Below are 53,710 nucleotides of genomic sequence, written 5' to 3'. Positions count from 1 at the left end.
GGGAAACAGACCGAGGGCACCCAGCTGATCGAACTGGTCGGCGCGATGGCCAGGCCGGATACGCCGCTGGCATGGCTGGCAATGGAAAACGACGGCACCCAGCCCGGCGCGGTGCTCACCCTGCGGCTCTGGCCCGGCGATCTCCATGTCTCGCTCGGGCGGGCGGATTTCCACGGGCGCTGGTTCCGCTGGGATGCAGGCGAATAATATGGGCGCAGCCCCATGACCGCGGCCGACAATCGGGCTATGATACAGCGACGACGAACGGAGACCCCCATGATCAAAGACGACTCCCTCAACGTGCTGGGCGAAGAACTGGCCCCCTGCTCGCTGGACCCGGTGACGGGGTTCTTTCGAAACGGGGCCTGCGACACCTGCGCCGAAGACCGGGGCAGTCACACCGTCTGCGCGGTGATGACGGCAGAGTTTCTGGCGTTCTCGAAATATGTGGGCAACGATCTGTCGACGCCGCAGCCCGACTTCGGCTTTGCCGGGCTCAAGCCGGGGGATCACTGGTGCCTCTGCGCCGGGCGGTTCCTGCAGGCGCATGACGAAGGCTGCCCGCCCAAGGTCAATCTCGCCGCGACGCACAAGGCGGCGCTCGAAATCGTGCCGATGGAAGTGCTAGAGGCCAACGCGATCCTCGGCTGACCTGACAGCGGGCGGTTCGGGCGCATTGGCCGGGCCTCCGGTCACTGGACCGGACATCAATTCGTCGATGAACAGGCTCAGCAATTGCGGGCGGCCGGACACGCCTGCCTTGCGGTAAATGGCGTTGGTCTGCGCCTTGACTGTGCCTTCGGACGTGTTGCGCAGGGCGGCGATGTCGGACAGGCTCATGCCCTTGATGGCAAACAGCGCCACGTCGGCCTCGGCCGGGGTCAGGCCCCACTCGACAAAGCGTTCCTCGAGAAGCTCCATGAACGCCCCCGACGCCGCGCGCAACTGCGCCTCGACCAGCGCCGTCCGGGCAAAGCTGCGGCGCAAGGCAAAGGCCCCGATGATCGAGCCGGACAGCAACCCCACCGCCGCGCCGAGTTCGAGCGCCTCATAGGCCGTCCACGGCAGCGGGGTCAGGCCAAACAGGGCCACGGCAATGTTATAGACAAAGAACACAGCGCAGAGGGCCTGCACGACGAGAACCAGAACGATCGCATATGTCCAGAAGCGATGGGTCACACGGTGACGCTCCGTATTGGGGCGGGCCTAGTCGTCATCGTCGCGGTCGTCCCGATCGTCATCCCGATCATCGCGGTCATCTTCGCGATCATCACGCTCGTCGTCGCGGTCGTCTTCACGGTCGTCGCGCTCGTCGTCCCGGTCGTCGTCGCGATCGTCGTCTCCGTCGTCGTCGCGATCATCGTCATCCCTGTCATCGTCACCTGACGAACCAGAGCCGGAATTGTCACGATCATCGTCGTCGTCATCGTCATCGTCCCCGTTCGAGCCAGAGCCAGAACGATCATCGTCACGAGACTCCCGGTCTGCGGAACCGGAGGGCGACGGATTGACCAGAGTCGTGCGGGGACGGTCGTCGTCGAGGTCCACCCAATAGTCGCGCAGGATCTCGCCGGTGGCTGGGTTGAACACGATCTCGCGGCGCAGATCGTCGCTGGTCGCCACGATGCGCACCCGGCCTAGCAAGGTCCGGTTGATCGTGATGTTGCGAAAGCCTTGCTGGGCTAGCTGGCTGACGATGGCATCTTGCGGGGTCTGCGCCGCGACAGCCATCGGAGCCAAGGCCAACCCCAGACAAAGCAATAGGGAGCGTAGGCTCATGCCACACCCCCGATGCCGGTGGACGGCGACCCAAGGGCCGCCGGTCCGGTGCAATTGCGATCAATCATCATCGCGGTCGTCGTCACGATCATCCCGGTCGTCACGGTCATCGCGATCATCCCGGTCGTCGCGGTCATCCCGATCGTCGTCGTCATCATCGTCGTCGCGATCATCCCGGTCGTCGCGATCATCGTCGTCGTCATCATCGTCGTCATGCCGATCATTGTCATCGTGGCGATCGTTATCGTCGTGGCGATCATTGTCGTCGTCGTCATCATAACGATCATTGTTGCTGTCGTCATTGCTGGAACTGTCGTTGCCAATGCCGTCGTTGCCCGATCCGTTCGTGCTGACGAAATCGCGGTCCTCGCGGTCATACTCGACGCCCGGGCTGGTGTCATCGCCGGGGCGGACAGTGCCAACCTCCTGGCTTAGCAACTGGCCGGTGTTGGTGTCATAGACGAACTCGACCTCGGTGGTGCCGCGCACCGCCTCGACCTTCACCTGGCTGATGCCCTGCTTGACCTCGATATGGGTGAACCCCTGCGCCTGAAGCTGGCTGACGACCTGATCGGCGACCGATTGAGCCACGGCAATGCTGGCGGTCATGGTGAAAAGAGCGGCGGTCAGAATCTGATTGGTCTTCATATGAACTGTCCTCTCGGAATTTGGCAGCTGCCCCATGCAAACCGCCGGTGAGCACAGGCTGAACCGGGACGCAGGGTCGGCTCTATGGACCACACGTTTAAGAGCGGGTCGATAAACCTCTGGCCGATACGCATAAACTGGCGTTTAGGCAGGGTTTATGCGGCGGCGATCCGCCATGAAAAAAGGGGCGCTCCGCTACGGAACGCCCTTCTCCACGGCCGTGCTGGACCGATCAGGTATTCATGTCAAAGCCAAGATGCTTGGCCACCGCAAAGATATCCTTGTCGCCGCGACCGCACATGTTCATCACGATGAGATGGTCCTTGGGCAGCTCGGGGGCGATCTTCATCACATGGGCAAGGGCATGGGACGGCTCCAGCGCCGGGATGATACCCTCCAGTGCACAACACAGCTGGAACGCCTCCAGCGCCTCCTTGTCGGTGATCGAGACATATTCGGCGCGGCCGATATCGTGCAGCCACGAATGCTCGGGTCCGATGCCGGGATAATCCAGACCGGCGCTGATCGAATAGCCCTCAAGGATCTGGCCGTCGTCGTCTTGCAGCAGGTAGGTGCGGTTGCCATGCAGCACGCCGGGGCGGCCACCGGTGAGCGAGGCGCAATGCTCCATCTTGGCGTTCACACCCTTGCCGCCAGCCTCGACGCCGATGATCTTGACCTCCTTGTCGTCGAGGAACGGAAAGAACAGGCCCATGGCGTTCGAGCCACCGCCGATGGCGGCGATCAGAGTGTCGGGCAAACGACCCTCGGCCTCCTGCATCTGCTCGCGGGTCTCCTTGCCGATGATCGACTGGAAATCGCGCACCATCGCGGGGTAAGGATGCGGGCCGGCGACGGTGCCTATGCAATAGAACGTATCGCGGACATTGGTCACCCAATCGCGAAGGGCATCGTTCATCGCGTCCTTCAGTGTGCCGCGACCGCTGGTCACCGGGACAACCTCGGCGCCCAGCAGACGCATGCGGAACACGTTGGGGGCCTGACGCTCCACGTCATGGGCACCCATATAGACGACGCACTTCAGACCGAACTTGGCGCAGACGGTGGCGGTGGCGACGCCGTGCTGACCGGCGCCCGTCTCGGCAATGATGCGGGTCTTTCCCATGCGGCGGGCCAGAATGATCTGGCCCAAGACGTTGTTGATCTTATGCGCGCCCGTGTGGTTGAGCTCGTCACGCTTCATATAGACCTTGGCGCCGCCCAGATGCTCGGTCAGACGCTCTGCGTGATACAGCGGGCTGGGGCGGCCCACGTAATGCTTCCACAGGAAATCCATCTCGGCCCAAAAGCTCTCGTCGGTCTTGGCCTTCTCGTATTCGGCCTCAAGGCTCAGAATCAGCGGCATCAGGGTTTCGCTGACAAAGCGGCCGCCAAAATCGCCGAACCGGCCGTTCTCGTCGGGGCCGGTCATGAAGGAATTGATCAGATCGTCGGGCATCGGGCTCTCCATCTCGGGACTGGCATGGTGTAGGCGGTTGCGCGGGCGCGGTAAAGGGATCAGGCGCGGCTAGGGTGTCGCAGCCGGGCGACGGGCCGCGAAATCGAGGCGCGACCCGCCGCGCACTCAGGCCGGCGGCTTGTCCTGCTCATGCGGGAAATTGCCCTCGGCGATATAGGCCTCCTCCTCGGGGGTGGAGAGCCGGCCCAGAATCTCGTTGCGATGGGGATGACGGCCAAAACGTTGGATGATCCCGGTGACCCGCAGGTTCTGCGCACGAAACCCGGCACCCATCACATCGATGGGCTCCGGCATCTGAGCGATCAGCTCCTCGGCCAGCCCGGTGATCATGCGCATCCGGTCCAGATGATCCGGGCCTTCGCAATGGGAAATCGCGATTACGAAGAACGTCTTCTCCCACGGGGCAAGCACCTCGAAATCGCCGTTGCGAACGCCCTCCAGCGCAAGACGGCAGGCCTTGATGTCTTGGGCATAGGCCCCCGGCGTGCCACGCCAGAGCGAGCGGGGAAACTGGTCCAGCGCGATCAGCAACGACAAGCGGCCGCGCGGCGTCTCGGCCCAGTGATCCAACTCCCCTCGCGCCGCGGCACGGGTCAGATCGGCGAACTGGTCGATGATGATCTGGTCCATGCCGCCCTGCATGCGCTCGAACCAGAAGGCACCGTGGGTTTCGGCGTCCTTCCAGTGGCCATTGTCGGGAAACCAAAGGTCGAGAACCTCGTCGGCGGAAAAGCGTGGCTCGGTCATCCCTTGTCCTCTCTGTGGCTGCTACATTCGTCAGCCTAGCGCACCTGCCACCGCGCAGATAGCCCACCGCGGACGCAACGGCTCAGGACAGATTCTCCGGGGTGATCACCTGCACCGGGGACAGCAACGGCCCCGGCATCTCGGGCACCAGACGATGCCAATGCAGAAACGCCTGAAACACATTGGCCATATCCGCCGTCAGGTCGTGATGCAGCACAAAGCTGACGGCGCCCTCCGCGATCAACGCCCGGTTCTCGACGTCCAGATCGTGGGCCACATAAACCTCCGGAGCGATGCCGTGCTCGGCCAGCACCTGCAGGATCGCACGATTGCCGCCGCCCATCGAATAGACCGCCCGCAAATCCGGCACCTGTCCGGCCACTTCCGCGATCAGCCGGGCGGTCTCGTACGGCACGCCGCTGCCGCCACTGACTGGCACGATGCGCAGCCTTGGACAGCGTCGAGCCAAAGCCAGTGTAAACGCTTGCTCCCTTGCTTTTTCGCCCAAAAAGCTCTCGTTGCTGCGGGTGGCCAGCACCGCTCCCGCCGCCCCGCGCAGGCTTTGCACCATCAGATAGGCCGCCGTGCGACCGGCACTGTCATTGTCGAGCCCGACATGGGCAAATCGACCCTCGGTCGTGACATCGGTCACAAGGGTCACCACCGGAATCCCCGCCGCCACCAGCGCGTCGACCGCCCGGCGGATGCCCGGCAAATCGCGGGCCTTCAGACAGACACCATGACTGCCGCGCTTGGCAATTCGAGCCAAGGCGGCGACCACCTCGGGCTCGGACATGATCTCCTGCATCACGAAACGAGGACGGCAGACCGCCGCACCGATCTGGGGCAGCACCCGTTCGGCGGCACGACGAACCTCGCGGCCAAACCGGTCCGGGGCCTCGATGACAAAGTCAAAGAACATGCGGCGACCTCGGGCGGCCAGTTGCGCCTCCTGCCCCTCCAGCTCCGCCATCGCGGCGGCCACGCGGGCGCGGGTCTGCGGGCTGACATGGGCGCGCCCGTTCAGGGCCCGGTCCACCGTCGCGGTGCCAAGCCCCGCCTGACGGGCAATCTCCTTGATCGGAAAGCGATGGGTCATTTGATGTATTCTTGATGTGTCTTGACGCACACGACAAGCGCAATTCAGCCCAACATGGGGGCAAGCAGAGGGAGGCCCAACATGAAAGACCAAACCATCGCACAGGGCGGCTACTTCGACCCGGACGGATGCGACTTGTCGGAATTCAGCGCGATCATCGGGCAAAGCACCGAGGCCGCCGAGGTGCCGCACGCGGCGGATGTTCAGATGAACATCCCGCTCTATGACATGGACGCGCTGCGGCCCGCGCTCGAAGATGCAGGCAGCCGCCGGGCGATCATGGCCGAATGGGCGCATGTGTTTCTCAAGGGGGCCGGGATCGTGGTGCTGCGCGGCGCTTATGCCGACACCGGCGTGCTCGACGAGGCGACCGCGATCTACGATCAGATCATCTCTACCGAGAAGGCGGCGACAGGGGGCAAGGCCGACCACTTTGCCGCGTCAGGGGCCAACGACCGGATCTGGAATTCGCTGCAAAAACTGTGCGACGCCTCGCCCGATGTGTTCCTGCGCTACTTTGCCAACACATCAATCGCAGCGGCTTGCGAGGCCTGGCTTGGGCCGAATTATCAAATGAGCGCACAAGTGAACCTCGTGCATCCGGGCGGCGCGGCACAGCAGGCGCACCGGGATTACCACCTCGGGTTCCAGACGGCAGAGCTCTCGGCCGCCTACCCCGCTCATGTCCACGACCTCTCGCCCGCGCTCACGCTGCAAGGGGCGGTGGCGCATTGCGACATGCCGATCGAGAGCGGGCCGACCAAGCTGCTGCCCTTCTCGCAGACATACCGGGCCGGCTATGCGGCGTGGCGGCGGGCGGATTTCCGGGCGCTGTTCGAAGAGCGTTGCGTGCAACTGCCGCTCGCCAAGGGCGACGCACTGTTCTTCAACCCGGCGGTGTTCCATGCGGCAGGGGCCAACACCAGCAGCGGCATCCACCGGATGGCCAATCTGCTGCAAGTCTCGTCCGCTTTCGGGCGCGCGATGGAGACGATCGACCGCAGGGGGATGAGCCTCGCGCTCTACCCCGTGGCGCAGGCGGCGCAGGCCGCGGGCAGCCTGACGGACAGCGAACTCGACGCCGCCATCGGGGCCTGCGCGGAAGGCTATTCCTTCCCCACCAACCTCGACCGGGATCCCCCCGTCGGCGGACTGGCGCCAGAGACTCAGGCCGCGCTGTTCAAACGGGCGCTGCGCGAAGGGATGAGCCAGTCAGACTTTGCCGCGGCGCTAGCGGCGCTGGCGGACAAGCAGCGGGCCTGACGATCAGCCGATCAGCATGGCCGCACAGGCGAGCGCCAGCATGACGCTCGTCACCGGGCCCCAAAGGCGGCGTTCCGGTGCCGATGGGGTGATCCAGTTGAGCACCACCGACAGCACCTGCACCGCGAGCGCGGTCCAGCCGGTCCAGACCGGCCAATAGGGCCACAGCCCCGCGCCCGACATGACGGCCAAGGCCATCGCCGCCAGCAGAAAGATCGACGCCGCCGCGGCCAGGCGGCCCGCCCGTGGCAAGGCTCCGGGATGGGTGCCGCCTTGGGTCAGCCGGCCCCAAGGCGCGCCGGCGATCAGGCAAATCTGAAATCCGATCACGGCCGCGCAAAACGCGGCATAGATCAGGGCAAGGGTCTGCGGCACGGTCATAGGTCCTCCAAAACGCAAAGGCCCCCGCAACCATATCGGGTTGCGGGGGCCTATCAAACCCGAAGGTCTGGCTTATCAGTCGTCAGAGCCTTTCAGCGCCGCGCCCAGAATGTCGCCAAGCGACGCACCGGAGTCGGACGAACCGAACTGCTCGACGGCTTCTTTCTCTTCGGCGATCTCGCGGGCCTTGATCGACAGACCCAGCTTGCGGGTCTTGCTGTCGACGTTGGTCACGCGAACGTCGACCTTGTCGCCCACGCCGAAACGCTCGGGGCGCTGCTCGGCACGGTCACGGGACAGGTCGGAGCGGCGGATGAAGGACTTCATGCCCTCGTATTCCACTTCGATGCCACCGTCTTCGATCTTGGTCACCGTGACGGTGATGATCGAACCGCGCTTCACGCCGCCAATGGCGTCGGCAAAGGGGTCGCCGTCCATGGCTTTGATCGAGAGCGAGATACGCTCCTTCTCGACGTCCACTTCGGAAACCTTGGCCTTGACCATGTCGCCCTTGCGGAAATCGCCGATGACGTCCTCGCCACGGCCTTCCCATGTCAGGTCGGACAGGTGAACCATGCCGTCGATGTCGCCTTCGAGGCCAACGAACAGACCGAACTCGGTGATGTTCTTGACTTCGCCTTCGACCTCGGTGCCCTCGGGATGGGTTTCTGCAAACACTTCCCACGGGTTGCGCATGGTCTGCTTGAGACCAAGGGAAACACGACGCTTGGCGCTGTCGATTTCCAGAACCATGACTTCGACTTCCTGAGAGGTCGACACGATCTTGCCGGGGTGCACGTTCTTCTTGGTCCAAGACATTTCGGACACGTGAACGAGGCCCTCGACGCCGGGCTCCAGCTCCACAAACGCACCGTAATCGGTGATGTTGGTGACGCGGCCAGTGTGCACGGACTCGAGCGGGAACTTCGCTTCGACGGCATCCCAAGGATCGTCCTGCAGCTGCTTCATGCCGAGGGAGATACGATGGGTTTCCTTGTTGATCTTGATGACCTGCACTTTGACAGTCTCACCAATGGCAAGGATTTCCGACGGATGGTTGACGCGACGCCAAGCCATGTCGGTGACGTGGAGCAAGCCGTCCACACCGCCCAGATCGACGAAGGCACCGTATTCGGTGATGTTCTTGACCACACCGTCGACCTCTTGGCCTTCGGACAGGTTGCCGATGACTTCGGCGCGCTGCTCGGCACGGGACTCTTCGAGGATCGCACGACGCGAGACAACGATATTGCCACGACGACGGTCCATCTTGAGGATCTGGAACGGCTGCTTGAGGCCCATCAGCGGGCCGGCATCGCGGACCGGACGGACATCGACCTGAGAGCCGGGCAGGAACGCAACAGCGCCGCCGAGGTCCACGGTGAAACCACCCTTCACGCGGCCAAAGATCGCGCCATCGACACGCTCTTCGTCGGCATAGGCCTTTTCCAGACGATCCCAGGCTTCCTCACGGCGGGCCATCTCGCGCGAGATGACGGCTTCGCCACGGGCGTTCTCGACCTGACGGAGGAACACTTCGACAGTGTCGCCAACGGACAGATCGGGGTTTTCACCGGGATTTGCGAATTCTTTGAGATCGATGCGGCCTTCCATCTTGTAGCCGACGTCGATGATGGCTTGGCCTGCCTCGATGGCGATGACCTTACCTTTGACAACAGACCCTTCGGCCGGTGTGTCCATTTCGAAGCTTTCGTTCAGGAGGGCTTCGAAATCCTCCATAGATGCGTTCTGAGCCAAGTGTATCGGTTCCTATACTAGCTTTATTCGGGCCATGTGGTTGTCTCCACAGGTCTTTGGGTTTCAGTTGGTCGAGGCGCTCTTGCGAGCTGTCAAACGAAAGAGGGCCGGTAGACACCGACCCTGCTCAAGTCTCACGACGCGCGCCTGTCTCGACGCTTCGACAGGGCGGCGTATAGGGTGTTTTCGGCTTATAAGCAAGGGTCGAGACAGCAATTGGCGACAGGGTAGGCGAGATGCTATCAAATGGCATGAGCCGCGGATGGATATTTTGGGCGATCTTCGCCGGTTGGGCCGGCCTGATGGGGCTGTCGGTCATCGTTCCGATGTCGACCGCACCCACGGATTTCGGTTTTACCAAAGGAATGAACAGGATCAGCCTGTTCTTTCAATATCAACTCGCCGCAACGGCGCTGGCGATCCTGCTGCTATTGCTGGCGCGGTCACAGACGACGCGGCTGCGGGTCTGGCTGGCGCGGCTTCCGGCGATCGTGGTGGCGCTGCAGGTGCTGGCGCTCGGGGCGCTGATCGGCTGGGCGCGATTCGGGCCGCACAATACCGGGCCGACCGACATCGGCCCGCCCGGCAGCGGGCCTGTCCAGACCGTTCCCAAGACCGAGGCAACCGACTAACAGGTCCGGACAGGCTCTGTGACTTAGCCGAGGAGCGGGTCTTCAAACCCAAGCACACGCGGCATGGTCAGCGCATCGGTCTCATATCCGGGGATCACCGGATCGACATGCATCGCATCGACGTCCAGCGCCACGCCGTTGGTGCCCCACACGGCGTCAACGTCGTATTGGCTCTCGCCCGGAATATCGTCGATCAAGAGATAGTCCGAGGTCTCCGGCGCTCTCTGGCTCTCGCCCGCGATGTCTCCGATCTTCAGATACTCGGATGTAGAGGTCTTGAATTCAAAGGTATCCATAAGCTTTCTCCTAATGGTTGGTCTCGAAACCAGCCGGAAATTGACTGGCAGGGCGAGTAAACCAACCACGGGTCACGGGCTGTAGTCCGGGATTCCCGACCGCATCGGGTGTTGACGCCGCGTCACCGGGCCGGGCGTTGCGCGGGTCGGCGGCATTTGGTGAATCCGCGATACCGAAAACGACACCGACCCAATTAGGCGATCCCGCTCAATAGGCGTTCACAGAGCCATACATCGCATTGCGGAAATCTTCTTCTGGCAGGCTCAAATGATAAATCTGGCCCCAGGAATACACCTTAAAGGAAAAATGACCGTCCTTGGCATTGCGGGGCGTACCGGGGTCACAGAGATAATCGCCCTCGTAAACGACCCAATGATTGCCAAAAATCTTCTCACCGATCCCGCGAAAGAACCCGTCGTCTTCGTCCTTCTTTTTGACGGCCCCCTTCAGCATGCTTGAATGCACGGCCAGGAAGGCAGCGCCCTGCGTGCCATAGGCCTCGCCGTCCATGCTGTGGCGATTATAGGCCACATCGGCATCCTCCAGCGCCTTGTGCTCGCCCACCGCATAGCAGCGATTGAAATCCACATGACCATATCCAAGGACCTCGGTGCACCAGTATTTCATGGCCGCGGCATTGGCGCCTTTCTCCTCGCCGTCGCCTTCCACATCGGTCAACAGGCCACGCGCAGACCGCAACGCGCCCATCACCATCCAGTCGATCTCGTCGATCTGGCCTCCGCCAACGCGGGCGAGGTTGGGCGAGGTCGACAGGAAATCAGACTGCGGGGTGATCGTCTCGCCAAACGTGCGAAACTTGCCCAGATGATACAGCTCATCCACGATCTTGATATAGACATCGGGGCGGGTTTTCGCCAGCCAATAGACAATCGACGCAGGGCCGCAAAACGCGGAGTTGATCTGATGCACCGCTCTAGGGTCCGACAACCGGTCGCGCAATTGCCCGGCCACCTTGGCGCGATCCAGCATCGGAAATTTGCTCGGGCGGCGGTCGGCTGCAAAACGCGAGACAGCCTGCTCCTGCGTCGCGGTCAACCGGTTGCGAAATCCGGGATAGGTCTTGCCCAAAACCACGGCATTGGTGCCCGCGCTCTGAATATCCGTCATCATCATCGCCGTCTCATCCGCCGGAACCACCGGTTTGGGCGGGGTCGACGTCAGATCGCGCTGAAAGAATTGAAAGCTCGACTTGCGGCCGTTCATCGCGGTCACAACGGCATTCAGATCTCCGGGTACACCGGGAAATTGCTCATGGATCGGGTTAGTTTCGCGCTTCAGCCCGCCATCGTTGTCCAGTTGGCGCACCGTATTGTGGCGAAACACATAGCGAAGATAATCGCCAAAATCGACCGCGGCATCGATGCCATCGTCCCAAAACCCCTTCAGCTCGTGGTGGATCGGCTTGGGATATCCGGCATCAACCTTGCCATCGGGAAAATCATAGCGCCAGACACGCCGCCCCTTCAGGAAATAGATCTTGTCAAAGTTGTAGCCGCCGCGCATCCGGTACGCGGCATCCAGATTATTGGGCACGCCGGTCCAGTTCGAAATGGCAAGGGGATACCCGTCATCAACAGCACCTTTCGCCGCATCAAATCGCCAATAAACAGAGCCTGCGAAAAAGTAATGCTTGCCATTCGGGGCAAGGACAGCGGCGTCAAACATCTCAAACACTCCTAGAAAATTCAACCACAGGATGTAGTTAGAGCCGTTTGGAAGGAAGTCCGGAATTCCACACCCGCGCGCACCCCGATACCTGACGGGTCGGCGCTTGATGTTGCGTAACCGGGTCGAAATTCGTTAATTCGGAATACCGAAGCCCATACCGACGTCAGACCGACGGGATGCCGCAAGGCAAATCGGGTCAGGTTCGCGCGCTGCGCGCCGCGTTAATCACCGCGATAGCTTGGTTAACGGCGGCCTCGATGGTCAGGTCGCTGGTATCGATCAGCACAGCATCCTCGGCCGCCACCATAGGTGCCTCGGCCCGCTCGCGGTCGCGGGTGTCGCGGGCAATGACATCGGCCAGAACACCCTCCAGCGTCACCTCGATCCCGTTGCCGGTCAGCTCCTTGAAACGGCGCTCGGCGCGGCACTCGGCGCTGGCGGTGACAAAGAGCTTGGCTTGGGCGTCCGGGCAGATCACCGTGCCAATGTCACGGCCATCCAGAACCGCCCCACCGGCGCGGGCGGCAAAGGCACGCTGGAAATCGACCAAGGCCGCACGAACCTCTGGGATCACGGCCACTTTGCTTGCATAATCAGCCACTTGCGGGGTGCGAAGGTCGCCAGCCTCAAGGTCTTGCGGCTGGAGCGTCTGCGCCGCTGCAACCGGCTCAGCCCCGTCGCGCACCTTGGCCCCCACGGCGCGATAGAGCAGCCCGGTGTCCAGATGGGCAAAGCCGAAATGGGCCGCGACCGCCTTGGAAATGGTGCCTTTTCCAGCAGCGGCAGGGCCATCTATCGCAACGGCAAAGCTCATACGTTCGACCTCGTGATGCTGGCCCCAAGTTCGGCCATCAGTGTCTCGAAAATCGGGAACGACGTGGCAATCGGGCCCGCATCGTCCACCGTGATCGGCTTGTTGGTGGCAAGGCCGAACACCAGGAACGACATCGCGATCCGGTGATCCAAACGGCTCTCGACAGTGACACCGCCAGGCACGTCGCCAAAGCCGCGCCCCTCCACGATCCACCAGTCCTCGCCCTCGTCCACGGTCACTCCCGCCGCCCGCAAACCGACGGCCATCGCGTCGATCCGGTCGCTTTCCTTGACGCGTAACTCCTTGACACCACGCATGATTGTCTGGCCCTTGGCAAAGGCGGCAACGACGCTCAAGACAGGGTATTCGTCGATCATGCTGGCGGCACGTTCGGGCGGCACCTCGATGCCCTGCATGTCGGGAGAAAACTTCGCACGCAGGTCCGCAACGGGCTCGCCACCCTCCTCGCGCGGGTTCTCAAACGTCAGGTCGGCACCCATCTCTTGCAGCGTGTAGAACAGGCCCGCGCGGGTCGGGTTCAACCCGATATTCGGGACCAGAACGTCCGACCCCTCCACGAGCAAAGCCGCGCAGACGGGAAACGCCGCCGAGGACGGATCACGCGGCACGACGATGTGCTGCGGACGTAATTCGGGCTGGCCGGTCAGCGTGATGACGCGGCCCTCCGGCGTGGTCTCGACGGAAATCTCGGCACCAAATCCGGCCAGCATGCGCTCGGAATGGTCGCGGGTGGCTTCCTTCTCGATGACAACGGTCTGACCGGGGGCATTTAACCCGGCAAGAAGCACCGCAGACTTCACCTGCGCCGAGGGCACGGGGGTGGTGTAACGGGCCGGCACGGGTTCCTTTGCACCCACCAGCGTCATCGGCAAACGGCCACCCTGACGGCCATAGGCCTGCGTGCCAAACAGCGCCAAAGGGTCGGTCACACGGCCCATCGGGCGGCCATTCAACGAGGCGTCGCCGGTGAAGGTCGCGGTGATCGGCGAGGTCGCCATCGCACCCATAATAAGGCGAACGCCGGTGCCGGAATTGCCGCAATCGATCACGCTCTCGGGTTCGGAAAATCCGCCAACGCCCACGCCATGAACAGACCATTCGCCGCCGCCATGATCATTGACTTCGGCCCCGAACGCCTGCATCGCCTTGCCGGTATCGAGCACGTCCTGCCCCTCCAGCAATCCCACGATCCGAGTCTCACCGACGCTAAGCGCCCCGAGAATCAGCGACCTGTGGGAAATCGACTTGTCCCCCGGCACATTGGCCACGCCTTTCAGCGTTGGTCCCTTGCGGGACGTCATCGGGATCGGGGCACCATGACCAGACATTCGCTCTTCCTTCCGCTCGGGCTCCTAGCGGCCCAATGCTTCTTTTGGCCTCAAATACGGAAAATGCCAACGGCTACGGCTTGCGAAAGGTCAGATAATGGGGGCTGCGGCCCTCACGAAGCGCCTTCTGCTCATAGCGGGTCGACAGCCAGTCGGGCCAGGCCTCGTCCGTCGGCCCCTTCTCAAGCACGAAACCGGCGGGAGGGACCTCCTCCAGCGTCTGGCGAACGTAGTCGGGGATATCGGTCGCCACCCGGAATTCGGCGCCCGGAGCAAGGACGCGAAACAACGCGGCCAGATACTCGGGCGTGACGAACCTGCGGCGGTGATGGCGGGCTTTTGGCCAAGGGTCGGGATAGTTCAGGAAGGCTTTTTCGATGCTGGCATCGGGCAGCACGTCAAAGACATCGCGGACATCTCCGGGATGCACCGCCAGATTTGTGACGCCGGCCGCTTCGATCTTGCCGAGCAGCATCGCGACGCCGTTCACGAACGGCTCCGCCCCCAGAATGGCCACGTCGGGATAGGTGGCAGCCATATGCACCAGATGCTCACCGCCGCCGAATCCAATCTCGAGCCAGACGGGGCGATCGCCAAACCGGGCCTTGAGATCGAGCGGGATCAGATCCGGATTGGCCTCACGGCCGATCGGACCGGGCGACAATTCCTCGAGGTCGCGCTCAAGGCGGACGACCTGCGCGGCGTTGAGGGTCTTGCCCTTGATACGGCCATAGAAGTTGCGCCAGGGAGTGCCGTCGGGATGAATGCGTCTGTCTGTCATGGCGAGGCACCTAGCAAGGTCGCGCCGGCGAGACAATGGGCAAGGAATGGCGGGCCGATCCGAAGCCTGCTCCACAGCTCATGGCCGCGAAACAGGCCGGTTCGGCCCGCCGGTCGCCCTAGATGCCGCGCTTCAGAGCGTCGGCCAGATCGGTGCGCTCCCACGAGAAGCCGCCGTCGGCTTCCGGCTCACGGCCGAAATGACCATAGGCCGCGGTGCGCTGATAGATCGGCTTGTTCAGGCCCAGATGCTGGCGAATGCCGCGCGGCGTCAGGTCCATCGCCTGATCGATGGCCCGCTCGATCGCGGCCGGATCGACTTCACCGGTGCCATGCGTATCGGCATAGATCGACAGCGGGTGCGACACGCCGATCGCATAGCTCAGCTGGATCGTGCAGCGCTCGGCCAGCCCGGCCGCAACCACGTTCTTGGCCAGATAGCGGGCGGCATAGGCGGCCGACCGGTCGACCTTGGTCGGATCCTTGCCCGAGAACGCACCGCCACCATGCGGCGCGGCGCCGCCATAGGTGTCCACGATGATCTTGCGGCCGGTGAGACCCGCGTCGCCATCGGGGCCGCCAATGACGAATTTGCCCGTCGGGTTGACGTGCCAAACGGTATCGGACGTCAGCCAGCCCTCTGGCAGGACTTCGGTGATGTAGGGCTCGACCATCGCCCGGATGTCGGCAGAGGTCAGGTCGGGATCCAGATGCTGGGTGCTCAGCACGACGGACGAGACGCCAACCGGCTTGCCACCGCGATAGATCACCGAAAGCTGGCTCTTGGCATCGGGGCCGAGATTGGGCTCTGTGCCATCCTTGCGGACTTCGGCCAGACGGCGCAGGATCGCGTGGCTGAACTGGATCGGCGCGGGCATGAGCGCATCGGTCTCGGTTGTGGCATAGCCGAACATGATGCCCTGATCGCCAGCGCCTTCGTCCTTTTCGGCAGCCGCATCGACACCCTGCGCAATATGGGCGGACTGCTCGTGCAGGAGGTTCGTGATCTCGCAGGTTGCGTGATGGAACTTGTCCTGCTCGTATCCGATGCCCTTGATGCAGTCGCGGGTAATGTCCTCGACCTTGCCCATGAACTCCTGAAGCCGGTTCTGGTCGGACAATCCGACCTCGCCGCCGATCACGACCCGATTGGTCGTCGCAAAGGTTTCGCAGGCAACGCGTGCCTCCGGCTCTTCGGCGAGAAAGGCATCGAGAATGGCATCCGAGATCTGGTCGCAGACCTTGTCGGGATGGCCCTCGGACACAGATTCAGACGTGAAAATATAGTCTTTCCGAGACATCGGGTTAGTCATGGGGAACGCTCCAATTAAAAAATGACCGTCACGTCAGGAAGCCGTTGTGACAGCGATACCGTCTCGCCTATGCGGCCCTCCTGATCGGGTCAACTCCTAATCGGTGGCGGTGCAGCCATAGCCCCAGAAACAAGATGAATAGCAACACTATAGCGGGCCAATCGCCAAGTTTTGTGTAGATTGTTGGCGGTTTCGCTTCCGGCAACGGCACGTCGAGCGCGCCCGACAGGTTCAGCGGCAGCTGGCCAAGCACGCGGCCATGCGGATCGATCAGGCCCGAAATCCCGGTGTTCGCCACCCGGACAAGTGGCAGCCCCTGCTCGATGGCGCGCAATCGGGCCTGGGCAAAATGCTGCTCCGGGCCGGCCCAGTTGCCAAACCACGCATCGTTGGTGATCAGGATCAACAGGCGGGGGCGTTCCGGGGCGTCGTTGACCTCTTCGGGGAATATCCCCTCATAGCATATCAAGGGCATCGCCGGGCCGAGACCGGGGATCGTGACCAGCCCCGGCCCCTCGCCCGCGGAATAGCCGCCGCCCTGACTTGCCGCCAATCCGCGTATGCCAAACCGCGCCGCCAACTCGCCAAGCGGCACGTATTCGCCGAAGGGGACGAGATGCCATTTGTCGTAAATATCGGTGACTGCCCCGGTCCGGTCCACCACGACCATGCTGTTGAAATAGCGCGACGCATCCCTGCGCAGGATGCCCAGGGCGACGGGGGCGCCCCGTGCCGCCACGGCCACGTCACGCAGCACGTCTTCGGAATATTCCAGCAGCCATTGCACCGACGTTTCCGGCCAGACCACCAGATCGGGCACCCGGTCCGGGTCGGCATTGTCGCCACCCGCGGTCGTTAACTGAAGCTGGCGTTGGAACAGGGTCTCGGCCATGCCCGGATCCCATTTGGAATCCTGCCGGGCATTGGGCTGCACCAGCCGGACAACCGGCGCACCGGCCTCGATCTGCGCCTGAACATCGGCCCCCGGTCCCGGCTCCAGAACCAGCCACCCGAGGCCCAACAGCACCAGCGGGGCAGCGAGCCACAGTTTGCGGGGCCAAAGGCTTACTGCGCAGGCCGGCACTGCGAGGGTCAGCAGGCTCAGGCCATGCGGCCCGACATAGGAGGCAATCTGTACCATCGGCGTATCCAGCCAGATGTGCCCAAGCAGGGCCCAGGGAAAGCCCGTCATCACCAGCGAGCGGGTGAGCTCGGCAAGGCCGAGCCCCGCGACGATCGCCCAAGGGTGCGCCCTGCCCCGGCCCAAAGCGGCGGCTATCCCGCCGGCGGCGGCCCAAAACAGAGCCATGCCAAGCGCCATGAAGACAAGCGCAAAGGGCGCCATCCAGCCATGCCGGGCGATATCGATCAGAAACGGCTGCACGATCCAGTGCAGGGTCAGCGCGAAATAGCCGGCGCCAAACGCCCAGCCCGCAAAGGCGGCACGCTTCCAGCCCGCCTCCGCAGCCATGAACAACATCACGGCAACAAGCGCCACAAGGGTCAGGGGCCAGAGGCCCCACGGCGATTGGCCCAAGCCCGCCACGGCCCCGACCGCGGCATAGGCCAGAAACCGCAACGGCCAGCCCAAACCTGCCAAGGCAGGGCTGGGTTCAGGCATCGCCGGTCTGGTCGGTGGGTGTCAGCCTGACGCGCATCCGCTTGATCCTGCGGGGATCGGCGTCGATCACCTCGAACTCGGGACCATCCGGGTGCCGAATAACCTCGCCACGCGCCGGCACATGTCCGGCGAGCATGAAGACGAGACCGCCAAGGGTGTCTACCTCTTCCTCGTCTATCTCGTCGTGGCTGGTCAGATCCATGCCGATTTCGGCCTCGAACTCGTCGAGCGGGGTCTTTGCCAGCGCCAGCCAGACGCCGGGCTTTTCCGCCAGATACGAGACGGCCTCGTCGACGTCGTGCTCGTCTTCGATCTCGCCGACGACCTGTTCGATCAGATCCTCGATGGTCACGAGACCATCGGTTCCGCCGTACTCATCGATCACCAAGGCCATGTGAATACGCTCTGCCTGCATCTTTTGCAGCAAGACACCCAGCGGCATCGACGGCGGCACATAGAGCAGCGGGCGGAGCATATTGCGCAGATCGAATTCCTCGCTATTGCCGTTAAAGCCATAGCGGAGCGCGAAATCCTTGAGATTGACGAGGCCGACCGGCGTATCCAGCGTGCCGTCGAAAACCGGCAAACGGGTCAGGCCGCTCTCGCGAAAAACTTTCACCAGTTCCTCGCGATCCTGCACCACGGGAACAGCGACGATATCGGCTTTCGGGATCAGGACGTCTTCGACGCGCATCCGGCGCAAATTCAACATACCGGGCCGGGTCTGCACGGACACCGAGTCGCGAGGGTTGCTCTGATCTTCTTTCAATGTCTGACCGCTTCCGCCAAACGACTGAAATACCTTGCTAAAAAATCCGCGGCTTTGGCCCGATTGGGCATCTGCGGGGAGGTCTTGTAGCGCGCGACGCGCGGCACTTATCGACCCTTCACTGGTCTCGGTCATTGTCTCCTTCCATCGCGGGACGATCCCCGCAGGTCACTCTGATACTCTATATGGGTCCGCTATTCCCATTTTTCCAAGTATCTCCGTCTCAATACCTTCCATCAGGGTGGCATCTGCGTCACGCTCGTGGTCATAGCCGAGCAAATGTAACACTCCGTGAACGATCAGATGGGCCGCGTGATGATGCAGGGTTCTGCCTGCGGCGGCGGCCTCGGCGGCGCAGATCTCATAGGCAATCGCGATGTCGCCGAGCACCACCGGCTCGCCCGGTGCGGCACGAGGCAAATCCGGCCGGGCCCCGTCCCTCTCGGCACCGCGCTCCTCGTCGGGCCAGCTGAGCACATTCGTAGGCTGAGGCTTGCCGCGGAAATCGGCGTTCAGCGCAGCTATGCGGGCGTCGTTGCAGCCCAGAACGCTGACCTCGACCTTGCCCTTGAGGCCTACGTTGGCCAGGACCGCCTTGATCGCGGTCACGGCAATCTTTTCCAGGCCAAGATCGGCCCAGCGGCGGTCTTCGATCAGTATATCGGCCTCGACAGTCATACCCCGGCCCGAAATATCTTCATGCTGCGCATTTTGTCCCCACATCCCGAACACCGCCCCAAAACGGTGCGGTCACGATGCGCCTTATACCGCGTTCCGCCCGCATCCCAGAGGTTTTGCGTGCGACCGCAGGTCTTGCATTGAATTGACCACTTGCGGGTCTCTGCCTCGACCTCCTCCAAGGATGGAGGCGTGAGCTTCGACCGCATCCATTGGCCAAGGGTAGCCATGGGTCAGACTTCGGCTTCGTAGGCTTCGATGATGGCGGCAACCAACGGGTGACGCACCACGTCCTTGGAGCTGAAGTAGCTGAAGCTGATCTGCGGGATCGTGCGCAGAAGGCGTTCGGCATCGGCAAGGCCGGATGTCACACCGCGCGGCAAATCCACCTGCGTGCGGTCGCCGGTAATGACCATGCGACTGCCCTCGCCCAGACGGGTCAGAAACATCTTCATCTGCATCGAGGTCGCGTTCTGCGCCTCGTCGAGCACCACGAAGGCCCGCGAAAGCGTGCGGCCGCGCATGAAGGCCAAGGGCGCGATCTCGATGACCTTCTCTTCGATCATCTTGGCCATCTGCTTGCCCGGCAGGAAATCGTTCAGCGCGTCATAGAGCGGCTGCATGTAAGGATCGACCTTGTCCTTCATGTCACCGGGCAGATAGCCGAGCTTTTCGCCGGCCTCGACGGCAGGACGGCTCAGGATGATCTTGTCGACATGGCCACCCAGAAACATCGACACGCCGACGGCGACGGCGAGATAGGTCTTGCCGGTCCCGGCAGGGCCGATGCCAAAGGCCAGTTCCTTGTTGAAAAGGGCTTGCACATAGGCCTTCTGAGCCTCGGTGCGCGGCTCGACGAGCTTCTTGCGGGTCTTGATCTCGATGCGGGTCGGCTCGCCCTTGAACAGTTCGATCTGGTCGCCGCCCTCGGGGCCACCACGCTCGATCGGCCCAAGGCGAAGCTCGCGGTCGATATCGGCGGTCTCCAGCGGCTTGCCCGCCTCCAGCCGCTCGTACAAGGCGCGCAACACCTCGGCGGCCTGCTCACGGGGTTCGGCGGCTCCGATGACCACAAGGCGATTGCCCCGGCGCAGGATCTGCACACCAAGCTTCTCCTCAAGGGCGCTCAGGTTGCGATCATACTCTCCGCACAAGTCGATCAGCAGAAAATTGTTCGGAAATTCCAAAGCTGTTTCGGTGGACTCGGTCACATTGGCGGGGGGCAATGTTGTTATGGCCAATAACTGCTCCTGTGAGGTTCTGTTTTATTGAATGGTGACAACTTGCGTCGACCGGCGCAAGCCTTGGTTATCCGAACTGTATCACAACAACGTAAAAGGCCGCGGACATCGCCGCGGCCTTGGATATTTTGTGCATTCGGCAAACCGCTCAGAGCGGATCGGGAATGAACGTGCCCTGCTGGAACGGCCCGACAACTTCTGTCGGCAGCGCGACACCCGAGCAGACCGGACGGCCATCCGGCGTCAGACGCTCGGACAGATAGCCCTCGACGCCATCGTCGATGATCCAGTGGTCACAGCCATTCGGGTCGACCCAGATACCGGCGACAAGCGTGCTCAGGTGGTGGGCGTTGACGCCCCGGTCGACAGTCTTGTCGGGCCCGATGCTCGTGCAGGCGCCAAGGCTGGCGGTCGCACCAAGGATGATCAGTGTTTTCAATGCGGTCATATCCATCATCCCCTTAGCGCAGGCAGTAAATTTCGACGCGACGGTTTTGTGCCATCCCGCCGTGCGGGGTGTCGTTGGCGGCCCGCGGCTGACGCTCGCCAAAGCCACGCACATCCACCACCCGCGCGCCGATGCCCTGAGCGACGGCAGCCACCGCGTTTGCACGGTTCTGCGACAGGCGCATGTTGTATTCGTCGGAGGCGCGGCTGTCGGTGTGGCCATAGATCAGGAAACCGTAGGCGTTGGCCTGACGGAAGAAGTTCTCCAGCACCTGGCGGTTGTGGGCGCTGATGTTGTAGCGATCCGTCGCGAACAGCTGATCGGTGGGCATGATCCCGCAAATCTCGCTCCGGCGGCAGACCGGACGACCATCGCGGGTGCGATGCGGCGACATGAAGCCCTCGGCGCCGTCGTCCATCACCCAGTGCTCGCATCCATCGGGATCGATCCAGATACCGGGAATATACTGCTGGTTCCCCGAATCCTGCGCGACCGCAGGCGCCGTGAGCGCAACCGTACCCATTGCAACAATTGCCAACCCACTCAGGGCAGCACGAATTACGTTCGTGATTTTTTCAGCCACGGCCGATCGTCCTTTGCCAGTCACTACATCCCCCCGGGCACACTACACCGCCCACGTTGTTCTTCTATCTGCATCACATTGTTAGCTAAATTCAGCCTTAATGAAAGCAGAAATCGCCACATATTGTAGCTGATGCCGCAACAGTCACATATTGAGGGCCACAATTAGGCCACTAAATTGCCACATTTCGAGACGTTGCAGAAAAACCGGGCGATCAGCCGATCAACTCCGCCGTCAAGGAGTTCGGCGCCGTCGCGGTCACTCGAACCTTGCGAATCTGGCCGCGGAGGTCTTCGTCCGACATGGCGTGAACGGCGTGGAGATGCTCGGATTTCCCGCCCCACTGGCCGGGATTCCGACCCGGCTTTTCGAACAATACGGTCGTGGTCTGGCCCACCATGGCGTCCTGACGTTCGCGCTGCTGGCGGGTGATCAGGGCTTGCAGGGTTTGCAGGCGGGCATCCATGACCTCGGCATCGACCTCGGCGCGCTCGGCGGCCGGGGTGCCCGGGCGGGCGGAATATTTGAACGAATAGGCCGCGCCGTAGCCGACAGCCTCGACCAGCGCCATCGTGGCGTCAAAATCGGCATCGGTCTCGCCGGGGAAACCGACGATGAAATCGGAGGTCAGCAGGATATCGGGGCGGGCCGCGCGGATACGCTCGATCAGGCGCAGATACTGCTCGGCCGTGTGTTTGCGGTTCATCGCCTTGAGGATCTTGTCGGAGCCCGATTGCACCGGCAGATGCAGATAGGGCATCAACTTGGGCTCGTTGCCATGGGCCGCGATCAGGGCGTCGTCCATGTCGTTGGGATGGCTGGTGGTATAGCGGATGCGGTCGAGCCCATCGATGGCCGCCAGTTGGCCGACAAGGCCGGCAAGCCCGCCCTCGGCACCGTGATAGGCATTCACGTTCTGCCCCAGCAAGGTGATGTCGCGGACCCCGGCCTCAACAAGGCCACGGGCTTCCGTCACGATCCGGTCTGCAGGGCGGCTGACCTCGGAGCCGCGGGTATAGGGCACCACGCAAAAGGCGCAGAACTTGTCGCAACCCTCCTGCACGGTCAGAAATGCGGTGGGGCCGCGCTTTGCCTTGGACCGGGCGGCCAGAATGTCGAATTTGTCCTCTTCGGGAAAATCGGTGTCGACGACGCGGCCACCGGCCTGCACCGCCCGCTCCATCGCAGGCAGTCGGTGATAGCTCTGCGGCCCCACGACTAGGTCGACGACGGGCATCCGGCGGATGATCTCGTCGCCCTCGGCCTGCGCAACACAGCCGGTGACCCCGATCTTGAGATTGGGATTGTCCAGTTTCAGCGCCTTGAGACGGCCCAAATCCGAATAGAGCTTCTCGGCTGCCTTTTCGCGGATGTGACAGGTATTGAGCAGCACCATATCCGCATCTTCGGCCCGATCCGTCTGCACATAGCCCTCGCCGCCCATCGCCTCGGCCATGCGCTCGCTGTCATAGACATTCATCTGGCAGCCATAGGTCTTGATGAACAGTTTCTTCGGGGCGGAGGTCATGTCAGCGTCCTTGCCGGAGGGAATGGGGCGGGTTTCGTCAGTGCACGCGTCTATCCGGGCCGGGGCAGACTTGCAATGAAAACGGATTTAACCGAATCTTGGCACGCAAGCTGTCCAAATCACCTCTTCCAACCGCAAGGCCCCGATGATGCTGTATTTCGAGTCGCTTGAGACATTCCTGAACGCCGGGCGCGACACCCTGCTCAAGGGACCGATCGGACTGATCTTCGTCGAGGACCAGATCGAGGTCGAAACGACGATCCGGCACCACCTCGATCTGGGGTTTCGCAAGCTCGTCGTGCTTGCGATGCCGGATGTCACCATCTCTCAGGGGCTTGGCGACCGGGTCGTGCGCGTCGACTACGACGTCAAGGCCGACAGAGCCGTTTGCGACGCAGTCAACAGCGTCATCCGGGTCAGCCCCGGAACGTGGTTCTACTACTGCTACAACGCCGAATACCTGTTTTACCCCTTCTGCGAACACCGCAGCGTGGGAGAGATGACGGTCTTCAGCACCGAAGAACGGCGCGAAAGCATTTTGACCTATGTCATCGACCTCTACGCAGGCGACCTCTGGGAGCATCCGAACGCCGTCTCCATCGACGATGCCCATCTGGACAAATCCGGCTATTACGCCTTGGCCCGCGCAAACCCGGAAACCAACCACCCCGAAGAGCGCCAGTTGAATTTCTTTGGCGGGCTGCGCTGGCGGTTCGAGGAACACGTGCCACAGGCCCGGCGCAGGATCGACAGGATCGGGCTGTTCAAGGCCAAGCCGGGCTTGGAACTGCGCCCCGATCACACCTTCAACGAGCCGGAATACAACACCTATTCCTGCCCCTGGCACAATAATCTGACCGCGTCGATTTGCTCGTTCCGAACGGCCAAGGCGCTCAAACGCAATCCGGGATCGACTTTCGACATCGAAACCTTCCGCTGGCACAACTCCGCGCCCTTTGACTGGCACTCGCAGCAATTGCTCGATTTGGGCCTGATGGAACCGGGGCAGTGGTTTTGACCGAGACCGCGGGAACGGGCAGGTCTGCTGCGATCCGGGATCAGGACAACGCCATCGGCTCCGACGATCGGCTCAAGCAGGCGTCGCCATCGCGATGAATGGAGCTTGCCGGCCAGTGCCGGGGGTCCGTCACCAGACCGGCCCGAACCGGGGCCATCAAGGCATAGGCGCGATGCAGGGCCAAATCCGCATCGTCCTGAATGCAATGCTCCCAGAACCGGCGCTGCCAAATCCCCTTTTCGCCACGGGCCAGCTGACCGGGGCTGACGTAGTCGGGCCGATCCACATGCCGCGAGAACGTCGATTTGATCTGCCGCCAGCGCGCGGAATAGTCGGTGTCACCGGGCGGCAACCGCCAGATCATATGAAGATGGTCCGGCAGTATGACCGCCGTATCGATCTCGAACGGGCGATGGGCCATGCAGGAGCGCACGGAACTGCGCAGCAGATCGAGCTTGTCGAGAAGCAGGCTCGATCCGCGATCCTGAAGCCTGACCGTAAAGAAATAGGTCCCGCCGGGGATGTGAAGGCGTGTGTATCTTGTCATGCACCAAGCGTGACTCAGGTTTGGTTAATGGCGCGTTAAGCGCCAAGCGAACCTTGCCATACGGCCGGGTGGCTTCAGGTGCGGCGCAACCGGATCACGACGTCGACGGATGTCATCACGGCGCCATCGGGCACGCCGGGCAGTCGCCGGATCTCGAGCTCGGAGGCCGGGGCATCGGTCAGGGTGGCGCTGTCTTCCCAATAGAAATGCGGATGGTCGGTGATGTTGGTGTCGAAATAGCTTTTCGAACCATCGACCGTGATCTCGCGCATCAATCCCGCCTCGCAAAAGGCGCGGAGCGTATTGTAGACGGTCGCGAGAGAAACCTTCTCCGCCCCGTCCGCCGCCGCCTCGAACAGGCTTTCCGCGGTCACGTGACGGTCGCCACCGTCGCCTACCAGCAGCGCCGCAAGGGCAAGCCGCTGACGGGTCGGGCGCAGCCCCGCCCCTGCCAACCAGGTGCTTGCACGGTCTGTCTGAAGTGCAGTCATTTGCGGCTCACTCGTCCCATGTGCCAAGGATATGGAAGAAATGCACCGGAATTCAATGGAAAACGCCAATCCGGCTCCATCTTCGGGCGCAGAGCACCCCGGCCGTCACACTTGCGCCGCGTCATTTCCGGATGCTAGACGATCCCCAACCGAAATCAGACAAGCGGAAGAAGCTCTATGGCTCAATACCCAGACCATTTCGACAAGGACGGACTTCTGAAATGCGCCCGTGGCGAATTGTTTGGGCCGGGCAATGCGCAATTGCCCGAACCGCCGATGCTCATGATGGACCGGATCACGGAAATCAGCAGTGATGGCGGCGCCAATGGCAAGGGGCACGTCGTCGCAGAATTCGACATCAATCCGGACCTTTGGTTCTTCAAATGCCATTTCCCCGGCAACCCGGTGATGCCCGGTTGCCTGGGGCTGGACGGGCTCTGGCAATTGACCGGGTTCAACCTTGGCTGGCGCGGCTGGCAGGGTCAGGGCTTTGCGCTCGGCGTCGGCGAGGTCAAGCTGACCGGCATGGTCACCCCCTCCCGGACCATGATCACCTACTATGTCGATTTCACGCGGGTCATCGACCGGCGGCTGAAGATGGGCGTGGCCGATGGCCGGGTCGAGGCGGACGGCGAAGTGATCTATCAGGTCAAGGACATGAAGGTCGGCCTCGCGGCTGCCGACGCCGAAGGCTGAGAACCGAGCGCGGCGCAGGGCCGATCGGTCCATTGTCAGGCGGCCGGCAGGGTGGCGCACCACGCGGCGCCGCTCCGGCAGGCTTCGGGTGACATAGTCATCGTCGATGCGGCACGGCAGAGCCGGCAGCATCCCTCCTGCGGCCTTTCGTCTTGCGTCGAAGCAACTCCACACACTACAAAGTCCGGACCAATTGGAAGGAATGCCGTCTATGCGTCGCGTTGTCGTCACCGGAATGGGGATCGTCTCCCCCATCGGAAACAACACATCCGAAGTGGCCGAAGCGCTGAAAGCTGGGCGCTCCGGGGTCGAAAGCTCCGAGGAAATGATCGAATACGGCTTTCGGAGCCAGATCGCGGGCACGCTCAAGATCAATCCGGCGGAGCTGATCGACAAACGACGGATGCGGTTCATGGGGCCGGGGGCGGCCTATGCCTATCTGGCGATGGAACAGGCGATTGCCGATGCAGGGCTCAGCGAAGCCGAGATCAGCCATCCCCGCACCGGCCTGATCGCAGGCTCTGGCGGCCCGTCGACATCCAACCTTTTCGCCGCCCACCAGATCGTACTCAAGAACATGAGCCCCAAGCGGATCGGGCCGCTCATGGTGCCGCGCGGCATGTCCTCGACGGTCAGCGCGAATCTGGCAACTTCGTTCCAGATCAAGGGGATCAACTATTCGATCACCTCGGCCTGCTCGACCTCGCTGCATTGCATCGGCGCGGCCGCCGAACAGATCATGATGGGCAAGCAGGACGTCATGTTCGCGGGCGGCGGTGAAGAACTCGACTGGACGCTGTCGTGCCTCTTCGACGCGATGGGCGCGATGTCTTCCAAGTATAACGACCAACCGACCAAAGCCTCCCGGGCATTCGACGCAGGGCGCGACGGCTTTGTCATCGCAGGCGGCGGCGGCATGGTGGTGCTCGAAGATCTCGAACGGGCGCAGGCCCGCGGGGCCACGATCTACGCCGAGGTCACCGGCTTTGCGGCCACCTCGGACGGGCATGACATGGTCGCCCCGTCAGGCGAAGGCGGCGAGCGGGCGATGCGTCTCGCGCTCGACACCCTGCCCGAAGGCCGCAAGGTCAGCTACATCAACGCCCACGGCACCTCGACCCCGGTCGGTGACGTCGGCGAGGTTGAAGCCGTCCGCCGGGTCTTTGGCGAAGGCCAGACCCCGCCGATCAGCTCGACCAAGTCGATGACCGGCCACAGCCAAGGGGCCACAGGGGCCTCTGAGGCGATCTATTGCCTGCTGATGCTGCGCGACGACTTCATCGCGCCGTCGATCAACGTCGAAAACCTCGACCCGGCCCTCGATCCCGCCGAAATCGCCACCAGCCTCGTGGAGAACGCCGGGCTAGACACGGTGATGACCAACAGCTTCGGCTTTGGCGGCACCAACGGGTCGATGCTGCTGTCACGGTTCACGGATTAAGAGCGAGGAACAGGCCATGACCATTTCACTGAGCGGCAAGCGCGGGCTGATCATGGGGGTGGCAAACGAACGCTCCATCGCGTGGGGGATCGCCAAGGCGATGCACGAGGCGGGCGCGGAACTGGCGTTTTCCTATCAGGGCGATGCCTTCGGCAAGCGGGTCGAGCCGCTGGCGGCCTCGCTCGGCTCCGACACCCTGATCGACGTCGATGTCACGGACGACGCCTCTCTCGATCTGGCGTTCCAGACGCTCAAGGACAAATGGGGGACGATTGATTTCATCGTCCACGCCATCGCCTATTCCGACAAGAACGAGCTCAGCGGCCGGATCGTGAACACCAGCCGCGACAACTTCAGCCGATCGCTGTCGATCTCGTGCTACTCTTTGATCGACGTGTCGCGGCGGGCATCCGAGCTGATGCCGAACGGCGGCACGATCCTGACGCTGACCTATCAGGGGTCCAATCGGGTCACGCCGTTCTACAACGTCATGGGTGTGGCCAAGGCGGCGCTGGAATCGGCCGTGCGTTATCTGGCCAACGACCTTGGCCCTGACGGCATCCGGGTCAACGCCATCTCGCCGGGGCCGATGAAAACGCTTGCAGGGGCGGCCATCGGCGGCGCGCGCAAGACCTTCCGGCATACCGACATGAACGCCCCGATGCGGTCGAACGCGACGCTGGAGGCCGTCGGCGGCACGGCGGTCTATCTCGCCTCCGACGCAGGCGCCTGCACCACCGGCGAGATCATCCGCGTCGATGGCGGCTATCACGTTCTGGGCATGCCGCAGAGCGAGAACATCTAGGCGGCGCCCGGCCTCACCCCGCTGACCGGCTCCGCCGGATCAAGGGCTGAAAGAACATGTAAAGCCCCGTGACCAGCATCACGAACAACAGCGGCAATGGCGAATAGGTGATGGCCGCCGGTACCGGGCCCAATGCCATCGCCACGAAGTTGGCAATCACTGTCAGAGTGAACGCAATCGACGTCCATCGGTGTATCTGTCGGATCATGTCTTTCTCCCTCCGATCGGTTGCTGTTGTCAGTCGGTCTTGGCCACGACGGCTTCCAAGGCGTCGAACATCTTGGCCCAGCCGTAGATCGCACCGCGATAGCTCTGCTCCTGATCGGGCAGGAATCCCGCTTGCTCCATTCGCAAATGTGTGCCCGACCCGTCCGGGCGCAGCGAGAACGTGACGACGCTATCAAGGCCCATGGCCCGCCAGGTGTAGGACAGCGTCCGTTCCGGCTCGATCTCGATCACGGTGCAGTCGACAGCGCCCCAATCGCCAGTCAGGGTGAAATCGCGCCCGACTTCGGGGGCGAAGTCGGACTTCATTAGCCATTCCGCCATCAAATGCGGTTGGGTCAAGGCCCGCCACAATCTGGCCGGCGGATAGGGAAACGTGCGTTCGATCACGACCGAGCGTGTCTCGGGAACAGGGGTTGTCATTGGTCCATCCTCGCCAGCAGGTTTTCAAGATCGTCGAAACGGGATTGCCAGAACGCCGACATCTCGCGGGTCCAGTCCGCCAGCGGAGCAAGCCCCTCGGCGCGTGCGGTGTAGTGGGTTTGGCGCCCGGCGGGGCGGGCGGTGACAAGGCCCGCGTTCTTGAGGGCCGCGAGGTGTTTCGACACCGCCGGTTGCGACACCCCCGCTTGGGCCGTCAGGGCAGCAACGGTCTGCGCCCCGTCGCGGCACAACTGCTCGAAAATGCCCCGCCGGGTCGGATCGCCAAGGGCGCGAAACAGGTCGTCTCTGGACGAAGTGTCGATCATTCATAGCCCCACGGTTATGGATTATTCATAACCCCGCAGCTATCAATCGGTCAATACGGATATTTCTTGACCGGCTCGGGGACGAGGCGCAGCATCTCTGAAATGTCGCAAGGATTCGGAGCAAGCCATGCCCAGAATGATTTTCGTCAACCTGCCGATCACGGATCTGAAACGATCCCGTGCGTTCTACACCGCCGTCGGATTCAGCATCAACGAGCAATTCAGCGATGAGCACGGCGCTTGCGTCGTCATATCGGACTCGATCTATGCAATGATCCTGACGCAAGAGAAATTCGCGGGCTTCGCGTCGATGCCGGTTGGCGATGCCAGCAAGGAATGCCAGCATATGCTGGCGCTCTCCTGTGACAGCAAGGGCGACGTCGATGCCATGATGGAGGCCGGTCTTGCCAACGGCGGGTCAGAGCCGACCCCGGCGCGCGATCTCGGCTTCATGTATTCACGCGCTCTGGCGGATCCAGACGGGCACATCTGGGAGCCGTTCTGGATGGACCCCGCCGCCGCAGCGGAGGGGCCACCCGATATGGAGGATTAGGCGGCGTCGACGCCGACCAATTCGATCTGAAAGGTCAAGTCCTTGCCGGCCAGCGGATGGTTGGCATCCAGAACGACGGTCTCTTCGCTGACCTCGACAACAGTGACGGGGATCACCTGGCCGGTCTGGGTTTGCATCTGCAATTGCAGACCCGGCTCGACGGGGAGCTCGGCCGGGATCGTCTCACGCGGGACGTCCTGACGGGCTTCGGGGTTGGCTTCGCCGTAGGCTTCGGCACAGGGGACAGGCACGGATTTGCTCTCGCCAACGGTCATGCCGGGAAGGGCCTTGTCCAGACCCGGAATGATCTGGCCCGAACCGACCACGAATTCCAGCGGATCGCGGCCCTCGGAGCTGTCGAATGTCTCGCCGTTTTCCAGCGTGCCGGTGTAGTGAATGCGCACAGTGTCGCCGCTCTTGACCTCGGTCATGAACTTCTCCTCGATGTCTAGGATGAATGAAGGGGTCGCGCGTCCAAGCACGGTGAATCCCTAGGCTCGGCGGTGTTCCTAACAAACCTTGGCCAAAGGCGCAAACCGGCCTTCCATTAGGGGGCATGGCGGGGCATTGTTGGCCCAGATTTCGGAGCATTGCATGACCATCACCACCTGCGTCTTTGATGCCTACGGCACGTTGTTCGACGTGAACGCCGCGGCGCGGGCCGCCGCAGCAGAGCCGGGACAGGAGGCGCTTGCCGCACTCTGGCCGCAACTGGCACGGGATTGGCGGCTGAAACAGCTGCAATACACGTGGCTGCGGGCCGTGGCCGAACAGCACTGCGATTTCTGGCAGGTCACCCAAGACGGGCTGGATTGGGCGATGGAAGCCGCCGGGCTGGACGATCCGCCGCTGCGCGCCCGGCTGCTCAAGCTCTACGAGACGCTGGAGGCCTACCCCGAAGTGCCCACAATGCTCGCCACCCTCAAGGAGCGCGGTTTGAAAACGGCGATTCTGTCGAACGGCACACCGCAGATGTTGAAGACGGCGGTGACGAACGCGGGGATCGGCGATCACCTCGACGCGGTGCTGTCGGTCGAAGACGTCGGTGTCTTCAAGCCGCACGAATTGGTCTACAACATGGTCGGCGCAAGGTTTGGCTGCGCGCCTGAGAGCGTGTTGTTCGTCTCCTCCAACGGATGGGACGCCGCAGGCGCATCCGGCTACGGCTTTACAACCGTATGGGTGAACCGTGCGGGCGAGCCGGTCGACAGGCTCTACGCCACGCCGCAACACATCCTGGGCGACCTGAGCACCATTCCGGAATTGATCTGATGCCAGACTACTCTGCCGCCGACGGCACTCGCCTGCACTACAGCGACGACGGCACCGGACTGCCCGTCCTCTGCCTCGCCGGTCTCACCCGCAATGGCGCCGATTTCGACCACGTCGCCCCGCACCTCAAGGGCACGCGGCTGATCCGGCTGGATTACCGGGGGCGGGGAAAATCCGATTGGGCCGACCCCGCCACCTACACCATCCCACAAGAGGCGCAGGACGTTCTGGGTCTGCTCGACCATCTCGGGCTGAAAAGGGTGGCCATTCTCGGCACATCGCGCGGCGGGCTGATCGCGATGACGCTCGCCGCCATCGCCCAGGAGCGGCTGCTCGGCGTCGCCCTCAACGACATCGGGCCAGTGATCGAAAGCAAGGGGCTTTCGATCATATCCGGCTATGTGGGGCAGCGGCCAAAGGAGAAAACCTACGAGGAGGCAGCCCGCAACAGGGCGAACCTCTGGACCCACTTCGCCGACGTGCCGCACCAGCGTTGGCTGGCCGAAGTGCAGGCGCACTACGTGGAAACGGACGACGGGCTCGATCTGCGATACGACCCGCGGCTGGCCGAGATCTTCAAGAACGGCGGCGCGCAGCCGGTGCCCGATCTCTGGCCGCTGTTCGACGGTTTCGAGGGGCTGCCGCTGGCATTGATCCGCGGGGCGAACTCCGACCTGCTGAGCAAGGACACCGCCGACGAAATGTCGCGACGCAGGCCCGACATGATCCGGGCCGACATCCCCGATCGGGGGCATGTGCCGTTTCTCGACGAACCGGCGGCCGTGGCCGCCTTGACCCAATGGCTGGAGGCCATGCAATGAACATCGACATGATCCGCGCCGCCGCCCGGCGCATAGAGGGGCACGTGCACCACACGCCGCTCCTGTCGTCCTACGGTCTGGACGCGATCGCCGGGCGCAAGGTGCTGGTCAAGGCCGAAGCTCTGCAAATCACCGGCTCGTTCAAGGCGCGGGGCGGCTGGGCGGCGGTCTCCGCCCTGCCTGCGGAAATCCGGCAGCGCGGCGTGATCGCGTTCTCGTCGGGCAACCACGCGCAAGGCGTGGCGCGAGCAGCCAAAGAGCACGGCATTTCCGCGGTCATCGTGATGCCCTCCGACGCGCCGATCGCCAAGATCGAAGGCACCAAGGGGCTCGGCGCCGAGGTCGTGCTCTATGACCGGGTCAACGAAGACCGGGACACCATCGGCGCACAGCTTGCGGCCGAGCGGGGCCTGACCCTGATCAAGCCCTTCGACGAACCCGAAGTCATCGCCGGGCAAGGCACCGTCGGGCTGGAGATCGCCGCTCAGGCTGCCGAATACGGCGTGACCGAGGCGGACGTTCTGGTCTGCTGCGGCGGCGGCGGGCTGACCTCCGGGATCGCTCTGGCGCTCGAGGCAGAGGCACCGGGACTGAGGGCGCGGCCCGTCGAACCGGCAGGCTTTGACGATGTCGCGCGGTCGCTGATCTCCGGGCAGATCGAGCGGAACGCCTCGGCCTCCGGCTCCATCTGCGACGCGGTGATCACGATCAGCCCCGGTCAGCTGACATTTCCGATCATGCAGCGGCTCTGCGGGCCCGGTCTGGTGGTCACCGATGCCGAGGCGCGGGCGGCGATGCGGGCGGCCTTCCGGCACCTGCGCGTGGTTCTCGAACCCGGAGGCGCCGTGGCCCTTGCCGCGGCCCTGTTCCACCCCGAAACAGTCGGCGGACCCGCCGTGATTGCGGTCGCCTCTGGCGGCAACGTCGATCCCGGCCTCTTCGCTGATGTGCTGGCCGAAAAGGACTAACCCATGAAAGAGCTCACCGTTCAAAGCAGCGATGCCGAGATTTACGCCCGCATCGACGGGAATACAGACCCAAAGGCACCGACGGTCGTCTTTGCCAACTCGCTCGGCACCGACCACACGCTGTGGGATCCGATCCTGCCGCTGATGCCCGAAGGGTTGCGGCTGGTGCGGTTCGACAAGCGCGGACACGGGCGGTCCTCGGTGCCGACACCGCCCTACAGCATGGGGGCGCTGGTCTCGGATGCCGAGGCGGTCTGCGACGCGGTCGAGGCCCGTGACGCGGTGTTCGTCGGCCTCTCCGTCGGCGGGCTGATCGCGCAGGGGCTGGCGGTCAAGCGGATGGACATCGTGCGGGCGATGGTGCTGTCGAATACGGCGGCCAAGATCGGGCACAAGCAGTTCTGGGACGACCGGATCGGTATGGTCCAGAAGGCGGGAATGGAGCCCGTCGCAGACGGCATTCTGGAGCGGTGGTTCGGCAAGGATTTCCGCGCAGGGCCCAGCTTCGGCATGTGGCGCGATCTGCTGATCTCGACCCCGCCCGAGGGCTATGTCGGCGTGTGCGCGGCCATCGCGGGCAGCGACTTCTTCACCACGACCGCCAGTCTGCGCCTGCCTACGCTGGGCATCGCGGGCACCGAAGACGGCTCCACTCCGCCCGATCTGGTGCGCGAAACCGTCGATCTGATCCCCGGCAGCCGGTTCGAGCTGATCCGTCGGGCGGGCCACCTGCCCTGCGTCGAAGCCCCCGAAACCTACGCCGGTCTGCTGACCGGTTTCTTCAAGGAGATTGGCCATGTCTGACAGCTTCGAGACAGGCAACCGGGTCCGCCGCGAGATCCTCGGCGACAAGTTCGTCGACAAGACCGAAGCGGCGATGACCCCGCTCGACGAGAAATACCGCAAGCTGACCTCCGAGGGGCTTTGGGGCACCGTCTGGGCCTCGGACGGGATCACCCTTCGGGAGAAATCCATGGTCACAGTCGCGATCCTCGCCGCGGGCGGTCTGAACGAAGAGCTGGGTCTGCACCTGCACGTCGCGGCCAAGAACGGGGCAAGCCGCGAGGACATCATGGAGGTGATCCTGCACGTGGCAACCTACGCCGGCATCCCGCGCTCCAATCAGGCGATCAAGGTCGCCCGAGCCATGTGGGCGCAGATGGACGCGGCCGCCGACGCGGCAAAGGAGTAGCCGGATCCAATCCGGTTTGCCCAATCCCTGACCGCCTGATAAGTCCGGCGCAAACAGCCACAGGTGCCGCCCATGTCCGCCTCTCTCTACGACAGCGCAATCTTCCGCGATCTGATGCAAGACCGGGAAACGGCGATGCTGTTCACCGACACGGCAGAGCTTCGGGCCATGCTGCTGGTCTGGGGCGCATTGGCACAGGCGCAGGCCAAGGCCGGAATCGTGCCAGACGTCAGCGCCAAGGCGATCCAGCGGGCGGCCATGGAAATCCAGATCGACCCGGCGGCACTGGCTTCGGCCACCGGTAAGAACGCCGTGCCCGTTCCGGCGCTGCTCGCGTCCTTCCGGGGCGAGATGACAGCGCCCGAACATGCGGCCTGGGTGCACTACGGGGCAACGTCGCAGGACATCATGGACACCGGGCTGGCCTTGCGGCTGCGTCAGGTGCTCAGCCTTGCCGAGAAACGGCTCGTCGGGATCGTGACCGCCTTGGGCAAACTGGCCGAGGCAGAGGCCGAAACGATCATGGCGGGCCGGACCTACGGACAGGTCGCCACGCCCACCACCTTCGGGGCGATGGTCGCCTCATGGGGCTGGCCGTTGCTGACCCTGCTCAAACAATTGCCCGCCCAGCGCGACGCGGTGCTCCGGGTCAGCCTCAGCGGCGCGGCGGGGACGTTGTCCGTCATGGGCGATGCCGGCCCACAGGTGCGGGCAGACCTCGCCGCCGGCTTGGGGCTGAACGATCCGGGGCACAGCTGGCACAGCGACCGCAGCGGCATCGCCGGGCTCTCGGCGTGGATCACGCAAGTGACCGGGGCCCTGGGCAAGATCGGGGCCGATCTGGCGCTCATGGCGCAAAGCGGCATCTCCGAGGCGCGGTCCGGTGCGGCGGGCGGGTCGTCGACCATGCCGCAAAAGCAGAACCCCGTCGGGCCAACGGTGCTTATGGCCATCGCGGCGCAAATCGTCGGGTTGAACAGCGTCATGCAAAGCGCACAGGTCCACCGCCAACAGCGGGATGGGGCAGCATGGATCAGCGAATGGCTGAGCTTTCCGCAGATTTGCCTCGGTCTCGGACGGTCTCTGGCCCTGGCCGAAGAGCTGATCAACAGCACCGTCGCCGACCCGGCACAGATGCGGGCCAATCTCGACGACGGGCGCGGGCTGATCTTTGCCGAGGCGCTCAGCTTCCGGCTCTCTGAAACGCTGCCCCGGCCCGACGCACAGGCGGCGGTCAAATCGCTCTGTGCCACCTGCCTGAGCGACGGCACGCCCCTGCCCGATCTGGCGCGCGCGGCCTATCCCGACCTGTCGCTCGACGACGTCTTCGACATGGGCGCGCAACTCGGGCTCGCGCCCTCCGAGGCACGGGCTTTCGCGGCAACCGCGGCGGAGCTTGCAAACTAGCCGGATCACGGTAAACCCAAACGGGCACGACATCGGAGCGCCAATGACCAGCCGTCTGCCCGTCATTTTCATCTGCATCACCATCGTCATCGACGCGATGGGCATCGGGCTGATCCTGCCGGTGATGCCGGACCTCATCCGCGAGGTGCAGGGCGGCGATCTCGGGCAGGCCGCGGTCTGGGGCGGCGTTCTGGCGACGATCTTTGCGGTGATGCAGTTCATCTTCGGGCCACTTCTGGGCAACCTGTCGGACAGGTTCGGGCGCAGGCCGGTGCTGCTGACCTCACTGGTGGTCATGGCGCTCGACTATGTCGTCATGGCGGTGGCCGGCACGATCTGGCTGCTGCTGTTCGGGCGGCTTGTCGGGGGGATCACCGCGGCGACCCAGTCCACCGCGATGGCCTATATGGCCGACATCTCGAAACCCGAAGAGAAATCCGCCAACTTCGGGCTGATCGGGGCGTCCTTCGGCATCGGTTTCGTGCTCGGGCCGCTGATCGGCGGGGCACTGGCGGAGTTCGGAACACGGGCTCCGTTCTATGCGGCGGCCGTGCTGGCGATGGCGAATTTCGGCTTTGGATACTTCATCCTGCCAGAGACGGTAACCGACCGGATACGCAGGCCGTTTTCATGGAAACGGGCGAATCCACTCGGGGCGTTCAAGCATGTGGGGGCCTTGCCGGGGCTGCGGCCGCTCCTGCTGCTGATCTTCGTCTACGGCATCGCCTTCTTCGTCTATCCGGCAATCTGGGCCTACTACGGACAGGAACGCTTCGGCTGGGGGCCGGGGATGGTGGGGGTCTCGCTCGGGATCTACGGGGTCGCGATCGCCGTGGTGCAGGGGGTGCTGATGCGGCCCATCCTGCGGCTGATCGGAGAACGGCGGGCGGTGATCTACGGGCTGGGCTTCGAGGTCTTGGCCTTCGTCCTGCTGGGCTTCGTCACCGTCGGCTGGCTGGCACTGGCGTTCACCATCTTCGCCGCACTCGGGGCGGTCGCCGGTCCCGCGCTGCAAGGGATCATGTCGCAAACCGCCGACGACAACCAGCAGGGCGAGTTGCAAGGCACTCTGGCCGCAATCAACTCGGTCGCCGTGATCTTTGCACCGCTGATCATGACGCAGACGTTCTACTACTTCACGCATGACAGTGCGCCGTTTTACCTGCCGGGCGCGCCGTTTCTTCTGTCCGCGATCCTGACAGTGCTCTGCATCGGGTTGTTTCTCATGGCCCGGCCCGAAAGCGACGAGGCGGCAAGCGACTGAACCCGACGCCAAAGGTCGGAAAATGCATTGCAGGCGGGTCGCGCTCGGCTCAGGCTGGCCCGGAAACGCAACGCAAGGACCCGATATGGCCCAAATCACTGCCGCCGTCTGCCACGCCTTCGGGCAGCCGCTGTCGATCGAGAAAGTAGAGCTTCGCGGCCCCGAAGCGGGCGAGGTCGAGGTGACGCTCGGCGCGGTGGCGATCTGCCATTCCGACATCACCTATATCGACGGCGGCTGGGGCGGCTCGCTTCCGGCGGTCTACGGGCACGAGGCGGCAGGGCAGATCACCGAGATCGGTTCGGGCGTCCGCGGTCTGTCCAAGGGCGACACCGTGGTGGTCACCTTGATCCGATCCTGCGGGGCCTGCCCGTCCTGCGCTGCGGGCAAACCTTTCATGTGCGAAACCGGATATGACGGCGATCATGGCCCTCTATCCACGCGTGACGGCGGCAAACTGCATCAGGCAATGGCCTGCGGCGCCTTTGCCGAAAAGGTGGTCGTCGATCAAAGCCAAGTCGTGCGGGTGCCCGAAGGCGTCTCGCTCGAAGCGGCGTCGCTCTTGGCCTGCGGCGTGATCACAGGGGTCGGCGCCGTCGTGAACGCGGCAGGGCTCCGGGCCGGGCAGGACGTCGTCGTCGTCGGCGCGGGCGGGGTCGGGCTCAACGCCATCCAAGGGGCGCGGATCGCCGGGGCGCGGCGGATCGTGGCGGTCGACATGTCGCCCGAAAAGCTGGAGATCGCCAAGGAATTCGGCGCCACCGACGGCGTTCTGGCCAGCGAGGCAGAGCCTTGGGCGCACGCCATCGTGGCCATGGGACGCGGGGCCGACGCGGTCTTCGTCACCGTCGGCGCGATTCCCGCCTTCGATCAGGCCCCCAACTACCTCAACAAGGGCGGCAAGGTCATCATGGTCGGGATGCCGCATTCCGGATCCGTCTCGACCTACGAGCCGGGGAACTTCGCCGCCGCCGGGCAGTCGATGGTGGGCTCGAAAATGGGCGACACGGTGATCAAGCGCGACATCCCGTGGATGGTCGATCTCTACATGCAACAGCGGCTCAAGCTCGACGAGCTGATCTCCGGGCGCTGGCGGCTCGACCAGATCAACGAGGCCATCGCCGACACCAAGACCGGCTCGGCCAAACGAAACGTCATCGTCTTCTGAATGTCGCGCGTCGTCGTCCTTACCGATCTGCACATCAGAGCCGAACCCGAACCGGGCAAGCCCGACGCGGATGCCCGGCTGCTCTCTGCGATCGACCATATCAACCGCTATCAAAGCGACGCCGATCTGGTGATCGTCACGGGCGACCTTGCGCATAGCGGCGAGCGGGCCGCCTATGACAAGCTGGCAAGCCACCTGACGCGGCTGGCGCTCCCGCACGTGCTGATGCTCGGCAATCACGACAACCGCGCCGCGTTTCTCGACGCCTTCCCGCAAATCAGCCCGGACGAAAACGGCCATGTGCAGCAGGTGGTCGACCTGCCCGAGGCACGGCTAATCTGCCTCGATACGCTGAACGGGCCGCCCTACAGCTATCCGTTCAGCCATCTGGGCGTGCTCTGCGCAGAGCGGTTGGCGTGGCTCGATGCGGCGCTCTCCGGGACGGACAGGCCCTGCATCCTGTTCATGCACCATCCGGCGCACAAGACGGGCTTTGCGGCGATGGATGCGATCATGCTGATGCATGGGCCCGCGTTCTACGACCGGATCCTTGCCCATGGCAACGTCGCGCATATCGTCTGCGGACATGTCCACCGGACGATCTCGGGCAGTCACCGAGGCGTGCCGTTTTCGATCTTCAAATCGCTTGTCGGGCAAATGCCGATGCTCTTCGACCTGATGGATTTCCACATGGAAACCGACGAGCCGCCCGCCTACGGGCTGCTGATGATCTCGGACGACGGGGTCGTCGCGCATAGCGAGGATTTCGGTCTCACCGACCTCGACGCGCTGCGGGCGGCCTCGCCTCAGAACGCATCGTCCCAGCCGAAATAGACGCCGTGAACCTCCTCCGCCTTCATGCTGCGATACAGGGCCAAAGCGGCGAGATTGTCGGTCTCGGTGCCCAGCCAGATGCCCTTGCATCCACGGGCCCGCGCAATCTCGATCAGGCGCTCGGTGACCGCCCTGGCAATGCCCCGGCGCAGGTGGCTGTCGCGGGTGCCGACCTCGTTGACGAACATACTCGGCGGCTTGTCGGGGTGGCGCAGAACCGTGCCCGTGGCCATCGATACCGCCAACGGGCCGTCAAAGGCCAGCACGATCTCGTTCATCGGATCGGCCAGAAAGGCTTCGGCCTGCTCTCGGTCCACCGGCTCGTCAAACAGACCCTCGGGCACCGCACAAAGCAGGTCCAAGTCCTCTGGACCCAGCCTGCGTATCGTGATCCCCTCCATCCCGAACCCTCCGCTGTGGAACCTGCCCCATGAAAATAGCCGATCTCGACATCATCGTCACCTCTCCACCCGCGCCGGGCTGGGGCGGGCGCTACTGGATTCTCGTCAAGGTGACGACGGACACCGGGATCACGGGTTGGGGCGAATGCTATGCCGCCTCCGTCGGGCCAGACGCGATGCGGCACGTCATCACCGACGTGTTCGAACGGCACATGGCCGGAGAGAACCCCGAAAACATCGAGCTGATGTTCCGGCGGGTCTATTCGTCGGGATTCACCCAGCGGCCCGATCTGACGGTCATGGGGGCATGGTCCGGGCTGGAGATCGCCTGCTGGGACATTCTGGGCAAAGACAGGGACCGGCCGGTCCACGCTCTGCTCGGCGGGATGGTTCAGGATCGGATCCGCGCCTACACCTACCTCTATCCCACGGCGGCCAGCCACAGCCTGCCGGAATTCTGGATCGACCCCGACATGGCGGCCGAATCCGCGGTGGATATGGTCGAAAAGGGCTACACGGCGGTCAAGTTCGACCCCGCAGGCCCCTACACGATCCGCTCCGGGCACATGCCTGCGATGTCCGACATCTCGCGCTCCGTGGCCTTCTGTGCGGCGATCCGTGAGGCTGTGGGCGACAAGGCCGACCTGCTCTTCGGCACGCACGGACAATTCTCGACCGGCGGCGCGATCCGGATGGGGGCGGCCATCGCGCCCTATTCGCCGCTCTGGTTCGAAGAACCGATCCCGCCCGACACCCTGCACGAATTGGCACCCATCGCCGCGCAAATCCCGATCCCCGTCGCCACCGGGGAACGGCTGACGACGAAACAGGAATTTGCCACGGCGCTGCGGCACGGCGCCTCCATCCTGCAACCCGCGCTCGGGCGGGCCGGCGGCATTTGGGAGGGCAAGAAGATCGCCACCCTCGCCGAGGCACACAACGCGCAAATGGCCCCGCACCTCTACGCAGGGCCGGTCGAATGGGCGGCCAACGTGCAACTCGGGGCCTCGCTGCCCAACCTGCTGATGGCCGAAACCATCGAGACCGATTTCCACTTTGCCCTGATCAAACACACGATGCGCGTCGAAGGCGGCTACATCCCCGTCCCCACCGGAGCAGGGCTGGGGATCGAGGTCGACGAAGCACTCGCCCGCGCGCATCCCTACACCGGCACCGGGCTCCACCTGCAAATGCAGACCACCCCGGTCAGCTATCACGAAGCCAATATCTTCGAAGGCGGCGCCCCGTCGAAACCGGTCTGACTTCATCTTGGCCAAAAAACTCAAATCCGGACGCAGGCCAAACACACCGCAAGGGTCTTGAGGCACGCGGGCCACAACCGGCCCTTCCCAAATCGGCACGTTCTCGTCACAGTCGCGGGACAATGACGAACACGAACCCATTCCGCCGCCTCGCCGCGCATGTCGCAGGCCACGCCATCACCCTCTTTGCCCGTGGCATCGCGGCACCCCGCGCGATCTGGCAGGGGACAGAGCCGGTCGACCGGCAGCGGGTCTACTTTGCCAATCACACCTCGAACGGCGACATGCCGATGATCTGGTCGGTGTTGCCCGCGGCGATGCGGCGCAACACCCGGCCCGTCGCGGCGGCGGATTACTGGCTCAAGAACCCGCTGCGGGCCTTCGCCGGACGCGACGTATTCCGGGCCGTTCTGATCGACCGCAGGCCCGAAAACCGGACCGAAGACCCGATGGCCAAGATCATCGCCGCGCTCGACGAAGGCTCTTCGCTGATCATCTTTCCCGAAGGCAACCGGAACATGACCGATGATCTGCTGCTGCCCTTCAAGGCCGGGCTCTACAACATCGGCAAGGCGCACCCACAGGTCGATCTGGTGCCCACATGGGTCGCCAACCTCAACGAGATCATGCCTAAAGGCGAAGTCATCCCGTTGCCCCTCATGTGCACGATCACCTTCGGCGCACCGATCCACGTGGACCCCGGCGAAGACAAAGACAGCTTTCTCGCCCGCGCCTCTGCGGCACTCGCCGGGCTGGCGCCAGCAAAAACCACGGAGGAAGGACGCACATGACGCCGATCGCCTCCGATATCGTGCTGCTCCTGCTCGGCGCGGTCGGCATCCTCGTCCCGCTCACGATTCTGGGAGAGATCGTCGCCACGCGCAGCCCCGGCCCGGTGGTCGAGACCTACCGGACCCGCGTTCATTCGTGGTGGGCCATGGTCATCCTCTTTGCGCTCGCCCTGCTGCTTGGGCGGACGGGGATCCTGCTGCTCTTTGCCTTTGCGAGCTTCGCCGCCCTGCGAGAATTCCTGACCCTCTCGACAAAGGTCAAGGCCGACCACCTCGCACTGGCGCTCGCGTTCTTCGCGGTGCTGCCGCTGCAATTCCTGTTCATCGGGCTCGGCTGGACCGGGCTCTTTGCGGTGTTCATCCCGGTCTATGCCTTCCTGCTCCTGCCGATGGTCACGGTGCTGCGGGGGGATAAGAACAGGTTCCTGATCCGGGTCGCGGAAACCCAATGGGGGCTGATGATCTGCGTCTATTGCGCCAGCCACGTCCCCGCACTGATGACGCTCGAAATCGACGGCTACACCGACCGCTCAGTGCTTCTGATCGCCTTCCTGATCCTCGTGGTGCAGTTGGGCGATCTGCTGGATTTCTATTTCGGGCGAAAGTTCGGGCGGCACAAGATCGCGCCACGGCTCTCTCCCAAAACGTGGGAAGGCATGGTGCTGGGCGTCGCTTCGGCGGCCGTGATCGGCGGCGCCTTCGCATGGCTCACCCCCTTCGGGATCGTGGGCGCAGCAGCGATGGCGGCCCTTGCATCGGCCACCGGAATGTTCGGCTCGCTGGTTCTCACCGCGATCAAGCGCGACAAGGGCGTGCACGACTGGTCGCACCTGATCCCCGGTCAGGGAGGGTTTCTGGACCAACTCGATTCGGTGCTCTTCGCAGCCCCGATCTTCTATCACGTGGCGCATCTGATCTGGGTGGCCTAGACCTCAACCGCGCCGGCCAAGTGCGCAGGTTTCGCCAATCGCCCGCCGACAAGCCGACCTCGACACGAGAAAACGCGCCCTGCCCGGCCAAACAATCGGGCGAACAATACCCGGCGGCACATGTGGTTTCCGGCCCGCACGGCAGGGTTCAGCACCGGGCGGCGCGGCGTATCAATCCTGCCGGGTCACCGCTCACGCAACAATCGATCCTTGCCCCTCTCCGTTTCGGCAATTATGCCAAAGCCAGACGCTTTTCACGCTAGGACCACCCCATGCAAAATACCCGCTTCGACAAGTCGAAACTGCCCAGCCGCCACGTCACCGAAGGGCCGGCCCGTGCGCCGCACCGCAGCTATTTCTACGCCATGGGGATCTCGGAAGAAGAAATTCACCAGCCGTGGGTCGGCGTTGCCACCTGCTGGAACGAAGCCGCGCCCTGTAACATCGCCCTGAACCGTCAGGCACAGTCTGTCAAAGGCGGCGTCAAAAAGGGCGGCGGCACCCCGCGCGAGTTTACCACCATCACCGTCACCGACGGCATCGCCATGGGGCACGAAGGGATGCGCTCCTCGCTGGCCTCGCGCGAAGCCATCGCCGACACAGTAGAGCTGACCATGCGCGGCCACTGCTACGACGCCATCGTCGGGCTTGCGGGCTGTGACAAATCGCTCCCCGGCATGATGATGGCCATGGTGCGGCTGAATACGCCGTCGGTGTTCATCTACGGCGGGTCGATCCTGCCGGGCCGGCTCGATGGCAAGGACGTCACCGTGCAGGACGTGTTCGAAGCCGTGGGCAAGCATCAGGCGGGCAACATGTCCGACGCCGAGCTCGAAGTGCTCGAACGGATCGCCTGCCCGTCGGCCGGGGCTTGCGGCGGCCAGTTCACCGCCAACACCATGGCCTGTGTCTCCGAGGCGATCGGCCTTGCGCTGATGAACTCGTCCGGTGCGCCCGCCCCCTATGAGAGCCGCGATCAATACGGCGAAGCCTCCGGCGTCGCGGTCATGAAACTGATCGATAAGAACATCCGCGCCCGCGATATCGTGACGCGCAAGAGCCTCGAAAACGCGGCCCGGATCGTGGCCTGCACCGGCGGATCCACCAACGCAGGTCTGCACCTGCCTGCCATCGCCCACGAGGCCGGGATCGACTTCGACCTGTTCGACGTCTGCGACATCTTCAAGGACACGCCCTACTTCGTCGACCTCAAGCCCGGCGGACAATACGTGGCCAAGGATCTCTACGAATCCGGCGGCGTGCCCGTCGTGATGAAAGAGCTGCGCAAAGCTGGCCTGATCCACGAAGACTGCATGACGGCGTCGGGGCGGACCATGGGCGAAGAGCTCGACATGATCCAAGGCGAAGCGGACGACAAGGTGATCTACCACATCTCCTCGCCGATCACGAAGACCGGCGGCGTCGTGGGACTCAAGGGCAACCTCGCGCCCGAAGGCGCCATCGTGAAAGTGGCAGGCATGTCGCCCGAAGAGCAGGTCTTCTCCGGCCCGGCACGGGTCTTCGAATGCGAGGAAGACGCGTTCGAGGCGGTCAAGGCACGGCAGTACGAAGAAGGCGAAGTCATCGTCATCCGCAACGAGGGCCCCGCAGGCGGCCCCGGCATGCGCGAGATGCTGGCGACGACGGCGGCTCTGTCCGGTCAGGGCATGGGCAAGAAGGTGGCACTCATCACCGACGGTCGGTTCTCCGGGGCCACACGCGGCTTCTGCGTCGGGCACGTCGGGCCGGAAGCGGCGCACGGCGGTCCGATTGCGCTGCTGGAAAACGGCGACGTCATTACGCTGAATGCCACCACCGGCGAGTTGTCCGTGGCGCTGACGGACGATGAACTGGCGACGCGCAAAGCCAACTGGAAGGGCCCGCGCAAGACGATCTACGACACCGGCGCATTGTGGAAATACGCCCAGCTCGTCGGCGGCGCGCGCAAGGGGGCGGTGACGCATCCCGGCGCCGAAACCGAAAGCCACGTCTACATGGACCTCTGATCCATGCGTCTGGCGCTCCTTGGGCTGATCGCCACCGGATTGATGGGCTGCGACATCGCCGCCGATCTTTCCGGCGGCAGCAGCGAACCGGTCCGGGCGATGTCGCTCTTGGGTGGCGACGTGGTCGTGCAGGCGCCAGACGGATACTGCATCGACGAACGGTCCAGCCGGGCGCGGTCTGGCTTTGTCGTCATGGCGGGCTGTGCGCTGGTATCCGATCAGGCCGAGATGCCTTATCGGGACGGGCTGATCACCATTCAGGTGGGTCAACCCGGCACAGCGGCAGTCGACGGTTCCGAAGACGCCCTGCGCGATCTGCTCAGCAGCGCATCGGGTGTCGGGCTGCTCAGCAGCACAGGTGATCCGTCGACGATCTCCGTCGATGCGCTGAACAGCCGGGACAATCTCGTCACGGTCCATTTCAGCGATAGCGCCCCGCCGCCCTTCGAGGGGCTGGAGCAGCTTGAATGGCGGGCCTTCTTCGATCTGGACGACCGGCTCAGCACCGTGACCGTGCGCGGGTTCGAACGGTCCCCGCTCAACGAAAACGCCGGACTTGGGCTGCTGGAACAGGCCGTGCGGTCGATCCAGTCGGCAAATGCCGCCCGAGCCGCGGCACAGGCAAGCGACGGCAGCGCAGAAGGCGACAGCTAGACCGCCTCTGCTGTTTCCTTTTTGGAAACAATTTGGCAGGAATAGTCCGACAAGGTTAAGACATCGCCGGAAGGCCCCCAGACCGGGGTCATCGGCCATTGCCGGAAAAGAGTTCGTATGGGTCGGCGAAAATTGGGACTGTTGGACAGGCTCTTTCATCAGGGCAGCCTGATGCGCTGGACGGAATCGGCGCGGCTGGCGGCCGGGGCCGATCTGCAAACCCTGCGGCGCGAGCGGCAAAAGGCGCGTGCGTTGAGGCACCGGCTGGACGAGGTGCTGCAAATCTCCGACAGCCGGCTGGCGCTGCCCCGGATCGGATCCTCCGCCTTCCCCCGGCCCAGCGGCACCGATTGGTCCTGGCGGCCTAACCTCTGGCGCGGTCCGCTCGAAAATCAGGGCGCTTCGGCGGTCGAGAGCAAGTCGAGCTTCGGCGACGAGGTGACCCTGTTCCACGATTGCAAGATCAGCGAACTGACCCTGCGGCAGGTGCGCAACCAGCGCGAGGAAGACCTCGCGCCCTTCGGCCTGCGGATGGACGTGTTCCGGTTCGACGGATCGTTCCTCTCCGTGGTGGTCGAGCTTCCGCCCGACGCCTGTCGCGGGCTGAAGCGACGGCACCTGATCCGGCTCGACACCATCGTAGAGCTCGAGAAACCGCTCGAAATCTTTGCCCGGCTCAATATCCGGCATGGGCCGAACACCGAACAGATCGTGCGCGAACTGCCGCTGCACGAGGCCGAGGTCTTTGTGGAATTCGACCTTGCCTATACCAAGTTGAACGAAAAGCGGATCGAACGGATGTGGATCGACCTGATCTTCGAAGGTCCGGAAATGAACCAGATCACGCTGCGCGACGTGACCTTGGCCCGTTATCCGCGGGCAGAGCTATGAGGACGCCCCGATGTCTGACGTGACACTGACAAAGACCCACATCCTCGAAGGCGTCTGGGAAGGCGTGCTCGCCCGGTCGGGCGGTGGCGACTGGCAACCCGGGATCGCGGTGCTGCATGAGGGCAAGCCGCTCAGCACGGTGGACGTGACAGAACTCGAACCCGGACGCTGGCAAATCCGCGTGTCGATCCCGCCCGAAACCATTTCGGACGGGCTTCAGACCTTCGTTGTCACCGATGCCGCCACCGGTGAAAAGCTCGAAACCTTTGCCTTGCTGGCGGGCGAGGCATTGTCCCACGACATCCGCGCCGAGATCAGCCTGCTGCGGGCCGAGCTCGACATGCTGAAACGAGCCTTCCGGCGGCACTGCCTCGAAACGATGGGATAACGGCGCTGGTGCCGCCCATTTGACGACTCCGCGAGGCATCGGTTTTCCCACAACGATCGAGGCGATTTTGACGCCGCGTTGCGCGTGACCTTCGCCTCGGCCAAGGTCACACTGTGCGACAAAGGGAGACCCGCCATGACCAGCTATCCGCACCTGCTCGCCCCTCTCGATCTGGGGCATGTGACCCTGCCCAACAGGGTGCTCATGGGGTCGATGCACACCGGGCTCGAAGAGACGGGCGATTGGAACCGGGTCGCCACCTTCTATGCCGCTCGGGCGGCGGGCGGGGTGGCGATGATGGTCACCGGCGGCATGGCCCCCAATTCCGAGGGCGGCGTGTTTCCGGGGGCGGCGGGGCTCTACACCGCCAAGGACGTGGCCAACCACCGGATCGTCACCGACCGGGTCCACGACGCCGGCGGGCGGATCGCGATGCAAATCCTGCATGCGGGGCGCTACGCCTACGGCAAGAATTGCGTGGCGCCCTCGGCCATCAAATCCCCGATTTCGCCCTTCGTGCCGACCGCACTCGACGAGGCCGGGATCGAAAAGCAGATCAGCGACATCGTCACCGCCGCGACCCGCGCCCGCGAGGCGGGCTATGACGGGGTCGAGGTGATGGGGTCCGAGGGCTACTTCCTCAATCAGTTTCTCGTCACCCACACCAACAAGCGCGACGACGGTTGGGGCGGTTCCTACGAGAATCGAATGCGCCTGCCGGTCGAGGTCGTTCGGCGGGTGCGCGAGGCGGTCGGCCCCGACTTCATCGTGATCTACCGCCTCTCGATGATCGACCTCGTGCCGAACGGGTCCACTTGGGAAGAGGTCGTCACGCTGGCCAAGGCGATCGAAGCCGCCGGGGCGAGTATCCTCAACACCGGCATCGGCTGGCACGAGGCCCGCATCCCGACAATCGCCACTTCGGTGCCGCGGCGGGCCTTTTCGTGGGTCACACAGAAACTGATGGGCGAGGTCTCGATCCCGATCATCACGTCAAACCGGATCAACACGCCCGAGGTGGCGGAATCGGTCCTCGCGGAGGGCTGCGCCGACATGGTCTCGATGGCCCGCCCCTTCCTCGCCGATCCCGATTTCGTCGCCAAGGCGGCGGCTGGCAAAGCTGCGCTGATCACGCCCTGCATCGCCTGCAATCAGGCCTGCCTCGATCACACGTTCAGCGGCAAGATGACCTCCTGCCTCGTCAATCCGCGCGCCTGCCACGAAACCGAGCTACGGATCACACCCGCAGACACCGCGCAAAGCATTGCGGTCGTCGGCGCCGGCCCCGCGGGCCTCTCCGCGGCGCTGACGGCCGCCGAACGCGGGCACCGGGTAACGCTGTTCGACAAGGCCGACGAAATCGGCGGACAGCTCAACATGGCCAAACAGGTGCCCGGCAAAGAGGAATTCTGGGGGCTGGTCGACTACTACCGCGCCGCCATCGCTGCGGCAGGGATCAAAACCGTGCTGGGCCAAGAAGCGACTGTCGAGCTGCTCGCGCCCTTCGATCACGTGATCATCGCCACAGGCGTCCAGCCCCGCGATCCGGGCATTCCGGGGCAGGACGGCCCGAACGTCGTCAGCTATATCGACGTGCTGCGGCACAAGGCACCGGTGGGTGACAGGGTCGCGATCATCGGTGCCGGGGGGATTGGCTTTGACGTGGCGGAAACGCTGGTGACGGGCGACAGCCCCACCGAAGACCTCGACGCATGGCGCACCGAATGGGGCGTCGGCAGCCCGTCGGAGACGCGCGGCGGACTCGCCCCTGCCGGGCCTCAGCCTGAGCCGCCGATCCGTCAGGTCACGCTTCTGCAACGCAAGGCGCAAAAGCTGGGTAAAGGGCTGGGCAAGACGACCGGCTGGATTCACCGGGCCAGCCTCCAGATGAAGCAGGTGCGCATGATCGGCGGGGTCAACTACGAACGGATCGACACAGACGGTCTGCACATCAGCTACGGCGAAGCGCGGGAAAACCCGACGATGATCGACGCGGACACCATCGTGCTCTGCGCCGGGCAACTGCCCGAACGGAGCCTCGCCGACGCGCTGATCGCCGCCGGTCGCGACGTGCATGTGATCGGCGGGGCCGACGTGGCCGCCGAGTTGGACGCCAAGCGGGCGATCGATCAGGGCACCCGCTTGGCCGCCAGCCTCTAGGCCGGTTGCCACAACTCGATCGGATTGCCTTCCGGATCGTGAATGCGGGCGAATTGCCCGATCTCGGGCATGTCCCACTCGGGCTTGGTGATCACCTCGATCCCTGCGCTTTGCAGTTGGGCGATCAATTCCGGCAGGTCCGAGACGCGGAAATTGATCATCCATTGGCGGTCTGACGGGAAATAATCGGTGTCCGCCGCAAAGGGGGCAAAGACGGTCGAACCGGCCTCCTGCCGCCAGTTCATATCGTCGGCACCAACGCCCAGATGGGTGCGATACCACGCCTGCAACGCCGCAGGATCACGGGCCCGAAAGAACAGACCACCAATTCCAGTTACCAATGCCATAAGGGCCTCCATGCTGCTGTTAAGACCGGTATAACACATCACCGGGTTGTTTCGCTGCCTTCACCAAAGCGCATGAAAACCCCGGTATTGTCAGGGTGCTGCCCCAAACATGCCTTGTTCCAAGGCCAAAACATGTCTCAAGCAAGTTGATGCAAAGGGACGCAGATGGATCGCCTGACGGAAATGGAAGCCTTCGCCACTGTCGTGGATCAGGGTGGCTTTACGGACGCCGCCAAGAAGATGGGGATTTCGAAATCCGCTGTCTCGAAACATGTGTCCTCCCTCGAGGCGCGGCTCGGTGCGCGGCTCCTGAACCGGACGACGCGGCGCGTCTCTCCCACCGAAATCGGGCTGGCCTATTACGACCGCGCCCGCCGGGTGCTGAACGATGCGGGCGAGGCGGATGCGCTTGTCACGTCCATGCAATCGGCCCCCTCCGGCCTATTGCGGATCAGCGTAGCGACGGATTTCGGCGTGAACCACCTGTCCCCGGTTCTCGGCGAATTCCTGTCCGAGTTTCCCGACATCACCGTCAACATGGTCCTGAACAACCGCTACGTCGAACTAATCTCCGAAGGCTTCGACATGGCCGTCCGGATCGGTGAGCTCGAAGACAGCACCCTGCGTGCCCGCAAGCTGACCGATACCACCAAGCGGATGATCGCATCTCCCGCCTATTTCGAGCAATACGGACGGCCCGAAAAGATCGACGACCTGAACGAGCACAAGCTGCTGCACTATTCCAACCAGTCCAACGGGGCGGTCTGGAAACTGACGGCGCCTTCCGGCGAAAAGCGTCAGGTGCGGACAGCGGGCTGGCTCACCGTCAACGACGGGCAATCGCTGCTCAATGCCTGTATCTCCGGACTCGGGATCGCCTACCTGCCGTCGTTCCTCTATGCCGATGCCAAAGAGCAAGGTCTGGTCGAAGAAGCGATCCCCGATCTGCCGATCGAAACCCAAGGCATCTACGCGGTCTACCCGCCGGGGCGGTTTACCCAGCCCAAGGTCCGCGCCTTCATTGATTTCCTCGTCCACGCCTTTGCCGACAAGGGCCCCGACGCCTGGTAAGCGCTTGCACGAGCAGCGCAGCGCCAGACACAGCTTTCCCAAGGGTGCTTCCGCCCCTACCTAAGCGCGGCCTTCGGGCCGCGCCTTTTTGCGTCGCGCGTGTGGGTCAACCGGGCTTGGGCTTTCTGGCAAACGGGCTGTGGGCCTTGATGCAGGCCAGCATCGCCTGAACCTTCTCGGTCCGGTGCAGGTCCACATGGGTGACGACCCATCCCGGCACGACCCAGATCGGGTTGGGGGGCAAAACAGCGTGGAATTTGCCGCGAACACGGGCTTCGTGATCGCTGACAAAGCCCATGCCGACGCCAGCCGATATGGCCTCGATCGCCACGCCAATGTCGCGCGACTGCAGCGCGATCCTGTCCGGCTGGACGTTGTCCTTGATCCACGGCTCGAACGGCAATCGGCCCTCCGGCACTTCGGGAATGACAAATGTGTGGCCGGCCAGATCACTCTGACCCGCTGGCATGCCGTGGCGGGCGATATATCGTTCATGGGCATAGAGGTTGAAGCTGACCTCGCCGAAACCGCTGACCACGTAATCCGGGTGCTCCGGCTTGCGGCCCGCGCGCAGGGCGATATGCGCCTCGCCGTATTCCAGCCGCGCCAGATCCTCTCCGACGTCGATATCCACCCGGCACTGCGGGTTCTCGGCGCGAAACTGCATGATCGCGTCCATCAGCAAGACGGCAAAGGGGGCGAGGACCGTCAGCTTGATCTCGCCCTCGATCTGGGTCTTTCCGCCCTGAACGCGCCCGGCGAGATCCTCGATCAACTCCTCGGTCTTTTGCGCCACCCGCAAGACATCCTCGCCGATCTCCGTCAGGGCATAACCGCGGGCGTGGCGGATAAAGATCTTCGCCCCGATCGCCGCCTCCAGAGCATCGATATGGCGATTGACCGTCGCGCGGTGCAGCCCAAGCACGTCGGCCGCGGCACTGACCGTGCCGAGCTTGGCGACCTGATAGGCGGTGCGCAGTTCTGTCCATTTATCCATGTGGGTTATGTCACCTTTTCGCGCACTCAGCGTGTGTTTTCGCGCATTGCGAGCGAGAATGCAGCATTCTATCTAGGCGTCAACGAAAACATCAATCTTAGGACTACTCGTATGACATATCTTTCCATCGGCCTTCGGGTCCTGCTCACCCTGGCCTTCGTTGCGGCCGGTTTCGCCAAACTCTCCGGTGTCGAGATGATGGTCGCCACCTACGACGCCATCGGCGTCGGCCAGTGGTTCCGCTATCTGACCGGCATCATCGAAATCGGCGGCGCCGTGCTACTGTGGTTGCCACGGCGTCAGGTGCTGGCAGCCGGGCTGCTCGGTGCCACGATGGTCGGCGCGGTTCTGGCGCACCTCTTCATCCTCGGCCCATCGGCTGTGCCTGCCGTCATCCTTGGCCTGATCAGCGCCGCTGTGATCTACCTGCACCGTGACCAGATCGACGAAACACTGGGGCGGACCGCCTAAGCGGACCGCAATACCAGCCAGCGATAGGAGCGACGATGGAAATCGGGATCGACAGTTTTGCGGCCTTTCTGCCCAAGTCCGAGGATGGCACCGTCGTGCCAGCGTCCAAACGGATGGAGGCCCTTTTGGCAGAGGTAGAAACCGCAGATCGCGTCGGTCTCGATGCCTTCGGAATTGGCGAGCATCACCGGGAAGGCTTCCTCGACTCGGCGCCCGCCGTCATTCTGGCCGCCGCGGCGGCACGCACCAAGAACATCCGGCTCAACAGCGCGGTGACGGTGCTCAGCGCCGCCGACCCGGTCCGGGTGTTTCAGGATTTCGCGACGATCGACCTGATCTCGAACGGACGGGCCGAGATCGTCGCCGGGCGGGGCTCGTTCACCGAGGCCTACCCCCTGTTCGGCTTTGCGCTACAAGACTACGACGCGCTGTTTGCCGAAAAGCTCGACCTGCTGATCAAGCTGCGCGACAACACGCACGTGACTTGGAAAGGCCGGTTCCGTCCGGCACTGACCGGACAAGGCGTCTACCCCCGGCCCGTGCAGGCAAAGCTGCCGATCTGGCTTGGGGTCGGCGGCACACCCGAATCCTTCGTCCGGGCCGGCACCCTCGGGCTTCCGCTGATGATCGCCATTATCGGCGGCAGCTTCGCCCGCTTCCGGCCGCTCGTCGATCTCTACTACGAGGCCGGGCGGCGCGCCGGCCACGGGCGGGACGCGCTGAAAATCGCGATTCACGCGATGGGCTTTGTCGGTGATACCGACGAGATCGCACGGGATGCCTTCTATCCCGGCTGGGCGCGTGTGATGAACGAAATCGGCGCCGAGCGCGGGTTCCCGCCCGCCAGCCGTGCCCAGTTCGATGCGATGTGCGGACCCGAAGGGGCCTTTCTGATCGGCAGCCCGCAAACGGTGCGCGACAAGATGCTCGCCGCGAACAGGACGATGGGCGGCATCTCACGGATCACCTTTCAGATGAGCACGGCGATGCTGGAAACCGAGCGTATGCAACGCTCGATCGAGCTGCTAGGCTCCGAAGTGGCCCCCCACGTCAGGGCCGAGCTGGGCGTCGACCAGAGAGACTGAGCGCGTCACTGGCCATTCGCTCCACCGGCAGCCCTCCAGCGACACAGGATCATCCGATGGCCAAGATCACTCCGCGACCGAATGGACCACTTCTCGCCCAAGAGGTGCCGAACCTCAGCGGCACAAACGGAAAGGCGATTGATCCGGGCAAACCGGCCTACGCGCTCTGCCGCTGCGGGCAGTCCCAGAACAAGCCGTTCTGCGATGGCTCGCACACCGATGCGGGGTTCACCTCCGACAACGGCGACGCGAAAATCCGCAACAAGGCCGTCAGCTACAAGGGGCAGGTCGAGGGCAAGGAGGTCACGATATCCTACACGCCCGTGCTCTGCGGACATATCGCGGACTGCCAGCGGCTTCACCGAGCTGTGTTCGACCCCACCCAAAAGCCGTGGATTCAGCCCGAAAATGGCACGCTAGAGGGGATCACCGCCGTGATCGCCGCCTGCCCATCGGGGGCTTTGCGGATGTCCGTCGGTGAGGGCGAGCCCAAGCATATCGACAGCGACGAAGTCTCGATCCGCGTGGTGCGAAACGGCCCCTACATCGTCAAGAACGTCGAACTTGAGGCCGACTTCAACGGCGAAGGCGCGAGCCAGAAGGAATACATCCTCTGCCGGTGCGGCCATTCCAAGAACAAGCCGTTCTGCGATGGCACGCACTACGATCTCAAATGGCGCGACCACTAGGCCGTCGAGCGGTCGGTCATACGATTGCCCAAATGGCGCGGCATAAGGCGGTGAAACCCCGCCCAGCGCAAGAGTTCGATCAACATGTCCCTACCGATTACCATTGACCAGATGAAAGGGACCATCGGCTCGCTCGTCTATCTCTGGTCGGAGATTGAACGCGAAATCGAAATTTCACTCGAGCGGCTAAGCGGCGAGGAAACCCAGAAACCGGTTCACGGCATTTCAAGGTCGCTTGAGGCGTGGTCCCAAACGGTCAAGCCCAAGGACAACCTCAGGCCGCTCCAGGCAGAGCTGAGTGACCGCCTTGTGGCGCTGCTAAGAGAATCGCTCGTGATCCGAAACCTCGTTTGCCACGGCCTGATCGGGATCAGCGCACAGTTTCACGCCTGCGAACCCGAAGCGCATCTGAAAGTCAAACTCGGCGACGACGCGCTTGATCTGACATGGCAGCAGTTGCAAGAGATGTTCGACTGGATGTCGAGAGCGGGTTTCTTGATCATCGGATTGACCAATGCCGCGCTGGAAGTAGACGCGGCCCGCGCCGAAGAGGGACTGCAAGGCGAGAGGTATTTCCCCGGCCCGCACGGCTCGGGCGATACATACGCTCCGCAATTGTTCCCGCAGGTGGCGGGCTAGTCCGCAGTCGAGGTCACGATCACCTCGACCCGGCGATTAGCCTCGCGGCCCTCCGGGGTCAGGTTGCTCGATACCGGGGCGAGATAGCCCATGCCCTGTGCCTCCATCTGGCGACGCGGGATGGAATAGACATTGACCAACCGCTCCAGCACCGATCCGGCCCGGCGGCGCGACAGGGCGATATTGCCCTCCAACGATCCCTCGGCATCGGTATGACCCACCAAGGCGACCGTGCGGTCGGGATTGGCGCGCAGATAGGCCGCCAGCGCCATCAGGCTTTGATAGGGGCCGGGGCCAAGCTGCGACGAGCCGGTCTCGAACGTCAGATCCGCCAGCACCACATGACCGTCGGTCTCGAGCCCTTCGGCAAAGCTGCCCTGCTGGGCGGGGGTCACGTTGCGCACGGGCGGGGCCACGGCGGTCGTGGCCTGCGGGGCGCTGCCCTCGGGAGAGATCCGGATCAGTTGAACAAACCCGGCCCCGGCCGACTGGCTGACCAACAGGCTCACGGCCTCCTCGCCGCCGTCGACCTCGCGCATGGCCGAAACGAACCTGAAATCGCCCAGATCGACGAACATCGC

62 protein-coding genes and 1 riboswitch (2 of these 63 only partly in view) are annotated in these 53,710 nt (G+C 63.6%); of the genes, 31 read left to right on the top strand and 31 right to left on the bottom strand.

Annotated features, from left to right (window positions below; all coding sequences use genetic code 11):
* A protein-coding gene (locus tag LOM8899_RS13030; protein WP_093992637.1) for a DUF2332 domain-containing protein crosses the window boundary here: on the top strand, window positions 1–207 show its end. 825 nt of this gene lie to the left of the window's left edge; 207 of the gene's 1,032 nt are visible here — the last part of the coding sequence; the start codon falls outside the window, past its left edge; its stop codon occupies window positions 205–207.
* Between the two features lie 69 nt (window positions 208–276).
* On the top strand, window positions 277–651 hold the full coding sequence (locus tag LOM8899_RS13025; RefSeq protein WP_093992636.1) for a DUF2237 family protein: 375 nt from the start codon (window positions 277–279) through the stop codon (window positions 649–651).
* Here the strand turns inward: LOM8899_RS13025 and LOM8899_RS13020 are convergent.
* The 6 genes from LOM8899_RS13020 to LOM8899_RS12995 form a co-directional block, all read right to left on the bottom strand.
* A complete protein-coding gene (locus LOM8899_RS13020; RefSeq protein ID WP_093992635.1) occupies window positions 625–1,179 on the bottom strand; it encodes a helix-turn-helix transcriptional regulator in 555 nt (184 codons plus the stop codon). The genes LOM8899_RS13025 and LOM8899_RS13020 overlap by 27 nt on opposite strands.
* A 27-nt stretch (window positions 1,180–1,206) precedes the next feature.
* Window positions 1,207–1,779: a hypothetical protein gene (locus tag LOM8899_RS23420; protein WP_168770541.1), complete on the bottom strand. Its 573-nt coding sequence runs from the start codon at window positions 1,777–1,779 to the stop codon at window positions 1,207–1,209.
* Between the two features lie 60 nt (window positions 1,780–1,839).
* Window positions 1,840–2,427, bottom strand: coding sequence for a PepSY domain-containing protein (locus tag LOM8899_RS23415; protein WP_168770540.1), 588 nt, complete (start codon window positions 2,425–2,427; stop codon window positions 1,840–1,842).
* A 232-nt stretch (window positions 2,428–2,659) separates the two neighbouring features.
* Entirely contained in the window at window positions 2,660–3,886 is a 1,227-nt protein-coding gene (trpB, locus tag LOM8899_RS13005; RefSeq protein WP_093992700.1) for a tryptophan synthase subunit beta, read from the bottom strand.
* A 126-nt stretch (window positions 3,887–4,012) separates the two neighbouring features.
* Complete coding sequence (locus tag LOM8899_RS13000) at window positions 4,013–4,654, bottom strand: DUF924 family protein (RefSeq protein WP_093992634.1); 642 nt, start codon at window positions 4,652–4,654, stop codon at window positions 4,013–4,015.
* A gap of 82 nt (window positions 4,655–4,736) precedes the next feature.
* Window positions 4,737–5,753, bottom strand: coding sequence for a LacI family DNA-binding transcriptional regulator (locus tag LOM8899_RS12995; RefSeq protein ID WP_093992633.1), 1,017 nt, complete (start codon window positions 5,751–5,753; stop codon window positions 4,737–4,739).
* 81 nt (window positions 5,754–5,834) lie between these two features.
* Here LOM8899_RS12995 and LOM8899_RS12990 point away from each other — a divergent pair, with 81 nt between their 5' ends.
* Window positions 5,835–7,016: a phytanoyl-CoA dioxygenase family protein gene (locus LOM8899_RS12990; protein ID WP_093992632.1), complete on the top strand. Its 1,182-nt coding sequence runs from the start codon at window positions 5,835–5,837 to the stop codon at window positions 7,014–7,016.
* A gap of 3 nt (window positions 7,017–7,019) precedes the next feature.
* Here LOM8899_RS12990 and LOM8899_RS12985 read toward each other — a convergent pair whose 3' ends face one another.
* Window positions 7,020–7,397 carry a hypothetical protein gene (locus LOM8899_RS12985; RefSeq protein WP_093992631.1) on the bottom strand — a complete coding sequence of 126 codons (378 nt, stop codon included), beginning with the start codon at window positions 7,395–7,397 and terminating at the stop codon, window positions 7,020–7,022.
* A 75-nt stretch (window positions 7,398–7,472) separates the two neighbouring features.
* Window positions 7,473–9,155 carry a 30S ribosomal protein S1 gene (rpsA, locus tag LOM8899_RS12980; RefSeq protein ID WP_281253228.1) on the bottom strand — a complete coding sequence of 561 codons (1,683 nt, stop codon included), beginning with the start codon at window positions 9,153–9,155 and terminating at the stop codon, window positions 7,473–7,475.
* A gap of 236 nt (window positions 9,156–9,391) precedes the next feature.
* Between rpsA and LOM8899_RS12975 the strand changes: the two genes are divergently transcribed.
* The gene (locus LOM8899_RS12975; protein WP_133065029.1) at window positions 9,392–9,787 is read left to right on the top strand and encodes a hypothetical protein; all 396 of its coding nucleotides are present in this window, start codon (window positions 9,392–9,394) and stop codon (window positions 9,785–9,787) included.
* A gap of 23 nt (window positions 9,788–9,810) precedes the next feature.
* Here LOM8899_RS12975 and LOM8899_RS12970 read toward each other — a convergent pair whose 3' ends face one another.
* The 13 genes from LOM8899_RS12970 to miaB form a co-directional block, all read right to left on the bottom strand.
* Window positions 9,811–10,083, bottom strand: a complete 273-nt coding sequence (locus tag LOM8899_RS12970) for a hypothetical protein (RefSeq protein ID WP_093992628.1) — start codon at window positions 10,081–10,083, stop codon at window positions 9,811–9,813.
* A gap of 208 nt (window positions 10,084–10,291) precedes the next feature.
* Window positions 10,292–11,770, bottom strand: a complete 1,479-nt coding sequence (locus tag LOM8899_RS12965; RefSeq protein ID WP_093992627.1) for a hemopexin repeat-containing protein — start codon at window positions 11,768–11,770, stop codon at window positions 10,292–10,294.
* Between the two features lie 199 nt (window positions 11,771–11,969).
* Window positions 11,970–12,587: a (d)CMP kinase gene (locus tag LOM8899_RS12960; RefSeq protein WP_093992626.1), complete on the bottom strand. Its 618-nt coding sequence runs from the start codon at window positions 12,585–12,587 to the stop codon at window positions 11,970–11,972.
* Window positions 12,584–13,936, bottom strand: coding sequence for a 3-phosphoshikimate 1-carboxyvinyltransferase (gene aroA, locus LOM8899_RS12955; RefSeq protein WP_093992625.1), 1,353 nt, complete (start codon window positions 13,934–13,936; stop codon window positions 12,584–12,586). The genes LOM8899_RS12960 and aroA overlap by 4 nt, the downstream gene beginning before the upstream one ends.
* A 73-nt stretch (window positions 13,937–14,009) precedes the next feature.
* The gene (trmB, locus tag LOM8899_RS12950; RefSeq protein ID WP_093992624.1) at window positions 14,010–14,717 is read right to left on the bottom strand and encodes a tRNA (guanine(46)-N(7))-methyltransferase TrmB; all 708 of its coding nucleotides are present in this window, start codon (window positions 14,715–14,717) and stop codon (window positions 14,010–14,012) included.
* 118 nt (window positions 14,718–14,835) lie between these two features.
* Window positions 14,836–16,017: a methionine adenosyltransferase gene (gene metK / locus LOM8899_RS12945; RefSeq protein ID WP_093992623.1), complete on the bottom strand. Its 1,182-nt coding sequence runs from the start codon at window positions 16,015–16,017 to the stop codon at window positions 14,836–14,838.
* A gap of 18 nt (window positions 16,018–16,035) precedes the next feature.
* A riboswitch (SAM-SAH riboswitch) is annotated at window positions 16,036–16,085 on the bottom strand.
* Between the two features lie 11 nt (window positions 16,086–16,096).
* A complete protein-coding gene (gene lnt, locus LOM8899_RS12940; protein ID WP_093992622.1) occupies window positions 16,097–17,650 on the bottom strand; it encodes an apolipoprotein N-acyltransferase in 1,554 nt (517 codons plus the stop codon).
* Window positions 17,643–18,554, bottom strand: a complete 912-nt coding sequence (locus tag LOM8899_RS12935) for a hemolysin family protein (RefSeq protein WP_093992621.1) — start codon at window positions 18,552–18,554, stop codon at window positions 17,643–17,645. The genes lnt and LOM8899_RS12935 overlap by 8 nt, the downstream gene beginning before the upstream one ends.
* Window positions 18,555–18,587: 33 nt before the next feature.
* On the bottom strand, window positions 18,588–19,097 hold the full coding sequence (gene ybeY / locus LOM8899_RS12930) for an rRNA maturation RNase YbeY (RefSeq protein WP_093992699.1): 510 nt from the start codon (window positions 19,095–19,097) through the stop codon (window positions 18,588–18,590).
* Window positions 19,098–19,330: 233 nt separating this feature from the next.
* Window positions 19,331–20,338 (bottom strand): PhoH family protein, encoded by a 1,008-nt coding sequence (locus LOM8899_RS12925; RefSeq protein WP_093992620.1) that lies wholly within the window; start codon window positions 20,336–20,338, stop codon window positions 19,331–19,333.
* Between the two features lie 148 nt (window positions 20,339–20,486).
* Window positions 20,487–20,786, bottom strand: coding sequence for a hypothetical protein (locus tag LOM8899_RS12920; protein ID WP_093992698.1), 300 nt, complete (start codon window positions 20,784–20,786; stop codon window positions 20,487–20,489).
* A gap of 13 nt (window positions 20,787–20,799) precedes the next feature.
* Window positions 20,800–21,309, bottom strand: a complete 510-nt coding sequence (locus LOM8899_RS12915) for an OmpA family protein (RefSeq protein WP_093992619.1) — start codon at window positions 21,307–21,309, stop codon at window positions 20,800–20,802.
* Window positions 21,310–21,583: 274 nt separating this feature from the next.
* Window positions 21,584–22,897 carry a tRNA (N6-isopentenyl adenosine(37)-C2)-methylthiotransferase MiaB gene (gene miaB, locus LOM8899_RS12910; RefSeq protein ID WP_093992618.1) on the bottom strand — a complete coding sequence of 438 codons (1,314 nt, stop codon included), beginning with the start codon at window positions 22,895–22,897 and terminating at the stop codon, window positions 21,584–21,586.
* A 148-nt stretch (window positions 22,898–23,045) separates the two neighbouring features.
* On the opposite strand from miaB, the gene LOM8899_RS12905 reads away from it, so the two are divergent.
* Window positions 23,046–23,915, top strand: coding sequence for a hypothetical protein (locus LOM8899_RS12905; RefSeq protein ID WP_370739349.1), 870 nt, complete (start codon window positions 23,046–23,048; stop codon window positions 23,913–23,915).
* 40 nt (window positions 23,916–23,955) lie between these two features.
* Here LOM8899_RS12905 and LOM8899_RS12900 read toward each other — a convergent pair whose 3' ends face one another.
* A complete protein-coding gene (locus LOM8899_RS12900) occupies window positions 23,956–24,462 on the bottom strand; it encodes an REP-associated tyrosine transposase (RefSeq protein WP_093992616.1) in 507 nt (168 codons plus the stop codon).
* A gap of 74 nt (window positions 24,463–24,536) precedes the next feature.
* Window positions 24,537–24,953 carry an iron response transcriptional regulator IrrA gene (gene irrA / locus LOM8899_RS12895; protein ID WP_093992615.1) on the bottom strand — a complete coding sequence of 139 codons (417 nt, stop codon included), beginning with the start codon at window positions 24,951–24,953 and terminating at the stop codon, window positions 24,537–24,539.
* Window positions 24,954–25,130: 177 nt separating this feature from the next.
* Here irrA and fabA point away from each other — a divergent pair, with 177 nt between their 5' ends.
* The 3 genes from fabA (at window position 25,131) to LOM8899_RS12880 (ending at window position 27,895) form a co-directional block, all read left to right on the top strand.
* Entirely contained in the window at window positions 25,131–25,649 is a 519-nt protein-coding gene (fabA, locus tag LOM8899_RS12890; protein ID WP_093992614.1) for a bifunctional 3-hydroxydecanoyl-ACP dehydratase/trans-2-decenoyl-ACP isomerase, read from the top strand.
* A gap of 211 nt (window positions 25,650–25,860) precedes the next feature.
* Window positions 25,861–27,090: a beta-ketoacyl-ACP synthase I gene (gene fabB / locus LOM8899_RS12885; protein ID WP_093992613.1), complete on the top strand. Its 1,230-nt coding sequence runs from the start codon at window positions 25,861–25,863 to the stop codon at window positions 27,088–27,090.
* 16 nt (window positions 27,091–27,106) lie between these two features.
* Complete coding sequence (locus tag LOM8899_RS12880; RefSeq protein WP_093992612.1) at window positions 27,107–27,895, top strand: enoyl-ACP reductase FabI; 789 nt, start codon at window positions 27,107–27,109, stop codon at window positions 27,893–27,895.
* 13 nt (window positions 27,896–27,908) lie between these two features.
* On the opposite strand, the gene LOM8899_RS12875 is transcribed toward LOM8899_RS12880, so the two are convergent.
* The 3 genes from LOM8899_RS12875 to LOM8899_RS12865 are packed head-to-tail and all read right to left on the bottom strand — an operon-like array spanning window position 27,909 to window position 28,869.
* The gene (locus LOM8899_RS12875) at window positions 27,909–28,103 is read right to left on the bottom strand and encodes a hypothetical protein (protein WP_093992611.1); all 195 of its coding nucleotides are present in this window, start codon (window positions 28,101–28,103) and stop codon (window positions 27,909–27,911) included.
* A gap of 29 nt (window positions 28,104–28,132) precedes the next feature.
* Window positions 28,133–28,543, bottom strand: coding sequence for an SRPBCC family protein (locus LOM8899_RS12870; protein WP_093992610.1), 411 nt, complete (start codon window positions 28,541–28,543; stop codon window positions 28,133–28,135).
* Window positions 28,540–28,869, bottom strand: a complete 330-nt coding sequence (locus LOM8899_RS12865; RefSeq protein ID WP_093992609.1) for an ArsR/SmtB family transcription factor — start codon at window positions 28,867–28,869, stop codon at window positions 28,540–28,542. The genes LOM8899_RS12870 and LOM8899_RS12865 overlap by 4 nt, the downstream gene beginning before the upstream one ends.
* Window positions 28,870–28,996: 127 nt before the next feature.
* Here LOM8899_RS12865 and LOM8899_RS12860 point away from each other — a divergent pair, with 127 nt between their 5' ends.
* A complete protein-coding gene (locus LOM8899_RS12860; RefSeq protein ID WP_093992608.1) occupies window positions 28,997–29,422 on the top strand; it encodes a VOC family protein in 426 nt (141 codons plus the stop codon).
* Here the strand turns inward: LOM8899_RS12860 and LOM8899_RS12855 are convergent.
* Window positions 29,419–29,853 carry an FKBP-type peptidyl-prolyl cis-trans isomerase gene (locus LOM8899_RS12855; RefSeq protein ID WP_093992607.1) on the bottom strand — a complete coding sequence of 145 codons (435 nt, stop codon included), beginning with the start codon at window positions 29,851–29,853 and terminating at the stop codon, window positions 29,419–29,421. The two genes, LOM8899_RS12860 and LOM8899_RS12855, sit on opposite strands and share 4 nt — an antisense overlap.
* Window positions 29,854–30,016: 163 nt before the next feature.
* Here LOM8899_RS12855 and LOM8899_RS12850 point away from each other — a divergent pair, with 163 nt between their 5' ends.
* The 9 genes from LOM8899_RS12850 (at window position 30,017) to LOM8899_RS12810 (ending at window position 38,348) form a co-directional block, all read left to right on the top strand.
* Window positions 30,017–30,694, top strand: a complete 678-nt coding sequence (locus LOM8899_RS12850) for a haloacid dehalogenase type II (RefSeq protein WP_093992606.1) — start codon at window positions 30,017–30,019, stop codon at window positions 30,692–30,694.
* Window positions 30,694–31,515, top strand: coding sequence for an alpha/beta fold hydrolase (locus tag LOM8899_RS12845; RefSeq protein WP_093992605.1), 822 nt, complete (start codon window positions 30,694–30,696; stop codon window positions 31,513–31,515). Before LOM8899_RS12850 ends, LOM8899_RS12845 begins: the two co-directional genes overlap by 1 nt.
* Entirely contained in the window at window positions 31,512–32,483 is a 972-nt protein-coding gene (locus LOM8899_RS12840) for a threonine ammonia-lyase (RefSeq protein WP_093992604.1), read from the top strand. Before LOM8899_RS12845 ends, LOM8899_RS12840 begins: the two co-directional genes overlap by 4 nt.
* Window positions 32,484–32,486: 3 nt before the next feature.
* Window positions 32,487–33,287 (top strand): 3-oxoadipate enol-lactonase, encoded by an 801-nt coding sequence (pcaD, locus tag LOM8899_RS12835; RefSeq protein WP_093992603.1) that lies wholly within the window; start codon window positions 32,487–32,489, stop codon window positions 33,285–33,287.
* The gene (locus tag LOM8899_RS12830) at window positions 33,280–33,675 is read left to right on the top strand and encodes a carboxymuconolactone decarboxylase family protein (protein WP_093992602.1); all 396 of its coding nucleotides are present in this window, start codon (window positions 33,280–33,282) and stop codon (window positions 33,673–33,675) included. Before pcaD ends, LOM8899_RS12830 begins: the two co-directional genes overlap by 8 nt.
* Before the next feature lie 72 nt (window positions 33,676–33,747).
* Entirely contained in the window at window positions 33,748–35,082 is a 1,335-nt protein-coding gene (locus tag LOM8899_RS12825; protein WP_093992601.1) for a lyase family protein, read from the top strand.
* A 43-nt stretch (window positions 35,083–35,125) separates the two neighbouring features.
* The gene (locus LOM8899_RS12820; RefSeq protein ID WP_093992600.1) at window positions 35,126–36,346 is read left to right on the top strand and encodes a TCR/Tet family MFS transporter; all 1,221 of its coding nucleotides are present in this window, start codon (window positions 35,126–35,128) and stop codon (window positions 36,344–36,346) included.
* Window positions 36,347–36,431: 85 nt separating this feature from the next.
* Window positions 36,432–37,514 (top strand): Zn-dependent alcohol dehydrogenase, encoded by a 1,083-nt coding sequence (locus LOM8899_RS12815; protein ID WP_093992697.1) that lies wholly within the window; start codon window positions 36,432–36,434, stop codon window positions 37,512–37,514.
* Window positions 37,515–38,348: a phosphodiesterase gene (locus tag LOM8899_RS12810; protein WP_093992599.1), complete on the top strand. Its 834-nt coding sequence runs from the start codon at window positions 37,515–37,517 to the stop codon at window positions 38,346–38,348.
* On the opposite strand, the gene LOM8899_RS12805 is transcribed toward LOM8899_RS12810, so the two are convergent.
* Window positions 38,321–38,749, bottom strand: coding sequence for a GNAT family N-acetyltransferase (locus tag LOM8899_RS12805; RefSeq protein ID WP_093992598.1), 429 nt, complete (start codon window positions 38,747–38,749; stop codon window positions 38,321–38,323). The genes LOM8899_RS12810 and LOM8899_RS12805 overlap by 28 nt on opposite strands.
* Window positions 38,750–38,778: 29 nt before the next feature.
* Here LOM8899_RS12805 and LOM8899_RS12800 point away from each other — a divergent pair, with 29 nt between their 5' ends.
* The 8 genes from LOM8899_RS12800 to LOM8899_RS12765 all read left to right on the top strand — a co-directional run bounded on the left by LOM8899_RS12800 (window position 38,779) and on the right by LOM8899_RS12765 (window position 47,830).
* Window positions 38,779–40,011: a mandelate racemase/muconate lactonizing enzyme family protein gene (locus tag LOM8899_RS12800; RefSeq protein WP_093992597.1), complete on the top strand. Its 1,233-nt coding sequence runs from the start codon at window positions 38,779–38,781 to the stop codon at window positions 40,009–40,011.
* Between the two features lie 122 nt (window positions 40,012–40,133).
* Window positions 40,134–40,802, top strand: a complete 669-nt coding sequence (locus LOM8899_RS12795) for a lysophospholipid acyltransferase family protein (protein WP_093992596.1) — start codon at window positions 40,134–40,136, stop codon at window positions 40,800–40,802.
* On the top strand, window positions 40,799–41,731 hold the full coding sequence (locus tag LOM8899_RS12790; RefSeq protein WP_093992595.1) for a phosphatidate cytidylyltransferase: 933 nt from the start codon (window positions 40,799–40,801) through the stop codon (window positions 41,729–41,731). Before LOM8899_RS12795 ends, LOM8899_RS12790 begins: the two co-directional genes overlap by 4 nt.
* A 272-nt stretch (window positions 41,732–42,003) precedes the next feature.
* Complete coding sequence (gene ilvD / locus LOM8899_RS12785; protein WP_093992594.1) at window positions 42,004–43,737, top strand: dihydroxy-acid dehydratase; 1,734 nt, start codon at window positions 42,004–42,006, stop codon at window positions 43,735–43,737.
* Between the two features lie 3 nt (window positions 43,738–43,740).
* Complete coding sequence (locus LOM8899_RS12780; protein ID WP_093992593.1) at window positions 43,741–44,391, top strand: hypothetical protein; 651 nt, start codon at window positions 43,741–43,743, stop codon at window positions 44,389–44,391.
* Between the two features lie 117 nt (window positions 44,392–44,508).
* On the top strand, window positions 44,509–45,282 hold the full coding sequence (locus LOM8899_RS12775) for a DUF6478 family protein (RefSeq protein ID WP_093992592.1): 774 nt from the start codon (window positions 44,509–44,511) through the stop codon (window positions 45,280–45,282).
* Window positions 45,283–45,292: 10 nt separating this feature from the next.
* Entirely contained in the window at window positions 45,293–45,670 is a 378-nt protein-coding gene (locus LOM8899_RS12770) for a hypothetical protein (protein WP_093992591.1), read from the top strand.
* Window positions 45,671–45,805: 135 nt separating this feature from the next.
* A complete protein-coding gene (locus tag LOM8899_RS12765; RefSeq protein WP_093992696.1) occupies window positions 45,806–47,830 on the top strand; it encodes an NADPH-dependent 2,4-dienoyl-CoA reductase in 2,025 nt (674 codons plus the stop codon).
* On the opposite strand, the gene LOM8899_RS12760 is transcribed toward LOM8899_RS12765, so the two are convergent.
* On the bottom strand, window positions 47,827–48,177 hold the full coding sequence (locus tag LOM8899_RS12760; RefSeq protein ID WP_093992695.1) for a VOC family protein: 351 nt from the start codon (window positions 48,175–48,177) through the stop codon (window positions 47,827–47,829). The two genes, LOM8899_RS12765 and LOM8899_RS12760, sit on opposite strands and share 4 nt — an antisense overlap.
* 165 nt (window positions 48,178–48,342) lie before the next feature.
* On the opposite strand from LOM8899_RS12760, the gene LOM8899_RS12755 reads away from it, so the two are divergent.
* Window positions 48,343–49,248 carry a LysR family transcriptional regulator gene (locus LOM8899_RS12755; RefSeq protein WP_093992590.1) on the top strand — a complete coding sequence of 302 codons (906 nt, stop codon included), beginning with the start codon at window positions 48,343–48,345 and terminating at the stop codon, window positions 49,246–49,248.
* A 106-nt stretch (window positions 49,249–49,354) separates the two neighbouring features.
* Here LOM8899_RS12755 and LOM8899_RS12750 read toward each other — a convergent pair whose 3' ends face one another.
* A complete protein-coding gene (locus LOM8899_RS12750; protein WP_093992589.1) occupies window positions 49,355–50,245 on the bottom strand; it encodes a LysR family transcriptional regulator in 891 nt (296 codons plus the stop codon).
* A 111-nt stretch (window positions 50,246–50,356) separates the two neighbouring features.
* On the opposite strand from LOM8899_RS12750, the gene LOM8899_RS12745 reads away from it, so the two are divergent.
* The 4 genes from LOM8899_RS12745 to LOM8899_RS12730 all read left to right on the top strand — a co-directional run bounded on the left by LOM8899_RS12745 (window position 50,357) and on the right by LOM8899_RS12730 (window position 53,129).
* Window positions 50,357–50,716 carry a DoxX family protein gene (locus tag LOM8899_RS12745; protein WP_093992588.1) on the top strand — a complete coding sequence of 120 codons (360 nt, stop codon included), beginning with the start codon at window positions 50,357–50,359 and terminating at the stop codon, window positions 50,714–50,716.
* Window positions 50,717–50,751: 35 nt separating this feature from the next.
* Entirely contained in the window at window positions 50,752–51,801 is a 1,050-nt protein-coding gene (locus tag LOM8899_RS12740) for an LLM class flavin-dependent oxidoreductase (protein WP_093992587.1), read from the top strand.
* Between the two features lie 56 nt (window positions 51,802–51,857).
* A complete protein-coding gene (locus LOM8899_RS12735) occupies window positions 51,858–52,490 on the top strand; it encodes a CDGSH iron-sulfur domain-containing protein (RefSeq protein ID WP_093992586.1) in 633 nt (210 codons plus the stop codon).
* 84 nt (window positions 52,491–52,574) lie between these two features.
* Window positions 52,575–53,129, top strand: a complete 555-nt coding sequence (locus LOM8899_RS12730; RefSeq protein WP_133065028.1) for a hypothetical protein — start codon at window positions 52,575–52,577, stop codon at window positions 53,127–53,129.
* On the opposite strand, the gene LOM8899_RS12725 is transcribed toward LOM8899_RS12730, so the two are convergent.
* Window positions 53,126–53,710 carry the 3' portion of an OmpA family protein gene (locus LOM8899_RS12725; RefSeq protein WP_093992584.1) on the bottom strand. It continues 357 nt past the right edge of the window, so only the last 585 of its 942 coding nucleotides appear in the window; its start codon lies off the right edge, out of view — the gene reads right to left on this strand; it ends in the stop codon at window positions 53,126–53,128. The two genes, LOM8899_RS12730 and LOM8899_RS12725, sit on opposite strands and share 4 nt — an antisense overlap.

The organism is Flavimaricola marinus (assembly GCF_900184895.1).
In the GTDB taxonomy this organism is placed as follows: Bacteria; Pseudomonadota; Alphaproteobacteria; order Rhodobacterales; family Rhodobacteraceae; genus Flavimaricola; species Flavimaricola marinus.
The sequence above is the reverse complement of the archived record's forward strand: the minus strand, read 5'-3'. Positions and strand labels throughout refer to the sequence as shown.

What these genes read in the sequence shown, in the direction of transcription:
- LOM8899_RS12900 (WP_093992616.1), bottom strand. Translation starts at nt 24,462, where the DNA reads ATGACAAGATACACACGCCTTCACATCCCCGGCGGGACCTATTTCTTT.
- LOM8899_RS12830 (WP_093992602.1), top strand. Translation starts at nt 33,280, where the DNA reads ATGTCTGACAGCTTCGAGACAGGCAACCGGGTCCGCCGCGAGATCCTC.
- LOM8899_RS12825 (WP_093992601.1), top strand. Translation starts at nt 33,748, where the DNA reads ATGTCCGCCTCTCTCTACGACAGCGCAATCTTCCGCGATCTGATGCAA.
- LOM8899_RS12850 (WP_093992606.1), top strand. Translation starts at nt 30,017, where the DNA reads ATGACCATCACCACCTGCGTCTTTGATGCCTACGGCACGTTGTTCGAC.
- irrA (WP_093992615.1), bottom strand. Translation starts at nt 24,953, where the DNA reads ATGACTGCACTTCAGACAGACCGTGCAAGCACCTGGTTGGCAGGGGCG.
- LOM8899_RS12845 (WP_093992605.1), top strand. Translation starts at nt 30,694, where the DNA reads ATGCCAGACTACTCTGCCGCCGACGGCACTCGCCTGCACTACAGCGAC.
- LOM8899_RS12915 (WP_093992619.1), bottom strand. Translation starts at nt 21,309, where the DNA reads ATGGGTACGGTTGCGCTCACGGCGCCTGCGGTCGCGCAGGATTCGGGG.
- LOM8899_RS12780 (WP_093992593.1), top strand. Translation starts at nt 43,741, where the DNA reads ATGCGTCTGGCGCTCCTTGGGCTGATCGCCACCGGATTGATGGGCTGC.
- LOM8899_RS12985 (WP_093992631.1), bottom strand. Translation starts at nt 7,397, where the DNA reads ATGACCGTGCCGCAGACCCTTGCCCTGATCTATGCCGCGTTTTGCGCG.
- metK (WP_093992623.1), bottom strand. Translation starts at nt 16,017, where the DNA reads ATGTCTCGGAAAGACTATATTTTCACGTCTGAATCTGTGTCCGAGGGC.
- LOM8899_RS12865 (WP_093992609.1), bottom strand. Translation starts at nt 28,869, where the DNA reads ATGATCGACACTTCGTCCAGAGACGACCTGTTTCGCGCCCTTGGCGAT.
- LOM8899_RS12790 (WP_093992595.1), top strand. Translation starts at nt 40,799, where the DNA reads ATGACGCCGATCGCCTCCGATATCGTGCTGCTCCTGCTCGGCGCGGTC.
- LOM8899_RS12760 (WP_093992695.1), bottom strand. Translation starts at nt 48,177, where the DNA reads ATGGCATTGGTAACTGGAATTGGTGGTCTGTTCTTTCGGGCCCGTGAT.
- LOM8899_RS12855 (WP_093992607.1), bottom strand. Translation starts at nt 29,853, where the DNA reads ATGACCGAGGTCAAGAGCGGCGACACTGTGCGCATTCACTACACCGGC.
- LOM8899_RS12820 (WP_093992600.1), top strand. Translation starts at nt 35,126, where the DNA reads ATGACCAGCCGTCTGCCCGTCATTTTCATCTGCATCACCATCGTCATC.
- LOM8899_RS12775 (WP_093992592.1), top strand. Translation starts at nt 44,509, where the DNA reads ATGGGTCGGCGAAAATTGGGACTGTTGGACAGGCTCTTTCATCAGGGC.
- trmB (WP_093992624.1), bottom strand. Translation starts at nt 14,717, where the DNA reads ATGACAGACAGACGCATTCATCCCGACGGCACTCCCTGGCGCAACTTC.
- LOM8899_RS12935 (WP_093992621.1), bottom strand. Translation starts at nt 18,554, where the DNA reads ATGACCGAGACCAGTGAAGGGTCGATAAGTGCCGCGCGTCGCGCGCTA.
- fabB (WP_093992613.1), top strand. Translation starts at nt 25,861, where the DNA reads ATGCGTCGCGTTGTCGTCACCGGAATGGGGATCGTCTCCCCCATCGGA.
- LOM8899_RS12970 (WP_093992628.1), bottom strand. Translation starts at nt 10,083, where the DNA reads ATGGATACCTTTGAATTCAAGACCTCTACATCCGAGTATCTGAAGATC.
- LOM8899_RS12995 (WP_093992633.1), bottom strand. Translation starts at nt 5,753, where the DNA reads ATGACCCATCGCTTTCCGATCAAGGAGATTGCCCGTCAGGCGGGGCTT.
- LOM8899_RS12750 (WP_093992589.1), bottom strand. Translation starts at nt 50,245, where the DNA reads ATGGATAAATGGACAGAACTGCGCACCGCCTATCAGGTCGCCAAGCTC.
- LOM8899_RS12975 (WP_133065029.1), top strand. Translation starts at nt 9,392, where the DNA reads ATGCTATCAAATGGCATGAGCCGCGGATGGATATTTTGGGCGATCTTC.
- LOM8899_RS12770 (WP_093992591.1), top strand. Translation starts at nt 45,293, where the DNA reads ATGTCTGACGTGACACTGACAAAGACCCACATCCTCGAAGGCGTCTGG.
- LOM8899_RS12920 (WP_093992698.1), bottom strand. Translation starts at nt 20,786, where the DNA reads ATGACCGCATTGAAAACACTGATCATCCTTGGTGCGACCGCCAGCCTT.
- LOM8899_RS12765 (WP_093992696.1), top strand. Translation starts at nt 45,806, where the DNA reads ATGACCAGCTATCCGCACCTGCTCGCCCCTCTCGATCTGGGGCATGTG.
- LOM8899_RS12860 (WP_093992608.1), top strand. Translation starts at nt 28,997, where the DNA reads ATGCCCAGAATGATTTTCGTCAACCTGCCGATCACGGATCTGAAACGA.
- LOM8899_RS12795 (WP_093992596.1), top strand. Translation starts at nt 40,134, where the DNA reads ATGACGAACACGAACCCATTCCGCCGCCTCGCCGCGCATGTCGCAGGC.
- fabA (WP_093992614.1), top strand. Translation starts at nt 25,131, where the DNA reads ATGGCTCAATACCCAGACCATTTCGACAAGGACGGACTTCTGAAATGC.
- LOM8899_RS12755 (WP_093992590.1), top strand. Translation starts at nt 48,343, where the DNA reads ATGGATCGCCTGACGGAAATGGAAGCCTTCGCCACTGTCGTGGATCAG.
- LOM8899_RS13025 (WP_093992636.1), top strand. Translation starts at nt 277, where the DNA reads ATGATCAAAGACGACTCCCTCAACGTGCTGGGCGAAGAACTGGCCCCC.
- LOM8899_RS23415 (WP_168770540.1), bottom strand. Translation starts at nt 2,427, where the DNA reads ATGAAGACCAATCAGATTCTGACCGCCGCTCTTTTCACCATGACCGCC.
- LOM8899_RS12815 (WP_093992697.1), top strand. Translation starts at nt 36,432, where the DNA reads ATGGCCCAAATCACTGCCGCCGTCTGCCACGCCTTCGGGCAGCCGCTG.
- LOM8899_RS12990 (WP_093992632.1), top strand. Translation starts at nt 5,835, where the DNA reads ATGAAAGACCAAACCATCGCACAGGGCGGCTACTTCGACCCGGACGGA.
- lnt (WP_093992622.1), bottom strand. Translation starts at nt 17,650, where the DNA reads ATGCCTGAACCCAGCCCTGCCTTGGCAGGTTTGGGCTGGCCGTTGCGG.
- LOM8899_RS12870 (WP_093992610.1), bottom strand. Translation starts at nt 28,543, where the DNA reads ATGACAACCCCTGTTCCCGAGACACGCTCGGTCGTGATCGAACGCACG.
- LOM8899_RS12810 (WP_093992599.1), top strand. Translation starts at nt 37,515, where the DNA reads ATGTCGCGCGTCGTCGTCCTTACCGATCTGCACATCAGAGCCGAACCC.
- LOM8899_RS12905 (WP_370739349.1), top strand. Translation starts at nt 23,046, where the DNA reads ATGCTGTATTTCGAGTCGCTTGAGACATTCCTGAACGCCGGGCGCGAC.
- LOM8899_RS12880 (WP_093992612.1), top strand. Translation starts at nt 27,107, where the DNA reads ATGACCATTTCACTGAGCGGCAAGCGCGGGCTGATCATGGGGGTGGCA.
- pcaD (WP_093992603.1), top strand. Translation starts at nt 32,487, where the DNA reads ATGAAAGAGCTCACCGTTCAAAGCAGCGATGCCGAGATTTACGCCCGC.
- LOM8899_RS23420 (WP_168770541.1), bottom strand. Translation starts at nt 1,779, where the DNA reads ATGAGCCTACGCTCCCTATTGCTTTGTCTGGGGTTGGCCTTGGCTCCG.
- LOM8899_RS12805 (WP_093992598.1), bottom strand. Translation starts at nt 38,749, where the DNA reads ATGGAGGGGATCACGATACGCAGGCTGGGTCCAGAGGACTTGGACCTG.
- LOM8899_RS12730 (WP_133065028.1), top strand. Translation starts at nt 52,575, where the DNA reads ATGTCCCTACCGATTACCATTGACCAGATGAAAGGGACCATCGGCTCG.
- aroA (WP_093992625.1), bottom strand. Translation starts at nt 13,936, where the DNA reads ATGTCTGGTCATGGTGCCCCGATCCCGATGACGTCCCGCAAGGGACCA.
- ybeY (WP_093992699.1), bottom strand. Translation starts at nt 19,097, where the DNA reads ATGACTGTCGAGGCCGATATACTGATCGAAGACCGCCGCTGGGCCGAT.
- LOM8899_RS12800 (WP_093992597.1), top strand. Translation starts at nt 38,779, where the DNA reads ATGAAAATAGCCGATCTCGACATCATCGTCACCTCTCCACCCGCGCCG.
- LOM8899_RS12735 (WP_093992586.1), top strand. Translation starts at nt 51,858, where the DNA reads ATGGCCAAGATCACTCCGCGACCGAATGGACCACTTCTCGCCCAAGAG.
- miaB (WP_093992618.1), bottom strand. Translation starts at nt 22,897, where the DNA reads ATGACCTCCGCCCCGAAGAAACTGTTCATCAAGACCTATGGCTGCCAG.
- ilvD (WP_093992594.1), top strand. Translation starts at nt 42,004, where the DNA reads ATGCAAAATACCCGCTTCGACAAGTCGAAACTGCCCAGCCGCCACGTC.
- LOM8899_RS12875 (WP_093992611.1), bottom strand. Translation starts at nt 28,103, where the DNA reads ATGATCCGACAGATACACCGATGGACGTCGATTGCGTTCACTCTGACA.
- LOM8899_RS12960 (WP_093992626.1), bottom strand. Translation starts at nt 12,587, where the DNA reads ATGAGCTTTGCCGTTGCGATAGATGGCCCTGCCGCTGCTGGAAAAGGC.
- LOM8899_RS12745 (WP_093992588.1), top strand. Translation starts at nt 50,357, where the DNA reads ATGACATATCTTTCCATCGGCCTTCGGGTCCTGCTCACCCTGGCCTTC.
- LOM8899_RS12965 (WP_093992627.1), bottom strand. Translation starts at nt 11,770, where the DNA reads ATGTTTGACGCCGCTGTCCTTGCCCCGAATGGCAAGCATTACTTTTTC.
- LOM8899_RS12840 (WP_093992604.1), top strand. Translation starts at nt 31,512, where the DNA reads ATGAACATCGACATGATCCGCGCCGCCGCCCGGCGCATAGAGGGGCAC.
- LOM8899_RS13000 (WP_093992634.1), bottom strand. Translation starts at nt 4,654, where the DNA reads ATGACCGAGCCACGCTTTTCCGCCGACGAGGTTCTCGACCTTTGGTTT.
- LOM8899_RS12740 (WP_093992587.1), top strand. Translation starts at nt 50,752, where the DNA reads ATGGAAATCGGGATCGACAGTTTTGCGGCCTTTCTGCCCAAGTCCGAG.
- trpB (WP_093992700.1), bottom strand. Translation starts at nt 3,886, where the DNA reads ATGCCCGACGATCTGATCAATTCCTTCATGACCGGCCCCGACGAGAAC.